This window comes from Halomonas pelophila, from assembly GCF_040196315.1.
GTDB classification, from domain to species: domain Bacteria; phylum Pseudomonadota; class Gammaproteobacteria; order Pseudomonadales; family Halomonadaceae; genus Halomonas; species Halomonas pelophila.
The window spans coordinates 55021-109589 of sequence record NZ_JBEGCI010000010.1; the positions used below are offsets into that span (position 1 = coordinate 55021).

At 68.6% G+C, this 54569-nt stretch carries 55 protein-coding genes, 4 tRNA genes and 1 riboswitch (2 of these 60 only partly in view); of the genes, 24 read left to right on the forward strand and 35 right to left on the reverse strand.

Annotated elements, in window-relative coordinates; translation table 11 throughout:
- From ABE957_RS12180 to ABE957_RS12205, 6 genes are all read left to right on the forward strand, one after another.
- Nucleotides 1-528 carry the 3' portion of a hypothetical protein gene (locus tag ABE957_RS12180; RefSeq protein WP_349758964.1) on the forward strand. It extends 15 nt beyond the left edge of the window, so 528 of the gene's 543 nt are visible here — the last part of the coding sequence; its start codon lies beyond the left edge, outside the window; the stop codon is at nt 526-528.
- 4 nt (nt 529-532) lie between these two features.
- Nucleotides 533-1264 (forward strand): hypothetical protein, encoded by a 732-nt coding sequence (locus ABE957_RS12185; RefSeq protein WP_349758965.1) that lies wholly within the window; start codon nt 533-535, stop codon nt 1262-1264.
- Nucleotides 1261-1908: a hypothetical protein gene (locus ABE957_RS12190; RefSeq protein ID WP_349758966.1), complete on the forward strand. Its 648-nt coding sequence runs from the start codon at nt 1261-1263 to the stop codon at nt 1906-1908. The genes ABE957_RS12185 and ABE957_RS12190 overlap by 4 nt, the downstream gene beginning before the upstream one ends.
- Nucleotides 1905-3041 (forward strand): PASTA domain-containing protein, encoded by a 1137-nt coding sequence (locus tag ABE957_RS12195; RefSeq protein WP_349758967.1) that lies wholly within the window; start codon nt 1905-1907, stop codon nt 3039-3041. The genes ABE957_RS12190 and ABE957_RS12195 overlap by 4 nt, the downstream gene beginning before the upstream one ends.
- Nucleotides 3034-3678, forward strand: a complete 645-nt coding sequence (locus ABE957_RS12200; protein WP_349758968.1) for a PASTA domain-containing protein — start codon at nt 3034-3036, stop codon at nt 3676-3678. The genes ABE957_RS12195 and ABE957_RS12200 overlap by 8 nt, the downstream gene beginning before the upstream one ends.
- A gap of 285 nt (nt 3679-3963) precedes the next feature.
- Nucleotides 3964-5313 carry a Na+/H+ antiporter family protein gene (locus ABE957_RS12205; RefSeq protein ID WP_349758969.1) on the forward strand — a complete coding sequence of 450 codons (1350 nt, stop codon included), beginning with the start codon at nt 3964-3966 and terminating at the stop codon, nt 5311-5313.
- 84 nt (nt 5314-5397) lie between these two features.
- On the opposite strand, the gene ABE957_RS12210 is transcribed toward ABE957_RS12205, so the two are convergent.
- The 4 genes from ABE957_RS12210 to ABE957_RS12225 form a co-directional block, all read right to left on the reverse strand.
- On the reverse strand, nt 5398-6162 hold the full coding sequence (locus tag ABE957_RS12210; RefSeq protein ID WP_349758970.1) for an RNA methyltransferase: 765 nt from the start codon (nt 6160-6162) through the stop codon (nt 5398-5400).
- Nucleotides 6163-6330: 168 nt separating this feature from the next.
- On the reverse strand, nt 6331-7977 hold the full coding sequence (gene groL, locus ABE957_RS12215) for a chaperonin GroEL (protein WP_349758971.1): 1647 nt from the start codon (nt 7975-7977) through the stop codon (nt 6331-6333).
- Between the two features lie 62 nt (nt 7978-8039).
- Entirely contained in the window at nt 8040-8333 is a 294-nt protein-coding gene (locus ABE957_RS12220; RefSeq protein ID WP_035595572.1) for a co-chaperone GroES, read from the reverse strand.
- A 209-nt stretch (nt 8334-8542) separates the two neighbouring features.
- The gene (locus ABE957_RS12225) at nt 8543-9067 is read right to left on the reverse strand and encodes an FxsA family protein (protein ID WP_349758972.1); all 525 of its coding nucleotides are present in this window, start codon (nt 9065-9067) and stop codon (nt 8543-8545) included.
- A gap of 215 nt (nt 9068-9282) precedes the next feature.
- Between ABE957_RS12225 and ABE957_RS12230 the strand changes: the two genes are divergently transcribed.
- Complete coding sequence (locus ABE957_RS12230) at nt 9283-10044, forward strand: SDR family oxidoreductase (RefSeq protein WP_349758973.1); 762 nt, start codon at nt 9283-9285, stop codon at nt 10042-10044.
- Between the two features lie 130 nt (nt 10045-10174).
- Here the strand turns inward: ABE957_RS12230 and ABE957_RS12235 are convergent, their stop codons facing one another.
- Nucleotides 10175-10465: a ComEA family DNA-binding protein gene (locus ABE957_RS12235; RefSeq protein WP_349758974.1), complete on the reverse strand. Its 291-nt coding sequence runs from the start codon at nt 10463-10465 to the stop codon at nt 10175-10177.
- Between the two features lie 214 nt (nt 10466-10679).
- On the opposite strand from ABE957_RS12235, the gene pyrF reads away from it, so the two are divergent.
- Complete coding sequence (pyrF, locus tag ABE957_RS12240) at nt 10680-11381, forward strand: orotidine-5'-phosphate decarboxylase (protein ID WP_349758975.1); 702 nt, start codon at nt 10680-10682, stop codon at nt 11379-11381.
- 7 nt (nt 11382-11388) lie between these two features.
- On the opposite strand, the gene lapB is transcribed toward pyrF, so the two are convergent.
- The 3 genes from lapB to ABE957_RS12255 are packed head-to-tail and all read right to left on the reverse strand — an operon-like array spanning nt 11389 to nt 13222.
- Entirely contained in the window at nt 11389-12567 is a 1179-nt protein-coding gene (gene lapB, locus ABE957_RS12245; protein ID WP_349758976.1) for a lipopolysaccharide assembly protein LapB, read from the reverse strand.
- Nucleotides 12568-12873: a lipopolysaccharide assembly protein LapA domain-containing protein gene (locus ABE957_RS12250; RefSeq protein ID WP_349758977.1), complete on the reverse strand. Its 306-nt coding sequence runs from the start codon at nt 12871-12873 to the stop codon at nt 12568-12570.
- 52 nt (nt 12874-12925) lie between these two features.
- On the reverse strand, nt 12926-13222 hold the full coding sequence (locus tag ABE957_RS12255; RefSeq protein ID WP_040187190.1) for an integration host factor subunit beta: 297 nt from the start codon (nt 13220-13222) through the stop codon (nt 12926-12928).
- Nucleotides 13223-13424: 202 nt separating this feature from the next.
- Between ABE957_RS12255 and ABE957_RS12260 the strand changes: the two genes are divergently transcribed.
- Together ABE957_RS12260 and ABE957_RS12265 are read left to right on the forward strand one after the other, a co-directional pair.
- Nucleotides 13425-13718 carry an FAD assembly factor SdhE gene (locus ABE957_RS12260; protein ID WP_089849148.1) on the forward strand — a complete coding sequence of 98 codons (294 nt, stop codon included), beginning with the start codon at nt 13425-13427 and terminating at the stop codon, nt 13716-13718.
- A gap of 25 nt (nt 13719-13743) precedes the next feature.
- Complete coding sequence (locus ABE957_RS12265) at nt 13744-14076, forward strand: hypothetical protein (RefSeq protein ID WP_349758978.1); 333 nt, start codon at nt 13744-13746, stop codon at nt 14074-14076.
- Nucleotides 14077-14144: 68 nt separating this feature from the next.
- Here the strand turns inward: ABE957_RS12265 and nadB are convergent, their stop codons facing one another.
- The 8 genes from nadB to uvrY form a co-directional block, all read right to left on the reverse strand.
- Nucleotides 14145-15725: an L-aspartate oxidase gene (gene nadB, locus ABE957_RS12270; protein ID WP_349758979.1), complete on the reverse strand. Its 1581-nt coding sequence runs from the start codon at nt 15723-15725 to the stop codon at nt 14145-14147.
- Nucleotides 15722-16864 (reverse strand): FUSC family protein, encoded by a 1143-nt coding sequence (locus ABE957_RS12275; RefSeq protein ID WP_349758980.1) that lies wholly within the window; start codon nt 16862-16864, stop codon nt 15722-15724. Before ABE957_RS12275 ends, nadB begins: the two co-directional genes overlap by 4 nt.
- Nucleotides 16865-16921: 57 nt before the next feature.
- Nucleotides 16922-17008: transfer RNA gene (locus ABE957_RS12280), tRNA-Leu, on the reverse strand.
- A 32-nt stretch (nt 17009-17040) separates the two neighbouring features.
- Nucleotides 17041-17114, reverse strand: a tRNA-Cys gene (locus tag ABE957_RS12285).
- Between the two features lie 26 nt (nt 17115-17140).
- Nucleotides 17141-17215: transfer RNA gene (locus ABE957_RS12290), tRNA-Gly, on the reverse strand.
- 73 nt (nt 17216-17288) lie between these two features.
- Nucleotides 17289-17840 carry a CDP-diacylglycerol--glycerol-3-phosphate 3-phosphatidyltransferase gene (pgsA, locus tag ABE957_RS12295; RefSeq protein ID WP_349758981.1) on the reverse strand — a complete coding sequence of 184 codons (552 nt, stop codon included), beginning with the start codon at nt 17838-17840 and terminating at the stop codon, nt 17289-17291.
- 64 nt (nt 17841-17904) lie between these two features.
- Nucleotides 17905-19719 (reverse strand): excinuclease ABC subunit UvrC, encoded by a 1815-nt coding sequence (uvrC, locus tag ABE957_RS12300; protein WP_349758982.1) that lies wholly within the window; start codon nt 19717-19719, stop codon nt 17905-17907.
- Between the two features lie 67 nt (nt 19720-19786).
- Nucleotides 19787-20434: a UvrY/SirA/GacA family response regulator transcription factor gene (gene uvrY, locus ABE957_RS12305; RefSeq protein WP_349758983.1), complete on the reverse strand. Its 648-nt coding sequence runs from the start codon at nt 20432-20434 to the stop codon at nt 19787-19789.
- A gap of 226 nt (nt 20435-20660) precedes the next feature.
- On the opposite strand from uvrY, the gene ABE957_RS12310 reads away from it, so the two are divergent.
- The 3 genes from ABE957_RS12310 to ABE957_RS12320 all read left to right on the forward strand — a co-directional run bounded on the left by ABE957_RS12310 (nt 20661) and on the right by ABE957_RS12320 (nt 23302).
- A tRNA-Ala gene (locus ABE957_RS12310) sits at nt 20661-20736 on the forward strand.
- A gap of 268 nt (nt 20737-21004) precedes the next feature.
- Entirely contained in the window at nt 21005-22108 is a 1104-nt protein-coding gene (locus tag ABE957_RS12315; RefSeq protein ID WP_349758984.1) for a DUF4236 domain-containing protein, read from the forward strand.
- A gap of 87 nt (nt 22109-22195) precedes the next feature.
- Nucleotides 22196-23302 (forward strand): Glu/Leu/Phe/Val family dehydrogenase, encoded by a 1107-nt coding sequence (locus ABE957_RS12320; protein WP_349758985.1) that lies wholly within the window; start codon nt 22196-22198, stop codon nt 23300-23302.
- Nucleotides 23303-23359: 57 nt separating this feature from the next.
- Here ABE957_RS12320 and ABE957_RS12325 read toward each other — a convergent pair whose 3' ends face one another.
- The 7 genes from ABE957_RS12325 to argF all read right to left on the reverse strand — a co-directional run bounded on the left by ABE957_RS12325 (nt 23360) and on the right by argF (nt 29442).
- Nucleotides 23360-24409, reverse strand: a complete 1050-nt coding sequence (locus ABE957_RS12325) for a proline racemase family protein (RefSeq protein WP_349758986.1) — start codon at nt 24407-24409, stop codon at nt 23360-23362.
- Nucleotides 24406-25542 carry an alcohol dehydrogenase catalytic domain-containing protein gene (locus ABE957_RS12330; RefSeq protein ID WP_349759049.1) on the reverse strand — a complete coding sequence of 379 codons (1137 nt, stop codon included), beginning with the start codon at nt 25540-25542 and terminating at the stop codon, nt 24406-24408. Before ABE957_RS12330 ends, ABE957_RS12325 begins: the two co-directional genes overlap by 4 nt.
- Nucleotides 25543-25686: 144 nt before the next feature.
- Complete coding sequence (locus ABE957_RS12335) at nt 25687-26487, reverse strand: thiazole synthase (protein ID WP_349758987.1); 801 nt, start codon at nt 26485-26487, stop codon at nt 25687-25689.
- Nucleotides 26487-26696 (reverse strand): sulfur carrier protein ThiS, encoded by a 210-nt coding sequence (gene thiS, locus ABE957_RS12340; protein WP_349758988.1) that lies wholly within the window; start codon nt 26694-26696, stop codon nt 26487-26489. The genes ABE957_RS12335 and thiS overlap by 1 nt, the downstream gene beginning before the upstream one ends.
- Entirely contained in the window at nt 26693-27793 is a 1101-nt protein-coding gene (gene thiO, locus ABE957_RS12345; protein ID WP_349758989.1) for a glycine oxidase ThiO, read from the reverse strand. The genes thiS and thiO overlap by 4 nt, the downstream gene beginning before the upstream one ends.
- 69 nt (nt 27794-27862) lie before the next feature.
- Nucleotides 27863-27985, reverse strand: a riboswitch (TPP riboswitch).
- Between the two features lie 131 nt (nt 27986-28116).
- A complete protein-coding gene (locus tag ABE957_RS12350; RefSeq protein ID WP_349758990.1) occupies nt 28117-28422 on the reverse strand; it encodes a hypothetical protein in 306 nt (101 codons plus the stop codon).
- A gap of 99 nt (nt 28423-28521) precedes the next feature.
- Nucleotides 28522-29442 carry an ornithine carbamoyltransferase gene (gene argF, locus ABE957_RS12355; RefSeq protein ID WP_349758991.1) on the reverse strand — a complete coding sequence of 307 codons (921 nt, stop codon included), beginning with the start codon at nt 29440-29442 and terminating at the stop codon, nt 28522-28524.
- A gap of 174 nt (nt 29443-29616) precedes the next feature.
- Between argF and grxD the strand changes: the two genes are divergently transcribed.
- Nucleotides 29617-29967, forward strand: a complete 351-nt coding sequence (gene grxD, locus ABE957_RS12360; protein ID WP_089849176.1) for a Grx4 family monothiol glutaredoxin — start codon at nt 29617-29619, stop codon at nt 29965-29967.
- A gap of 91 nt (nt 29968-30058) precedes the next feature.
- Here the strand turns inward: grxD and rnt are convergent, their stop codons facing one another.
- Entirely contained in the window at nt 30059-30724 is a 666-nt protein-coding gene (rnt, locus tag ABE957_RS12365) for a ribonuclease T (protein ID WP_349758992.1), read from the reverse strand.
- A gap of 147 nt (nt 30725-30871) precedes the next feature.
- On the opposite strand from rnt, the gene ABE957_RS12370 reads away from it, so the two are divergent.
- The 3 genes from ABE957_RS12370 to ABE957_RS12380 all read left to right on the forward strand — a co-directional run bounded on the left by ABE957_RS12370 (nt 30872) and on the right by ABE957_RS12380 (nt 33880).
- A complete protein-coding gene (locus ABE957_RS12370; RefSeq protein ID WP_349758993.1) occupies nt 30872-32092 on the forward strand; it encodes an argininosuccinate synthase in 1221 nt (406 codons plus the stop codon).
- Between the two features lie 49 nt (nt 32093-32141).
- Nucleotides 32142-32456, forward strand: a complete 315-nt coding sequence (locus tag ABE957_RS12375) for an HlyU family transcriptional regulator (protein ID WP_349758994.1) — start codon at nt 32142-32144, stop codon at nt 32454-32456.
- A gap of 293 nt (nt 32457-32749) precedes the next feature.
- Nucleotides 32750-33880: a DUF294 nucleotidyltransferase-like domain-containing protein gene (locus ABE957_RS12380; protein ID WP_349758995.1), complete on the forward strand. Its 1131-nt coding sequence runs from the start codon at nt 32750-32752 to the stop codon at nt 33878-33880.
- 9 nt (nt 33881-33889) lie between these two features.
- On the opposite strand, the gene ABE957_RS12385 is transcribed toward ABE957_RS12380, so the two are convergent.
- Genes ABE957_RS12385 through ABE957_RS12400 form a run of 4 tightly spaced genes read right to left on the reverse strand, consistent with a single transcriptional unit; the run spans nt 33890 to nt 39425 of the window.
- A complete protein-coding gene (locus ABE957_RS12385; RefSeq protein WP_349758996.1) occupies nt 33890-36772 on the reverse strand; it encodes an ATP-binding protein in 2883 nt (960 codons plus the stop codon).
- 6 nt (nt 36773-36778) lie between these two features.
- Nucleotides 36779-36988, reverse strand: coding sequence for a hypothetical protein (locus tag ABE957_RS12390; RefSeq protein WP_108446602.1), 210 nt, complete (start codon nt 36986-36988; stop codon nt 36779-36781).
- The gene (locus tag ABE957_RS12395) at nt 36985-39054 is read right to left on the reverse strand and encodes a 3'-5' exonuclease (protein ID WP_349758997.1); all 2070 of its coding nucleotides are present in this window, start codon (nt 39052-39054) and stop codon (nt 36985-36987) included. Before ABE957_RS12395 ends, ABE957_RS12390 begins: the two co-directional genes overlap by 4 nt.
- Entirely contained in the window at nt 39054-39425 is a 372-nt protein-coding gene (locus ABE957_RS12400; RefSeq protein ID WP_349758998.1) for a response regulator transcription factor, read from the reverse strand. The genes ABE957_RS12395 and ABE957_RS12400 overlap by 1 nt, the downstream gene beginning before the upstream one ends.
- A 209-nt stretch (nt 39426-39634) precedes the next feature.
- Here ABE957_RS12400 and ABE957_RS12405 point away from each other — a divergent pair, with 209 nt between their 5' ends.
- Both ABE957_RS12405 and ABE957_RS12410 read left to right on the forward strand, forming a co-directional pair.
- Nucleotides 39635-40312: a glutathione S-transferase family protein gene (locus tag ABE957_RS12405; RefSeq protein ID WP_349758999.1), complete on the forward strand. Its 678-nt coding sequence runs from the start codon at nt 39635-39637 to the stop codon at nt 40310-40312.
- Nucleotides 40313-40430: 118 nt separating this feature from the next.
- On the forward strand, nt 40431-41354 hold the full coding sequence (locus ABE957_RS12410) for a sulfurtransferase (protein WP_349759000.1): 924 nt from the start codon (nt 40431-40433) through the stop codon (nt 41352-41354).
- 122 nt (nt 41355-41476) lie between these two features.
- Here the strand turns inward: ABE957_RS12410 and ABE957_RS12415 are convergent, their stop codons facing one another.
- Nucleotides 41477-41746, reverse strand: coding sequence for a hypothetical protein (locus ABE957_RS12415; protein ID WP_349759001.1), 270 nt, complete (start codon nt 41744-41746; stop codon nt 41477-41479).
- 53 nt (nt 41747-41799) lie between these two features.
- Complete coding sequence (locus ABE957_RS12420; RefSeq protein ID WP_349759002.1) at nt 41800-42558, reverse strand: YdcF family protein; 759 nt, start codon at nt 42556-42558, stop codon at nt 41800-41802.
- A 592-nt stretch (nt 42559-43150) separates the two neighbouring features.
- On the opposite strand from ABE957_RS12420, the gene ABE957_RS12425 reads away from it, so the two are divergent.
- On the forward strand, nt 43151-43507 hold the full coding sequence (locus tag ABE957_RS12425) for a hypothetical protein (protein ID WP_349759003.1): 357 nt from the start codon (nt 43151-43153) through the stop codon (nt 43505-43507).
- A gap of 251 nt (nt 43508-43758) precedes the next feature.
- On the opposite strand, the gene nth is transcribed toward ABE957_RS12425, so the two are convergent.
- The 3 genes from nth to metG form a co-directional block, all read right to left on the reverse strand.
- The gene (nth, locus tag ABE957_RS12430) at nt 43759-44394 is read right to left on the reverse strand and encodes an endonuclease III (protein ID WP_349759004.1); all 636 of its coding nucleotides are present in this window, start codon (nt 44392-44394) and stop codon (nt 43759-43761) included.
- A 75-nt stretch (nt 44395-44469) separates the two neighbouring features.
- Complete coding sequence (gene rsxB, locus ABE957_RS12435) at nt 44470-45273, reverse strand: electron transport complex subunit RsxB (RefSeq protein WP_349759005.1); 804 nt, start codon at nt 45271-45273, stop codon at nt 44470-44472.
- Nucleotides 45274-45279: 6 nt separating this feature from the next.
- Nucleotides 45280-47316, reverse strand: coding sequence for a methionine--tRNA ligase (metG, locus tag ABE957_RS12440; protein ID WP_349759006.1), 2037 nt, complete (start codon nt 47314-47316; stop codon nt 45280-45282).
- Nucleotides 47317-47673: 357 nt separating this feature from the next.
- On the opposite strand from metG, the gene ABE957_RS12445 reads away from it, so the two are divergent.
- Together ABE957_RS12445 and ABE957_RS12450 are read left to right on the forward strand one after the other, a co-directional pair.
- Entirely contained in the window at nt 47674-47943 is a 270-nt protein-coding gene (locus ABE957_RS12445; RefSeq protein ID WP_349759007.1) for a hypothetical protein, read from the forward strand.
- Between the two features lie 264 nt (nt 47944-48207).
- A complete protein-coding gene (locus ABE957_RS12450; protein WP_349759008.1) occupies nt 48208-48906 on the forward strand; it encodes a TVP38/TMEM64 family protein in 699 nt (232 codons plus the stop codon).
- 64 nt (nt 48907-48970) lie between these two features.
- Here the strand turns inward: ABE957_RS12450 and thiI are convergent, their stop codons facing one another.
- The gene (gene thiI / locus ABE957_RS12455) at nt 48971-50452 is read right to left on the reverse strand and encodes a tRNA uracil 4-sulfurtransferase ThiI (RefSeq protein WP_349759009.1); all 1482 of its coding nucleotides are present in this window, start codon (nt 50450-50452) and stop codon (nt 48971-48973) included.
- A gap of 146 nt (nt 50453-50598) precedes the next feature.
- A complete protein-coding gene (locus ABE957_RS12460; RefSeq protein ID WP_138179719.1) occupies nt 50599-50880 on the reverse strand; it encodes a hypothetical protein in 282 nt (93 codons plus the stop codon).
- A 432-nt stretch (nt 50881-51312) separates the two neighbouring features.
- Between ABE957_RS12460 and ABE957_RS12465 the strand changes: the two genes are divergently transcribed.
- Together ABE957_RS12465 and ABE957_RS12470 are read left to right on the forward strand one after the other, a co-directional pair.
- Nucleotides 51313-53538, forward strand: a complete 2226-nt coding sequence (locus tag ABE957_RS12465) for a TolC family outer membrane protein (protein ID WP_349759010.1) — start codon at nt 51313-51315, stop codon at nt 53536-53538.
- A gap of 86 nt (nt 53539-53624) precedes the next feature.
- Nucleotides 53625-54569, forward strand: the beginning of a protein-coding gene (locus ABE957_RS12470; protein WP_349759011.1) for a type I secretion system permease/ATPase. It continues 1227 nt past the right edge of the window; only the first 945 of its 2172 coding nucleotides appear in the window; its start codon is at nt 53625-53627; its stop codon lies beyond the right edge, outside the window.

The window sequence follows — 54569 nt, forward strand, 5'->3', positions numbered from 1 at the left end:
GATCTGCTCAACGTCCCCTTCCCGGAGATGGTCAAGTCGATGGGGGTGGGGATCGCCGAGGCACAGTACGAACTCGACCTCACGTCGCTGAAGATCGCGCGGCTGATGGCCGGCTATGCGCCCGAGGACGAGGAGGAGGGCACGGCCTCCGGCGAGCGTCCCAACCTGGTCAGGATCGGGGATGACAGCCCGGATGGCTATTCGCTGCTGGAGCTCGGGTTCACGCCGACCTTCTACCAGTTCGTGGACACGCTCATCGAGGTCAAGATGTCGATCTCCATGGCCACCGAGAGCGAGCGCAAGCGCAGCAGCACCACGGTCAACGCCTCGGTGAGCGGTAAGGTGGGGTTCCTGTCGGCAAGCGCCAAGATGAAGGTCTCCACCGTCTCGGCCAGCTTCTCGAGCAAGTACCAGTACTCGGCCGAGGGGAGCTCGCTGATGCGCACCAAGCTGGTGACCGTGCCCGCGCCGGCCATCCTCGAGGAGCGCATCCGCGCCATGTTGTCCACCGAGCCGGAACCGGAGTAGCCCGATGCCGCGAAACAGCTGGGCGTCCCTTGAGGAGGAGACGGCGTCGGACACGACCTCCGACGCCGTGGCGTCGGAGGCCGCGTCAACGCCCCTGCCGGAGTCACTGGTGGCCCTGCAGCGGGAGCGCGTCGAACTCGAGGCCAGGATGCGGCGCCTCGCCTCCGGCGGGAGCGAGCCGACCGGGGAGGCCGATGCCCGCTTTCCCGTCACCCCCCTCTCGCAGCGCCGTCGGGCCGATGCGGCCTGGGCGTCGCGGCGTGACGCCCTGAGTGCTCGCCCCCCGGCGCGCGAGCTCACGCCGGCCGAGCCAGGCTTGCCCGAGCGCGCCGCCGATGATCCCACGCTGCCTGTGCGCACCGGCCAGCGTCTGCTGGGCGATCCCCCGCCACGCAGCGGCATGCGCGAGCCCGGGCGGTCTTGGTCCGACCTCGAGGCGCTCGACGCCGTGGCGCGTCGCATCACGGCGGGGCTCGAGGCGTGGGAGCGTCGCGGTCGCGAGGCGCTGGAGGCGCCGCCGGTGAACCCGTCCACGCCCACCCGAGCCTACGAGGCGCGGCGTGAACGGCTGCTCTCGGTGGTGGACGGAGGCTCTGGCGATCTGGACGGGCGGGCCGAGCGGGCCCGGGAACGCGCGCTCGAACGCCGGCGAGAGCAGCGGCGCGAGCAGCAGACCGACGATCAGCGCCTCGCCCGGGCGAGGCGTCAACGACAAGCTCAGGAGGAGGAGTCATGAGCCAGGGAGGAGAGATCGCGGCCGATGCGGTGCGCGACATGCTGGTGGGGCTCGCGGATGCGCTGCAGGATGCCCAGGGGACGCTGACGGAAGCGGCGCGCACGAGCGATGCCGGGCATGGTTACGAGATCCCCTATCTCGATTTCGCCTTCGAGGTGGAGTTCAGCGAGGAGAGCGAGGCGAACCAGCCGACCAGGCTGAGGCTGCTCCCCAAGGCGCGCCGCCACCTTGATGATGCCGGGCGGGAAACCCGCATCACCTCGTCGATCTCCGGCCGCCTGGCCACGGTGCCGGCGCATGGGGGACGACCGGAGACGCTGCTGGACCTGGGATTGTCCGACATGGAAGGGCGCGCCAGGCGACAGCGGCTGGACATCCAGGTGTCCAGCATGGCCGGCGAGCGACTGGGAGGGGTCCCCGTCTCCCTGCAGGTGGATGTCGAGATGACCGAGCGACTCCTCGGCTATCGGCCCTCGGCCGAGCAGCGCCTGTCGATTCTGCCGTCACAGCGGCTGACCACCAGTGAGGACGGCAGCGCCCATCTGGTCGTCGAGCTCGCCTCGCTGAGGCGCAAGCAGGTGGTCGTGCAGGTGGAGTCGCGAGGAGCGATCGGTCGGGTGCTGCTGCCGGGAGATCTCTCATGACCATCAAGCTTCGCGTGACCGCCAGCCTGCTGGATGCCGCCCGAAAGCCTGCCGCCCATCAGGTGGTGGAACTCCAGGTGTATCAGCTCGGCAGGGGATGGACGGGGCTGAACAGGTCGACGACCAACGACGAGGGCAGGCTTGCCATCGGCACCGGGCTGCAGGGGGAGGGCAAGCTCGCGCCGGCGCTGCGGCTGGTCAAGGCGAATACCGACCCGACAGAGGTCCTGACCCAGGAGGGCAGCTACCACATGGCGCGTACCGTGCTGAATGTCGCCTTCGGCGAGGTGGTGATGTTGCCGGGCGCCGGCGTGTCGGCGCCCTCTGTCTCGCGTCGTCGCCCCGAACGCCTCTCCGGGATGAACGTCAACATGGCGGATCTGGTGCTGGAGACGCCCCTTCACACCCTGTCGCCTGACACGGGGGCCGGGTCGACGATCGAGTCGGCTCGGCCGGAAACCGGCGGCGTGGCGCCGGGCAGGCTGGAGTCTCGCAAGACCGCGGTGGTCATGGAGATGCTCAGCGCCGAGACCGCCAAGCGGGAGCAGCTGCAGGTCCAGGTCGATCTGCGCCAACATCGCATCCAGGAGCTCGACCAGGCGTTGCAGCAGAGCGAGAAGCAAGGTGAGCGGCTGGGTCGTCAGCTTGACCAGCTGCGCAAGACGGTGGCGACGTCGCCACCCATGGAGCGGCTGACCTCGACCATCTCCGGGGCCCTGGACCTGGCCCGGGCCGAGCAGGGGATGGAGCTGGCCTCCGCCGAGCTGCGCATTCGCGGCCTGGTCATGGAGGGCGGCAAGAGTTTCCACCCGCTCGACAGTGTGGAGGCCAGGGAGGTGCTGTCGGACAACGTCTCCGAGCTGGTGCTGCGGCTCAATCCGCCGCGGCTCGGCGGCACGCCAGCGTCTGCCGAGGTGCCCGATCTGATCGGCCAGACCCTCGAGTCGGCCCGACGCCAGGCCCTGGCCGCCGGGCTGCGGCTGGACGTGATCGAGCGGCATAGCCAGCGTCACCCCTCCGGCGCCATCGTCGAGCAGCAGCCTGCCCCCGGTGCGGCGCTGTCACAGGCCAACGGGCGACTCGGGGTCGTGGTCGCCGTGGGATCCGAGACCGAGGAGGCAGGCCATGAGTGATATCAAGCGCTTGATCAATGACACGACGGCCGCGCCACTGGGCCAGATCATCGCCTCGGTGGGCCAGGGGGTGGCACAGGCGCAACGCGCCCTGGACGAGCAGGCGCTGGCTCAGCTGGAAGCGCTGTATCGGGACAGCGACGAGGCGATGGCGCTGCTGCGTCGCAGTGGCTGGCAGCCGACCTTCTATACCCTCCCCGAGACCGAGGGGGAGGTGAAGGTGGCGCTCTCGCTCTCCGGCTCGGTCTCCGGGAAAGGCCAGGCGACCCGGCCGGGGAGCTCCTCCCCGGGGCGGGCAGGCGCGTCGCGCATCGCCATCTACGCGGCCCCCGTGGATGCGGGGTATCAGAATCGCTTCGGTTATCAGGCCACCATCGGGGCATCGCTGCGCTTTCGCATCGTACCGGTGCCGCCGCCCGCGGGCGTCGAGGAGCTGCCGATCGTGGCGGTGCCGCAGCTGATCGGGATGGCCAGTGCGGCGGCCCAGGAGCTGCTCGCCGAGTTCCGCCTCGAGGCGGCCGTGGAGCCCTCCGGTGCCCCGTTGGGGATAGTGGCCGCACAGGACCCTGCGCCGGGCGAGGTGCTGCGGCGGGGGGATGTCGTCACCCTCACCCTGGAAGCGCCCCCCGATCCCTGACGAAAAACGCCACGACGCGGGCGTCGTGGCGGTATCGCTCCTTCCTGGGCATCGTCCCGATGCCGCTCTCCCTGTGGGGCCTCCTGCCCCTGGCGTCCCTGTCACCGAGATCGGCAGTCTCCCTTGCCGGGCCCCTCCGTTATCGCCGATGGCCGTGACAGTGCCGTGAGGATTCGATGAACAGGCGATGACATTCCCGAGGTGGGCAGCCGGCAGAGCCGGTCGCCATCTGGTAAAATCCCGCGCCGTCTCGTCTGAATCCAACTCCATTTTCGGGAAACTCTCATGAATGCGGTAATTGTTGCGGTGCTGGTGATGGTGGGGCTGTCACTGGCGCGGGTCTCTGTGGTCTTTGCTCTGGTGGTCGGGGCCCTGGCCGGCGGGCTGGTCGGGGGCCTCTCCATCACCGAAACGCTGGCGGCGTTCAACGACGGGGTCGGCGGCGGCGCCAAGGTGGCGCTGGCCTATGCGACCCTGGGCGCCTTCGCGGTTGCCATCTCGCGCTCGGGGCTGCCCGACCTGCTGGCGCGCCGGCTGATCTCGCTGCTGGGCCAGGAGGCCTCGGCCAGTCGCCAGGCCACGGTGAAGTACCTGCTGGTCGGGTCGGTGCTGCTGGTGGCGATCTCCTCCCAGAACCTGATCCCGGTGCACATCGCCTTCATCCCGATCCTGATCCCGCCGCTGCTCAAGGTGATGAACCAGCTGCGCCTGGACCGCCGCGCGGTGGCCTGTGCGCTGACCTTCGGCCTGACGGCGCCCTACATGCTGCTGCCGGTGGGCTTCGGGGCGATCTTCCTCAACGACATCCTGCTGGCCAACATCAACCAGGCCGGCGAGGCGCTGGGCCTTGAGATCACCCGCGGCATGGTGCCCGTGGCCATGGGCGTGCCGGTGGGCGGCATGGCGCTGGGGCTGCTCTTCGCGCTGTTCGTGAGCTATCGCAAGCCGCGCGACTACGAGGCGGCGGAGGTGGCCACGACCAACGTGCCGCACCACCACCCCGAGGCCCAGGAACCCCATGCGCTGGGCGTGGCGATGTCGATCGTCGCCATCGTCGCGGCACTGGGTATCCAGCTCTACACCGGCTCGATGGTGCTGGGCGGCCTGGTGGGCTTCGCGCTGCTCTCGCTGGGCGGGATCTTCAAGTGGCGGGAGGCCGATGATCTGTTCACCAGCGGCATGCGCATGATGGCGCTGATCGGCTTCATCATGATCTCGGCCTCGGGCTTCGCCGCGGTGATGACCGCCACCGGCGAGGTCGAGACCCTGGTGACCGCCAGCGCCGAGATCATCGGCGACAACCGCGGCCTGGCCGCGCTGCTGATGCTCTTGGTAGGCCTGTTCATCACCCTGGGCATCGGTTCGTCGTTTTCGACCATTCCCATCATCGCCGCGATCTTCGTGCCCCTGGCGGTCCAGTTCGGCTTCTCGCCGCTGGCCACCGTGGCGCTGGTGGGCACGGCGGCGGCGCTGGGCGACGCCGGCTCGCCGGCCTCGGACTCGACCCTCGGGCCGACCTCGGGGCTCAACGTCGACCGCCAGCACGATCACATCTGGGACAGCGTGGTGCCGACTTTCCTGCACTACAATATTCCGCTGATCGGCTTCGGCTGGCTGGCGGCGATGACCCTGTGATCGCGCCCTCGGCGTGACGAGTACCAACGACGACGGCGGCCCGCGGGCCGCCGTCGTTGTGTCTGCCCCTGATTCGCCAGGGAGTCAGTCGTCGCTGCGCCCGTCATCGATGAGCCCCTCGTCGGGGAGATGCTGCTCCAGCGAGGCGAGCAGGCCGCGCAGCAGCGAGAGCTCCTTGCGCGACGGCCGGGCCCGGGCGAACAGCGCCTGGAGCTGTGCCTCGGTGCGCGCATGGGGCTGGGTGATGAAGCCGCTTCGCTGCATCACGCGCGTCAGGTGATCGTGGAAGTGGCCCAGCTGCTCCCGGGGCGGCTGGCGATCCTGGCTCGGGCGCGCCAGGCGAAAGTCGCTCTCCGGGCGCCGCCGCCAGGCGGTGAACACCTCGTGGGCGAGCACCTGCACCGCCTGGGAGAGATTGAGGATGCCGTAGTCCGGATTGGCCGGGATGCTCACCTGATGGCTGCAGCAGCGGATCTCGTCGTTGGTCAGCCCGAAGCGCTCGCGGCCGAAGACCAGTGCCACCGGGTCGTCGGCGGCCTGTTCGACGACGTCACGGGCCATGTCGGTCGGCTCATCGAAATGCGGCAGCGGCAGGCTGCGCAGCCGAGCGCTGGCGCCCACCACCTGTACGCAGTCGCTCACGGCCTCGGCGAGCGAGCCCACCACCCGGGCCGTGTCGATGACATCCTCGGCCCCGGCGGCCAGTCGTGAGGCCTCCGGGTCGGGGAAGCAGCGCGGATTGACCAGCACCAGGTCGGTGAGGCCCATGGTCTTCATGGCGCGAGCCGAGGCACCGATATTGCCGGGATGGTAGGTCTGGACGAGGACGATACGGATATTGGACAGCATGTCGAGCCGGTCTGGGTGAGAGTGGAAGGATGGGAGAAGCGGGGGTGGAGTGTACCCAGCTCGGCGAGCGCGAGTAAGGCCTTACACAAGTAAGGCCCCACAAATGAAAGACCCCCGCCGGTCTCCCGGCGGGGGTCTCGATCAGGCGAGGCCTGGGGGTGGGGCGACTTACATCATGCCGCCCATGCCACCCATGCCACCCATGCCGCCCATGTCGGCGCCACCGGCATCCTTCTCGTCCGGATCGTCGGCGATCATGCACTCGGTGGTGATCATGAGGCCGGCGACGGAGCCAGCGGACTGCAGCGCGGAGCGGGTGACCTTGGCCGGGTCCAGCACGCCCATCTCGAACAGGTCGCCGAACTCGCCGGTCTGGGCGTTGTAGCCGAAGTTGCCCTCACCGTCCTTGACGCGGTTCAGGATGACGGAGGCCTCCTGACCGGCGTTGGTGACGATCTGGCGCAGCGGGGATTCCATGGCGCGCACGGCGATGGCGATGCCGTGGGTCTGGTCCTCGTTCTCGCCCTTGAGGCCGGCGATACGGGTCAGCACGCGCACCAGGGCGGTACCGCCCCCGGGCACCACGCCTTCCTCGACGGCGGCGCGGGTGGAGTGCAGGGCGTCCTCGACGCGGGCCTTCTTCTCCTTCATCTCGACTTCGGTGGCAGCACCGACGCGGATGACGGCGACACCGCCGGCCAGCTTGGCGACGCGCTCCTGGAGCTTCTCGCGATCGTAATCGGAGGAGGTCTCCTCGATCTGGGCGCGGATCTGGCTGACGCGGGCCTCGATGTCATTGTCGTTGCCGGCGCCATCGATGAGGGTGGTGTTCTCCTTGGACATGGTCACGCGCTTGGCGGTGCCCAGGTGGTCCAGGGTGGCCTGCTCGAGGTCCAGACCCACTTCCTCGGAGATCACGGTGCCACCGGTGAGGATGGCGATGTCCTGCAGCATGGCCTTGCGACGGTCACCGAAGCCCGGCGCCTTGGCGGCCGCGACCTTGACGATACCGCGCATGGTGTTGACCACCAGGGTGGCCAGCGCTTCGCCTTCGATGTCCTCGGCGATGATCACCAGCGGCTTACCGGCCTTGGCCACGGCCTCGAGGGTCGGCAGCAGCTCGCGGATGTTGGAGATCTTCTTGTCCACCAGCAGGATGTACGGGTCTTCCAGCTCGACCGCCATGGTGTCCTGGTTGGTCACGAAGTACGGCGACAGGTAGCCGCGGTCGAACTGCATGCCTTCCACGACGTCCAGCTCGTCCTCGAAGCCACGGCCTTCGTCGACGGTGATGACGCCTTCCTTGCCGACCTTCTCCATCGCCTCGGCGATGATCTCACCGATGCGCTTGTCGCCGTTAGCGGAGATGGTGCCGACCTGGGCGATGGCGTTGGTGTCGGTGCAGGGCACGGACAGGGCCTCAACTTCCTTGACCGCAGCGATGACGGCCTGGTCGATGCCGCGCTTCAGATCCATCGGGTTCATGCCGGCGATCACACCCTTCAGACCCTCGGTCACGATGGACTGAGCCAGCACGGTGGCGGTGGTGGTGCCGTCACCGGCGACGTCGGAGGTCTTGGAAGCGACTTCCTTGACCATCTGCGCGCCCATGTTCTCGAACTTGTCCTTGAGTTCGATCTCCTTGGCGACGGAGACACCGTCCTTGGTGACGGTCGGGGCGCCGAAGGACTTCTCGATCACCACGTTGCGGCCCTTCGGCCCCAGGGTGACCTTGACCGCGTTGGCCAGGGTGTCGACGCCTTTCGCCATGCGAGTGCGGGCATCACTGGAGAACTTGACTTGTTTCGCTGCCATTTTCGTATGCTTCCTGTGAGTTCGTGAACGTCAGTATCGGACGATTGCTAGCGGGTCGCGGCTCAGCCTTCGACGACGGCCAGGATGTCGGACTCGCTCATGATCAGCACTTCTTCGCCGTCGATCTTCTGCTTCTCGACGCCGAAGCCATCCTTGAAGATCACGGTGTCGCCGACCTTGACGTCGAGCGGGCGCACGTCGCCGCTGTCCAGGATCCGGCCGTTACCGACGGCGAGCACTTCGCCACGAGTCGGCTTTTCCTGGGCGCTGCCCGGGAGCACGATGCCGCCTGCAGTTTTCTGCTCTTCTTCAACGCGACGGATGACGACGCGATCGTGCAAGGGACGGATGTTCATTGCTCACGTTCTCCTGATGGTTTGCTGTGCCGGCATCACTGTCCGGCGGTTTTCATCATCAACCCGCAGGCGGGCTGCGGGGTGGAGGCGGTTATCGCCTTCCTTGTCGATGGCCCGAGAAACTTCCCCGGGCCGAATCCCGATGCTGTCGGATAGGTGGGGCTCGGCAGGGCGCTTTCAAGGGCCACCGTGAAAATTTTTTGCCCCGATCAGCGCCTCTCGTCGCGGGAGATGAAGTCGCCCTCCAGCGGGCGATCCTCGCCGGCGCTACCCGGCTCGTCCCGATGTTCGGTCGGGCCGTCCCCCTGCGGGCTCGCCTGCTGCCAGTCGGCATCGCTGCCCTGGCGCGGACGATAGGTCTCGGCGCGAACGTGCAGCCCCTTCATGCGCACCCCCAGCCAGGTGAGCGACTTGGCCAGCAGGCGCCGGGCATTGGGGATCAGGCACATGAAGCCCAGGGCGTCGGAGAGAAAGCCCGGCGCCATCAGCAGGGCGCCGCCGAAGATCAGCGCCGCCCCGGTCAGAAGCTCACCCGAGGGGATCTCCCCCTGGTTCATGCGCTCCTGGGCGCGGGCGAAGGTGGCCACGCCCTCCCGCCGGATCAGGTGCAGGCCGATGAAACCGGTCGCCAGTACCAGCAGCAGCGTCGTCAGCAGGCCGATATGGCTGCCCACCGAGAAGAGGATGACGAAGTCGAGCAGGGCGAAGAGGGTAAAGATGAGAAGAAAGGGCATGATGGCTCCGCGGATGACAGTTGCGCTGGTGATGGGGGCAGGGCGCCAGAATTCAAGCCGTCGGGGCGGCAGGACGGCGTCGTGGAATATCGTTCCAGGCTTCGTTAAAGTGGCGCCAATCGCAAGGTCATAAGGTTATGCAGGCCGGCCAGGTCGCCTCGAGAGCCGGCCCGTGCCTATGACCGGGCGAGTCCCTGTCTCCTGGAGAAGCACACATGACACTCGACAATACCGTTATCGCCATCACCGGTGGCGCTCGCGGCCTGGGCCTGGCCATGGCACGGCGGCTGGGCCGCCAGGGGGCGCGCCTCGCCCTGATGGATCTCGACGGCGACGCCCTGGATCAGGCCGTCTCCCGCCTGCATGCCGAGGGGATCGAGTCGCGGGGCTTCATCGTCAACGTGGCCGATGAGGCCTCGGTGCAGCAGGCCTTCGGCGATATCCTGGCGTCGCTGGGGCCGATCCACGGCCTCGTGAACAATGCCGGGATCGTCAAGGACGGGCTGCTGGTCAAGGCGAAGGACGGCAAGGTGGAGAAGACGCTGCCCCTGTCGCAGTGGCAGCAGGTGATCGACGTCAATCTCACCGGCGTCTTCCTGTGCGGCCGGGAGGCGGCCACGCAGATGATCGAGGCGGGTCACGAGGGCGTGATCGTCAATATCTCGAGCATCTCGCGGGCCGGCAACATGGGCCAGAGCAACTACGCCGCGGCGAAGGCCGGGGTGGTGGCGCTGACCACCACCTGGGCGGGGGAGCTTGCGCGCTACGGCATTCGCGTGGGTGCGGTGGCGCCGGGCTTCATCGAGACCGAAATGACCGCCTCGATGCGTGAGGACATGCTCGAGAAGCTGACCTCGGGCGTGCCGCTCAAGCGTCTCGGCCAGCCCGAGGACATCGCCGAGAGCGTGGCCTTCATCCTGACCAACGAGTACTTCACCGGCCGGGTGATCGAGTGCGATGGGGGCCTTCGGCTCTAGGCGCTCTCCGCTGGGTGGGGGCGCTGTGTCTCCGTCATGGGCGTCTCGTCAGACGGCTCGCGCCGGACACGCACAGTCACGCCGGCCGCTTGGGGACCGGCGTGACTGTTTCTCTGTGGAGGCGAGTCGATCAGAAGGTGACCTGATCGGCGAGGCCTTCCACGGTGACCTCACCGATGCCGCTGACCCGCGTCAGGTCCTCGGCGCTCTCGTAGGGTCCGTTGGCCTCGCGGTCCTCGACGATCGCCGAGGCCTTGCTCGGGCCGATGCCGGGGAGTTCGGCCAGCAGCGCCGCATCGGCGGCATTGATGTCGATCGGTGACATCTCCTGGGCCAGGGCCTGGCTGGCGACAAGAGGAGCGAGGCCCAGCAGCATCGTCAGCAGCAGGCAGGACAGGCGGGTCTTGAGGACGTTGGTCATGGTGGCTCTCCTTGAGTCCGAGGGGGCGAGCCGTTGCCGCTCTGCACCGGCCCGCCTCCTTCAAGCTAGCGCGCCCTGGGCCATCGCCTCGTCAGCGATTACGGCGGCGTGGCGTCAGCCATCAGGGAGGCGAGGCCGACGTCTTTGCCCACCTGCGACGTAGGCCATCACTGATATACTGGGGCGATTCCTTCACCCTGCCAGGAGCCCGACCGTGTCCACCGCTTCTCCCCTGATCATCGCCCTCGACTATGCCTCCCTGGATGCCGCGCTGTGCATGGCCGATCGCCTCGATCCCTCACGCTGCCGGCTCAAGGTGGGCAAGGAGCTGTTTACCCGCAGCGGCCCGGATATCCTCGAGGCGCTGCATGGGCGCGGTTTCGAGGTGTTCCTGGATCTCAAGTTCCACGACATCCCCAATACCGTGGCCGGGGCGGTCCAGGCCGCGGCCGAGCAGGGCGTGTGGATGGTCAACGTGCATGCCGGCGGGGGGCGGCGGATGATGGAGGCCGCCCGGGAACGACTGGATCATCATGGGCTGTCTACCCACCTGATCGCGGTGACGGTGCTGACCAGCATGGAGGCCGAGGATCTGGCCGAGGTGGGCGTATCGGCGCCCCCCGCCGAGCAGGTCGAGCGCCTGGCCGTGCTGGCCCGCGACAGCGGCATGCATGGCGTGGTCTGTTCGGCTCAGGAGGCGAGCCGCCTGAACACGCTGTGCGGGGATGACTTCCTTAAGGTGACGCCCGGCATCCGGCCGAGCTTCGCCGTGGCGGGCGACCAGCGCCGCGTCATGGCCCCGGCCGAGGCCATGGCCGCCGGCAGTACCCATCTGGTGGTGGGGCGGCCCGTGACCCAGGCGGAGGATCCCATGGCGGCGCTGGCGGCGATCGAAGCGGAGCTGGCCGCCGGCTGAGACCGGCCTAGCCCTCGTCGGGCGCGTCGATCGGCTGCATGGTGCCCCAGTTGCGACAGCGGGGGCACTGCCAGTGCAGGGTCTCGGTGGCGAAGCCACAGCGCCGGCAGCGGTGGCGAGGGCGGGCGCGGACCAGGGCCAGGGTATGGCGCTCGAGCAGTTCGATGCGCTCGTCCTCCTCCCGCGCGTGGCGCCGCGAGAGCGACAGCAGCTGGTGAATCGCGGCCAGGCTCGGCTGTCGTTCGAGCTGCTCGCGGATCAGCGCGATCGCGTCCTGATCATGCCCCTGGTGGTAGAGCGTCTCGGCCAACAGGCTGATCACGGCCGTGGAGGGCACCTGGTCGAGCAGCTCGCGCAGGCAGCGGATCAGCCCCTCCTCGTCGTCCAGCAGCCGATAGGCATGGGCGAGGGGCTCGAGCATGAGCGGCGTGTAGGTGGCGTCCTGCTCGGGAAGGCGTCTCAGTAGCTTGATGGCCTGCTTGTAATGACCCGTGTCCTGGGCCATGGCGGCCAGCAACAGGTTGGCGCGCACGCAGCGCGCATCGGTGGCCAGCGCCTGACGCAGGTGACGCCTGGCCAGCACGGGGCTTGCCGAGTGGCGCTCCTCCTCGGCCAGCTCACAGAGCCAGTGGGCCGCCGCGCGGCGGATGTCGTCGTGCTGGCGCACCAGCTTGGGCAACGCCACGTCCAGTGCCGCCTGCCATTCGCGCTCGCGTTCGAGCAGGTCGATCAGCAGTCGCCTGGCCGATCCGCGCAGTTCGTCATCCTGGGCATCGCGCACCAGGCCCTCCAGCAGGCGTTCGGCGCGGTCGAGCAGGCCGAGGGCCAGGAAGTCGCGGGAGAGTTCGAGCTGCACGCGCTCGCTCTGATCGGTGGTCAGCGTCGGCCGGGCGAGCAGGTTCTGATGGATCTTCAGGGCCCGGTCGGCCTCGCTGCGATTGCGGAACAGGTTGCCCAGGGCCAGGTGGGTCTCGACGGTATCGCTGTTAACCTCCAGCGCACCGATGAAGGTCTCGATGGCCTGATCCTGCTGGTCATTGAGCAGGTAGTTGAGGCCGACGAAGTAGTCCCTGGCCAGGGAGGGCGGCGCGGAGGCGGCGCCGCTAACTCGGCGTTCCCGCCGGCCCAGCCACCAGCCGGCGGCGATCGCCACCACCAACAGGGCCAGCAGGAGAACATCGGGCATCTAGGGGAGTTCCTTCATCTCCTGGACGCGCAGACGATCGAGCTCCTTGCGCTGCTGCTGGTTATGCCGCTGGGCGCGGGTCAGCAGGGTGCGCAGGCGCAGGTAGACGCCGCTCATGGCGATCATCCCGAGCAGCACGCCTACGGTCAGCGAGGCCAGCAGCCAGACGGAGAGCGAGACGGCGGGCAACTCGATCCAGATCAGGTTCAGGGGCAGGGTCTGCTGGTTGTTGACGGCAAAGAGGATGCCGATCAGCAGCACCGCCAACAAAATGATGGCCAGGATCAGGCCTTTGAGCCAACGCATGTGCAATGTTCCCGTGTCGGTTGAAGGAGGGACGGCGATCGTTGGACGCCGTTCAGTAGCCGAGTGCGCGGCTGGCATCCACCTGTTCGCGCAGCTCCTTGCCGGGCTTGAAGTGTGGCACGAACTTGCCGTCGAGTGCGACCGGTTCCCCCGTCTTGGGGTTTCTGCCCACTCGGGGCTCGCGGTAGTGCAGCGAGAAGCTGCCGAAGCCGCGAATTTCCACCCGTCCTCCCTCGGCCAGGGTGTCGGTAATGTCATCGAGGATCAGGCGTACCGCCGCCTCGACCTCCTTCACCGACAGCTCCGGCTGTCGCATGGCGATCTGCTCGATCAGTTCGGACTTGGTCATCGACTCGTCTCCGTGCGGTCCTGCCGGGGTCGGCGTGATCCGGGCGTTGTTGTTTTTCCAAAGCATACTGGGCAAGTCTCGATAAAACAACGCACTACGACCTTTTGCCGAACCTGGGGAGCGTGGACCGCAGGCGGGCTGCCGCCGGGCAGGGGGCTCGGGTATACTGCTGCCACATCCATCCGACCCAACGAGGCCGACCTTGAACGACGATTCGTCTCCGGAAGCCGCCCTGCGCAAACGCCTCTATTGGCACTCGCGTCGTGGCATGTGGGAGCTGGACCTGCTGCTAATTCCCTTCCTCGAGCAGCGCTACGGTGATCTGGACGAGGCGGACCAGGCGGCGTTCAGGGCCCTGATCGACGAGGAAGATCAGGACCTGTTCGTCTGGCTGATGCGCCGTGAATGGCCCGAGGACCCGGCGAGGCGCCGCATCGTCAAGCTGATCGTCGAGCATGCCGAGACCACCGACAACGATCACTATCGCAACCTCTAGAGTTGCGCTCGCGACTCAGGGGCTGGTGGCCGCCACGGTCGCCGGTCTGGTGATCATCGCGACCACTCCCTGGGCAGGCGCCCTGGCGGTGAGCCTGCTGGCCGGGGTGATGGCCTCCGTGGCGCGTCGCCGCCGGGCGGGTCAGCTGCGCCTCACGCCGACGGCGGCGGGCGAGACGAGCGCCGCCTGGCGCGATCACGCCAAAGAGGCGTGGCGTCCGGTCAGCCTGCGCTGCGATTACCTCGGCCCCTGGCTGATCGGGCTCTGGATCGAGGGGCGTCGGCTGTGGCTGTGGCCGGACAGCAGCGACGGCGAATCCCTTCGCCGGCTACGCCGGGAGCTGCTGCCGCTGCCCTAGCCGTGTGAACCCAACAGGGGCCTCGAGGCGTCTTTCCTCTCTTCAGCGCGGCGGCGCTTCGAGAAGTGTCAGCTTGCCTCGAGGTCCGTCAGGAAGATGCGCGAGGGGTGCGGGTCGGGGTCGCCGTGGATCGCACAGCCGGGGTTGTAGTGCAGCCCGCGGGACTCGCGCCGCGCGCGCGCCGAGGCCACGGTAAGACGCGCCAGGCGCAGGGCGTGCCAGAGGTTCGACAGCGCCACCGACGGGGCGGCCTCCTCGACCCGCAGGGCCAGATCCCGGTGCAGCTGGGCCAGTTCCCTGGCGGCCTCGTCGAGGCCCTGGTCGGTGCGCACGATCGCCACTCGGGCGCTCATCAGCTGGCGCATCGCCTCGCGGATGATGGTGAGGGTGTCCCGGGTCTCCACGCGATCGCCGAAACGCGCCGGCAGCAGCTCGGCCGCCGAGCCTGGCGCTGCCTCGCGCAGTCCCCGGGCACAGCTGCGCGCATACACCAGGCATTCGAGCAGCGAGTTGCTGGCCATGCGGTTGGCGCCGTGCAGGCCGGTGCAGGCGACCTCGCCGATGGCGTAAAGGCGTGGCACCGTGGTGGCGCCCTCGAGGTCGGTGCTCACCCCGCCGCAGCTGTAGTGAGCGGCCGGCACCACCGGGATCGGCTGATGGGCGATGTCCAGTCCCCGCACCGCACAGTGGGCGTGGATGGTCGGGAAGTGCTGGCGGATGGCGGTCTCGCCGAGGTGGCGAATATCCAGGAAGACGTGATCGGTGTGGGTGCGCTGCATCTCGGCATCGATGGCCCGGGCGACCACGTCCCGGGGCGCCAGTTCGGCGCGGGGATCGATGCCCGGCATGAAGCGTTCGCCGGCGGCATTGAGCAGTTGGCCGCCCTCGCCGCGCACGGCCTCGCTGATCAGGAAGGCCGGGCCGTCGGGATCGTAGAGGCAGGTCGGATGGAACTGCTGGAACTCCAGGTTCATCAGTTCGGCGCCGAGCTCCGCGGCCATCATCATCCCTTCGCCGCTGGCCGGCTGGGGGCTGGTGGTGTGGCGGTAGAGGCCGCTGGCGCCGCCGGTGGCGAGCACGGTATCGGCGGCGAGCAGTTCGTGTACCCGGCTCGCGCCGTCGAGGCAGCGCGCGCCCCGGCAGTGGCCCTGGGCGTCACCGATCAGGCCGATGGCGGTGAGATCGCCGCGCAGCGTGATCCGGGGGTGGGCATCCACGTGCTGGCGCAGGGTCTCGACCACCGCACGGCCGGTGGCGTCGTCGGCATGGATGATGCGCCGGGCGCCATGGCCCCCCTCCCGGGTCAGGTGATAGGGATAGCCGGCATCGGGGCTGGCATCCGGCGTGAAGGGCACGCCCAGCGACAGCAGCCACTCGATGGCGGCCGGGCCCTGTTCGACGGTGAAGCGCACCGCGGCCTCATCGCACAGGCCATCGCCGGCCACCAGGGTATCTGCGACGTGGGCCTCGATGTCGTCCTGGGGGGAGAGCACCGCGGCGATGCCCCCCTGGGCCCAGCGGCTGGCGCCCTGGTCGTCGCTGGCCGGTCGCAGCAGCGTGACGCGGCGATGGTCGGCCACCTCGAGTGCCAGCACCAGTCCGGCGACGCCGCCGCCGATGACCAGCACGTCATGCTTGCCGTCCGTCATCTGCCTTTCCTTCTCTCATGATGGTCCACGGCGGCCGAGCGGGCGTCGGTGAGGCCGTGGTGGGGGGCTCGGCGGCGCAGTCGCCGGCTGGGCAGGCGATCCAGGTCGCCGAGGCGCCGGGTCAGGTCGTCGGTGAGTCGTGCCAGCTCTCGATTGAGCCACAGGTAGCCGCCGGGACTGAAGAGCCGTCTTCCGTCGCTGGCCCGGGCGTTGGCCGCGAGCTCGGCGTGTCGCTCCAGGGCGAAGGGGGTGATGGTGACATCGACCGGCCGGCCGGTGCGCACCTGGAAGGCCAGGGTGCCGATGCCGCGGGCCAGGGTGTGTTGCTGCTCGCGCAGACCCTCCATGGCCTCGATGAGCTCGTGCCCGTCGCGGCTGTTCCAGTGGGTCTCCAGCAGCAGCTCGATGGTGGAGAGCATGCGCCGCTGCAGCGAGATGAGGTCGTCCAGCTCGTGGCGGGTCAGGCGTCGCTCGCGGTGGATGGCATCCACCAGGCCGCGCTGCTTGACCAGCAGGCTGCTGGTGGCCTTGAGCAGCTCGCGGGCGTCGATGTCGTGAGCGGCCGTGGCGGTGGTGTGGGCATGGTAGAGGCGGGCCATGCGGTCGAGGTTGTCGGCCAGCATGAAGCGCAGCATGTCGGTGGCCTTCTGGGGCAGCACCAGGACCGTGACGGTGATGCCCACCAGGGTGCCGAGCAGCACGTCGAAGGCGCGCCATAGCGCGATATCGAGCTCCTGCTGGCCGCCGCCGATCACCAGCAGCAGGCTGATGGCGAACATCAGGCCGCTGTAGCCGTGCCGGTTGCCGAAGGTCAGCCAGGTGGCGACGGCGATGCCGGCGAGGGCACCCAGGGGCACCAGGTAGGGCCAGGGCAGCGGGAGCATGATCAGCAGCAGACCGACGCTGGCGCCGAGCACGGTGCCCAGCAGGCGCTGTCGACCCTTGTCGAGCACGCCGCCGATGTGCGGAAGGTTGCCCATCACCATGATGGTGCTGACCAGGGCCCAGCCGCTGTGCTGGATGGTGAACGCTTCGATGAGGGTAAAGGTGACGCAGAGGGCCAGCACGATGCGCAACACGTAGAGTTTGCGTCGATGCTGATAATTGAAGTAGGGGTCGCGCAGGCGCGGCAGGATCATGAGATGGCGTCCCGTTGGAGGGTCGCGCCCGACGCTTGCCGGAGAGTGCTAGTGAGCTGGTGCCCGGAGCCGGGCTCGAACCGGCACGGTGTTGCCACCGAGGGATTTTAAGTCCCTTGCGTCTACCAATTTCGCCATCCGGGCGGCTCGGTCACGAGCGGGCAACCAGGGAATAGTGGAGGCTGGAGTCGGAATCGAACCGGCGTACACGGAGTTGCAGTCCGCTGCATAACCACTCTGCCATCCAGCCTCATGAGTCTTTCCATTCGTGGGGAATGGAGCGGGAAACGAGATTCGAACTCGCGACCCTCGCCTTGGCAAGGCGATGCTCTACCACTGAGCTATTCCCGCCTGACTCGAGTGCGTATTATACGGATAAGTCGGTGACTGTCAAACGCTTTTCGATCTCTTGAGCGCCAGCCCCTCAGCGCATGGAGCTGCTGAGGTGTGGCCAGGCCGCGCGCAGGTAGAGGATCATCGACCACAGCGTGAGCAGGGCCGCCACGTGCAGGGTCACCACGCCGAGCATGGCGATCGGCGTGCCCGGGGTGAAGGCCAGCAGCAGCAGCAGGGCGGTCATCTGCAGCGTGGTCTTGACCTTGCCGATCCAGGAGACGGCCACCTGGCCGCGCTTGCCCATCTCGGCCATCCACTCGCGCAGCGCGGAGATGACGATCTCGCGGCCGATGATCACCAGCGCCGGCAGGGTCAGCCAGATGACGTCGTAGCGCTCGATCAGCAGCGCCAGGGCTACCGCGACCATCAGCTTGTCGGCCACCGGGTCGAGGAAGGCGCCGAAGGGGGTGGACTGGTCCCAGCGGCGGGCCAGGTAGCCGTCGAGCCAGTCGGTCACGGCGGCCAGGGCAAACAGCGCGGCGGCCAGCGGCATGCTCCAGGAGAAGGGCAGATAGAACAGCACCACCAGCAGCGGGATGAAGACGATTCTGGCCAGGGTGAGCAGGTTGGGTATGTTCATCGGGAGATGCGGTCCTTGCCTTGGGTGCCGGGAAAGTCACTCATTCTATCCGCCCGCGCTCGGGTCATCCATGCAGGGCGCGATGAATCGTCTCGGCCAGCGTCGCGCTGATGCCGGGAACCCGGGCCAGCTCTTCGCGATTGGCCTGCTTGACGCCGTGCAGGCCGCCGAAGAAGCGCAGCAGTTCGCGGCGCCGGCGCGGGCCGACCCCCGGGATGTCCTGCAGGGTCGAGGTGCGCCGCGTCTTGTCGCGCCGCGCCCGGTGGCCGGCGATAGCGAAGCGGTGGGACTCGTCGCGGATATGCTGGATCAGGTGCAGGGCGGGCGAGGCGCCATCGAGGTCCAGGCTGCGATCGACGGTCTCGACGAACAGCGTCTCGAGGCCCGCCTTGCGGGTGGTGCCCTTGGCTACGCCGAGCAGCGTGACGCCGGTGACGCCGAGCTCGGCGAAGACCTCGCGGGCCATGTTCAGCTGCCCCTTGCCACCATCGACGATCAGGATGTCCGGCCGCTCGCCCTGGCCCTCGGCCAGGCGCCGGAAGCGGCGCGTCAGTGCCTGGCGCATGGCGGCGTAATCGTCGCCGGCAGCCACGCCCTCGATGTTGAAGCGCCGGTAGTCGGACTTGCGGGGGCCGTTCTCGTCGAACACCACGCAGGAGGCCACGGTCGCCTCGCCGTGGCTGTGGCTGATGTCAAAGCACTCCAGCCGCCGCGGGGCTTGCTCGAGACCCAGGGCCTCGCGCAGGGCGGCGAAGCGCTTCGCCAGCTGGTTCTGGCTCGCCAGCTGGCTGGCCAGCTGCTGCTCGGCGTTGGTGCGGGCCAGTTCCCGCCACTGGGCGCGATGGCCGCGCACCTGATCGGTCACGCGGATGCGCTTGCCGGCGCGCTCACTCAGCGCCTGGGCGATCAGCTCGGCCTCCGGGACCGGATGGCTGGTGATCACCTCGGCGGGGATCTCCCGCGCCTGCCCCAGGTAGAACTGGCTGAGGAAGTCGCCAAGCAGCGCCTCGGGCCCCAGGTCGAGCCCGTTGGGCGGGGCGTGGTGACGCGCCCCCAGCAGGCGGCCCTGGCGCATCGTGAGCACCGAGATGCAGAGTGCGCCGGGGCGGCTGGCCAAGGCGAAGACGTCGGCGTCGCCGTTACCGGTGTCGACGAACTGGCGCTGCTGCAGCTGGCGCAGGTCCTGGACCTGGTCGCGCAGCCGGGCGGCCTCCTCGAAGTCCAGATGGGCGCTGGCGGCCTCCATGGCCTCGGTCAGCTCCCGGGTCACCGCCTCGCTCTTGCCCTCCAGGCACATCACCGCATGCTCCAGGTCGCGGCGGTAGTCCGCTTCGCTGATAAAGTCCACGCAGGGCGCGCTGCAGCGCTGGATCTGGTACTGCAGGCAGGGCCGGGTGCGATGGGCGAAGACGCTGTCCTCGCAGTTACGGATGCGAAAGATCTTCTGCATCAGCGACAGGCTCTCGCGCACGGCGCCGCTGCTGGGATAGGGGCCGAGGTAGCGCCCGTCGTCTCGACGCACTCGGGCGCGCTTGTACTCCAGGGCCGGGAAGGGGTGGCGGTCGGTGACGAAGATGAAGGGGTAGGACTTGTCGTCGCGCAGCAGGATGTTATAGGGCGGCCGCAGCTCCTTGATCAGCGTCTGCTCGAGGATCAGCGCCTCGGTCTCGCTGTTGGTGACCGTGACCTGGATGTCGGCGATGCGGCCCACCAGGGCCTGGGTCTTGGCGTTGTGCGCGCCCCGGAAGTAGCTCGCCAGGCGTGCCCGCAGCCGCCGGGCCTTGCCCACGTAGAGGGTCTCGCCCTGCTCGTCGAGCATGCGATAGACCCCGGGTGACTGGCTGACGCTGCCGAGGAAGTCGCGGGAATCGAAGCTCATGGGTGCGGCGTGCCGGAAGAGGGAAACGAGTCAGTGATTCTACCAGATTCGACCGCGCCTCAAGGACTCAGTCGGCGTCGCTGAAGCCGTCGACCAGGCCGTGGCGCAGGCCGAGGTGGGTCAGCTCCACGTCGGAGGCCACGCCGAGTTTCTCGAAGATCCGGTAGCGGTAGGTGTTGACGGTCTTGGGACTGAGGAACATGCGATCGGCGATATCGGCGACGCGCTGGCAGTTGACCACCATCATGGCCACCTGGAGTTCGCGCTGGGAGAGCTGATCGAAGGGGTTGTCCGGCGCGTCGATGCGCGACAGCACCAACCGCTGGGCGATCTCCGGGCTGACATAGCGCTTGCCATCGAACACGCAGTGGATGGCCTCGACCATCTCATCCTGCTGGCAGCCCTTGCTGATGAAGCCGTGGGCGCCGGCTTCCAGCAGCCGTTGGGCGAAGGTCTCCTCGATGAAGGCCGTCAGCACCAGGATGCGGATATCGCTGGTGAATCGCTGGATCTTGCGGGTGGCCTCCAGCCCGCCGATGCCGGGCATGCGGATGTCCATCAGCACGATATCCGGCTCGAGCGCGCGTGCCTGGCTGATCGCTTCCTCGCCATTGGCTGCTTCACCGACCACGCGGATCCCGCGCTCGGCATTCAGCAGGTGGGCGATGCTGGTCCGTACCAGGTGGTGGTCATCGGCGACGAGAACCCTGATCACTCGGACGCTCCTGAAGCTGGTGGGTGAGAGTCGGCGCGAGGCGAGTGCGGGAGAAGGGCTCGCCTGCATGTCGACTGGCCGGACGGCAAAGGACGATTAGGATGCCACATTCTGTGTCTAAGTGTAATTGGCGTAAGGGCGAAGCCGTAGAAATGCCATCCAGGGCTTGACGCACGCCAAGGAGTTCCGTACTATTCGTCTCGTTCTCGCAAGGCGGGAACGACGTGGGGCCTTAGCTCAGCTGGGAGAGCGCAACACTGGCAGTGTTGAGGTCAGCGGTTCGATCCCGCTAGGCTCCACCAACAAGTTACAGAGAATCAGCCGCTTGGCGCAATGCGCCAGGCGGCTTTTTCGTGCCTGCTCGTGAGTGAGAAAACGGCAGCGCCGCGTTACCGGGGCCTCCCGGCGGGTCCTCTCAGCGGGTCCTGCCCGCGTTCCGTCGGTCGAGGCCGGGCGGATCGTCAACGCGGCGTTTGGATCACGGCGTTTTCCCCTAATGGCGCCCTTACTTCATGACCCATAGGCGGTACAGTAGGCCATTGCTATGGACAGGCCGTCGGGGAGATCACCGTGGAGTTTCGCTTCCAGCGTCGTATTCGTCTCGCACCCGGCGTGCGTCTCAACACCACGCGCCTGCGTCCCGGTCTCTCGCTGGGTCCGCCCGGTATCAGCCTGCTGGTTGGGCGGGGGGAGGCGGGCGAGGCGCTGCCGGTCGATCTGGAGATTACCGCCAGCGGAGAGATTCGCTACCGGCATGTCGATGGCACGCGAATGACCACGGCTGAGGCCAGAGAGGTACGGCGCGGCGCCGAGGCGGAGCTGCGTGAGGCCCTCGGCGCGCACTGCGAGGACCTCAACGCGCAGCTCGACCGGCTTGGCCGTCTGCATGAGCAGACGCCGGCCCCGGATGCCACCGGCTATCGGCCGCGCAGCTACCCGGAGCCGCCTCCGGTGCCGGTGGCCGAGGCGCGCCCCGCCTGGTGGCAGGGCCTCTGGGCGCCGGCCCGCCAGCGGCACGACCGCGAGAACGCCCGGCGCCAGGCGGACCATGCGGAGGCCTATCGTGCCTGGGAGTGGCGCAAGGCGGAATTCGACGCCCGGGAGTTCCAGCGCCAGCAGCGCGAGGACGAGGCGAGCTGGGACGACCCCGACGCCATGCAGCAGACGCTGGTCGAGCGCCTGGAGGAGTTCGACTGGCCGCGCGAGACGCTGATCGATTTCGCGCTGGTCGACGACTACCGCACCATCGCCCTGGATATCGACCTGCCCGGTGAGGAGGAGATGCCCGACCGCCGCTGGAGCATGCCCGCCAAGCGCATCAAGCTGTCGCCGCACCGGCTCACGGTCACGCGACAGCGCCAGCTCTACCGGGATTACCTGCATGGCGTGGCCTTTCGCGTGATCGGGGCGGCCTTCGCGCGGCTGCCGCGCATCGAGCTGGCGCTGGTCTCGGGCTATCGGCGCCTCGATGACCCGGCCGCCGATGGCGGCGAGCGCCGCTACCTGTTCAGCGTCAAGGTGAGTCGCGAGCAGTGGCAGGGCCTCGCCTTCGATGAGCTGGCGAGTCTCGATCCCGGCGAGGCCCTGGCAGGCTTCTCCCTGCGCCGCGAGATGACGCGGAGCGGCGAGCTCTGTGATATTACCCCCTTCGAACCCGATTGGCGCTGGCGCTAGGCGACCCTCGGGGAGGCGCGCGGGCCTCCCGGCGCGGATGATCCCTGCTAGCTTGACGTCAGGGGCGTCACGACGGGGGATACGCTGATGGACGATGCCTTCGAGCTTGCCGATGCGCTGGGGCCCGAGAAGGTGCTCTACCTGCAGGACCCTGGGGCCGGACTTCGGGCGATCCTGGTGATCGACAACGTGGCGGCCGGCCCGGCCCTCGGCGGGACGCGCATGGCGCCCGACGTTAGCCTCGCGGAGTGTGCGCGACTGGCGCGTGCCATGACGCTCAAGAATGCCGCGGCCTCCTTGCCGCATGGCGGGGCCAAGGCGGTGATCTTTGCCGACCCGAAGATGGCGATCGCCGACAAGGAGCGGCTGGTGCGGGCCTACGCCCATGCCCTGAAGGACGTGCGGGATTACATCCCGGGGCCGGACATGGGCACCGACGAGATCGCCATGGCCTGGGTGCACGACACGACCGGCCGTGCCGTGGGGCTGCCCCGGGAGATCGGCGGCATTCCCCTGGACGAGATCGGCGCCACCGGCTTCGGGCTGGCCGTCGCCCTCGAGGCGGCCGAGCCCTTCGGGGCGGTCCCGATCGCCGGGGCTCGCGTCGCCCTGCAGGGATTCGGCGCGGTCGGCATGCATGCCGCCCGCCATCTGGTCGAGCGGGGCAGCCGGATCGTGGCGGTCTCGGACTCGGCGGGCAGCATTCACCGTGACGAGGGCCTCGACGTGTCGGCGCTGATCGACTGGAAGCGGCAGGGGCGGTCGGTGGCGGACTTTTCGGAGGGAGAAGCGAGGTCGCGTGACGCCATCATCGATGTCGACTGCGATATCTGGATCCCCGCGGCGCGGCCTGACGTCATCCACGCGGGCAATGTCGAGCGCCTGCGGGCCCGCGTCGTGTTGGAAGGGGCCAACATCCCGCTGACCGAGGACGCCGAGCGGCGGCTGGCCGAGCGCGGCGTGGTGGTGCTGCCGGACTTCATCGTCAATGCCGGCGGGGTGATCTGCTCGGCGGTCGAGTACCGGGGCGGGCGCGAAGGCGAGGCCCTGGCGATCATCGCCGAGAAGCTCCGCACCAACGTCGCGGCGGTGTTGCACCGGGCCGAGCAGGGCCAGGTGCTGCCCCGCGAGGCCGCCGTGGCGATGGCCAGGGAGCGGGTCCTGGCCGCCATGCGCTATCGTCGCACCTACTGAGGGTGCCACCTGCCGGTCCGAAACCGACAGGCGGCGCGGCGTCGTTGCGCGCGGTGCTCAGTCGGCCTCGGTTCGGCCGGTGGTCAGGATATGGTGCAGGCCGGCGCACTCCACCAGTGGGTCCGTGCAGTTGACCACGATGTCGGAGTGCGCGAGCACGTAGCTCTTGCCGGTGATGGAGTTCTCCACCACCGTCAGGGGGCCCTCCTGGTGGGTGCTGATGAATTCGCCGATGAAGCCGGTCTCGCGCAGCGAGATGGTCTCCAGGCGATCGCCCGGCTGGATGCGCCCTTCATGGTGCATCAGCGCCAGGCGCGCCGAGGTGCCCGTGCCGGTGGTGCTGCGACAGATCACGCCCGGATGCACGTAGGTGGTCGAACGGGAGCGATAGTAGCCGTCGGCGACCTGCTCGACGGGCCCCATGAAGTGCAGGAAGGGCAGGGGGCCCACGTCGCCCAGGGTGTAGTGCGAGAAGCCGCGCTCGGCCTGGATCGCCTCGACGATCCGGTGGGCGCAGTCGGCCAGCGCCCGCTCCTCCTCGCGCACCAGCGAGAAGCCGAGCTCCGTGGCGTCCACCAGGGCATAGAAGCCGCCGCTGTAGGCCACGCTGTAAGTCACGTCGCCGAGCCTGGGCACGTGGATGCTGGCGCGGTAGGTGTCGATATAGCTCGGCAGCCCCGCGCAGGTGATCGCCTCCACCACACCGTTCTCGACCAGCGCCTCGATCTGCACCAGTCCCGCCGGCGACTCGAGCGTGAACTGCTGGCGTCCCTCCCGCTTGGCCACCAGACCGCTCTCCAGTACCGCCGTGGCGGTGCAGATGGTGTTGGAGCCGGAATAGATGGGGTAGCCCATCACCTCCATGATGATGTAGCCCGCCACGGCCCTCGGGTCGCTGGGGGGGACGAGCAGATCCACCGACATCTCGGGGATGCCGTAGGGCTCCTCCAGCAGCAGGCGGCGCAGGCCGTCGGCGTCGTCGCGCAGGTAGTGCATCTGGTCGCGGACGGTGGCGCCGGGCAGCGGGGTGATACCGCCGACGACGATGCGGCTGACGTCGCCGCCGGCGTGGGTGTCGATCAGTTGCAGGGTCAGGGGCTGGCTCATGCGGGTTCCTCGAGCGCGAAAGGCGCGCCATGTTCGGTCCATTCGGCATCCGGCACGATCACGATCTTGCCCAGGTAGCCGCTGCCGCGGTTGACGAAGTAACGCTCGGCCTCATGGAGTTCGGAGAGCCGGAAGGCGGCGTGCAGCACCGGTCGGAGTTCACCCGAGCGTATCCAGGCCACCAGCTGCTCGGCCTCCTCGCGGGTGCCGTGGGAGACGCCGAAGATCTGGACCTGATAGAGATAGATACGCGTCCACATCAGCTCGCTCACGTTGCCGCCGCTGGCGCCGGCGATGGAGAGTCGCGGATAGGTGCTGCGCCTGGCCATGTCGACGATCATGGTGTCGATGAAGCGGTCGGTCATCTCGCCGCCCACCAGATCCATCACCGCATCGATGGGGGCGCCGTCGGTGGCCTCGAGGACGCGCTCGACGAAGCGCGGTAGGTCGCCGCGATCGATGACCGCCTCGGCGCCGAGTGCCCGCAGGGCGTCGGCCTTGCTCGGCTGGCTCACCGCGTAGGGGATGGCGCCGACGATCCGACATAGCTGGATCAGTGCCGTGCCCACGCCGCCGCTGGCGCCGGTGACCAGCACCCGCTCGCCGGCGGCGACGCGCGCCGAGGTCATCATGTGGTAGGCGGTCTGGTAGGAGCACATGCCCATCGCGGCGAGCTCGGCATCGGCGAGCTCGGGGTTGGGCACGTGGTGAAACTGGTCTGCCGGCACGGCGATGTACTCGGCGAAGCCGCCGTCGGCGCCGTGGCCGTAGTAGTCCGGCATCAGGTTGAGATCGCGGCGCTCATCGGGGTAGAGGTTGAAGTCGAGCAGGCCGCGCTCGCCGATGCGCGAGGCCGGCACGCCCCCGCCCACGGCGACGACGCGCCCGGCCACGTCGGCCCCCTGGATGCGCGGGAAGGTCAGGGTCGGCGAGCCGCCCATGGCGAAGGAGGTCACCTCGCCCTTGTCCTTGGTGGGGTAGAGGCCCTCGCGGGCCTTGCGGTCGGTGTTGTTCTTGGCCGTCGCCGTGACCTTCACCAGCACCTCGCCGCGGGCCGGGGCCGGCACGGGCACGTCGATGCGATAGGCCAGGCGGTCGACGTCGCCATGCCCGGTCAGCAGCATGGCCGCCATGGTCTGGGGAACGCGTTCGCTGCTCACGGGGTGCCTCCTGTCGTCGCTGTCGATTCGACCCGACGATAGCAGACTTCCCCGACCCGGCGTCATCCCTTTCGGCCGCTGCGCGGGTCGGTTCGTCGGTGGCTGCGGCGCTGCCCGTCAGCCGCCGCTATGCCAGAACGGCTGCCCCACCGTCGGCGTGCTGGGGCTGGCGGTCTGGCGCTGCTGCATCAGTCCGGCGCGATACGCCTTGCGCCCGGCAGCGATCGCCTCGGCGAAGGCCTCGGCCATCAGCGCCGGCCGGTGGGCCTTGGCCACGGCGGTGTTGAGCAGCACCCCGTCGAAGCCCATCTCCATGGCCTCGGCGGCCTGGGAGGGGGCGCCGAGGCCGGCGTCGATGATCAGCGGCACGTCGAGGCGCTGGCGAAGTGTCTGCAGGGCGTAGCGATTCATCAGGCCGCGGCCGGTGCCGATGGGCGCGCCCCAGGGCATCAGCGCCTGGCAGCCCGCGTCGCGCAGGCGCTGGCAGAGCACCAGGTCGTCGGTGCAGTAGGGCAGCACCTTGAAGCCGTCGTCGATCAGCGTCCGGCAGGCCTCCAGCAGGCCGAAGGGGTCCGGCTGCAGGTTGTAGTCGTCGCCGATCACCTCGACCTTGATCCAGGGCGTGTCGAACATCTCCCGGGACATCTGGGCCAGGGTGATGGCCTCCCGGGCCGAGCGGCAGCCGGCGGTGTTGGGCAGCAGCCGGCAGCCGCTGTCGCGCAGGATCTGCCAGAAGGCGTCGCCGTCGCCCTCGGCGGGATTCTGGCGGCGCAGCCCCAGGGTCACCATGTCGCAGCCGGCGGCCTGAATGGACTCCTGCATCACCGCGGGCGACGAGTAGAGGGCCGTGCCCAGCAGGAAGCGGCTGGAGAAGGTCTCGCCGTAGAGAGTCAGGATGTCGTCGTGTGATACGTTCATCAGCCGCCTCCCACCGGGGCCACGATATCGATGCGATCGCGGTCCCTAAGGACCCGCTCGGGGTAGGCCGAGCGGGGCACGAACTCGCCGTTGATCGCCACGGCGACGCGACGCTCCGTGTAGTGCCAGGCGTCCAGGGCGTCCGCCAGCGCCGTGTCGGCCGGCAGGCGGGTGGCCTCGTCGTTGAGGCTCAGGGTGATCTCGTTCATGCAGCGCTCTCCTGGGGGGGATGTCCCGTCAGGGTCTCGGCGAAGGGCGTCTCGCCCCGGCCGCGGATGGTGGCCAGCAGGTGGCAGGCCACCGCCGGTGCCAGCAGGTAGCCGTGGCGGAACAGGCCGTTGGCGGTGATCAGGCCGTCACGCTGGGTGACATGGGGAAGGTTGTCCCGGAAGGCGGGGCGCAGGTTGACCCCCTGTTCCAGGATGCGTGCCTCGGCGAAGGCCGGCGACAGGGTGTAGAGGGCGCTGCCCAGCTCCAGGGAGGACTGCAGCGAGACGGGAGAGCGGTCCTCGCTCTCGATCTGGGTGGCGCCGATGACGAAGCGCTGGTCGGGCTTGGGGACCACATAGAGCTGGTAGCGCGGATGCATCAGGCGCACCGGGCGCGAGAGCCGAATCTCCGCGGTCTGCACGTGCAGCGTCTCGCCGCGCACGCCGCGCAGGCTGGCGTGGTGCTGGCGGGCGCCGGTGCCGCGACAGTCGACGACCAGGTCGAAGGCGCGCCGGCCGTCGCGGGTCTCGATCTCCCCGGGGAAGGTGTCCACCGGGCAGTGGGCGTGGCAGGTGCCGCCCAGGCGGCGGATCTCGGCCAGCAGCCGCTCGAGCAGGGCGCGGTTGTCCAGGTGGGCCTCGTCCGGCAGGTAGAGGCCCTGGCGGAAGCCCGCCGCCAGGTCGGGCTCCAGCCGGTGGATCTCGGCGTCGTCCAGCGCCTGGCAGGCCGGCTCGTCGCCGAGCACGTGGGTGAGGTCGCGGCGGAACTGGGTGAGTTCCCCCATGTCCTGGGCGTGGGCCACCATCAGGCTGCCCTGATGGTGCCACAGGGCGGTAGCGTCGAGCGCCTCAAGCCAGCGCGGCCACTGGGCCAGGGCGAACTGACCCATCTCATAGACGCTGCGCTCGGAGACCGCCGTCTCGCACAGCGGCGCGACCATGCCGGCCGCCGTCCAGGCGGCCGCGGCGGGCTGTTCCAGGTCGCCGGCGTCATAGAGGGTGACGGCATGGCCGTCGCGAAGGAGTTGCCAGGCGACCAGGCGGCCCAGCAGGCCGGCGCCGGCCACGGCGATGGTACTCTCGGTGGGGTGTGTCATGGCGTTGTCCATCCAGCAGAAGACGTGGAGGAACAGGCTGGATGACGAAAGGGGGCTGCTAGCTGCTAGACGATACGACAGCTTGTTCCCTCCGCAGGCATCAACCTGATCAGGTTCAACGGGTTCGGCCGTACCGATCTCAGCCCCCGTGCACGTCTCCATGAGCGTACCGGGGCTCCCCGACAAGTCGTCACAACCTAACCAAAAATGCCCGGGCGCGCAATCACGTGCGCGCCCGGGCATTTTTCTGGGCCTGGTCTTAAGGGCTTGGTCTTCAGGTCTGGTCTCGAGGCTGGTCTCGATACGCTAGCCCGGCATCGGGCTCAGGCGCAGTCGGCGGCCCCTTCGCCGAACATGTCGAACAGCAGCTCGCGGCCGAGGCCGGTGAGTACCAGGCGCTGCTGGTCGTTCCAGGTGGCGGCCTGGCTGTTCTCGAGGATCGTCTGGCAGGGCGCCCAGTCGCTGGTGGCCGCATCCAGGGTCTTCAGGGCCCGGCGATCGAGGCCGCGATGGCTGATGGTGACCGTCTCGAGCACATGGCCGTGGCGATAGAGCATGGCGGCCATGTGGGAGAGGCACTGGCGCAGGCTGCGCTGCATGCCGCTGGGGCTGGGGTGGGAATGATTCATGCTGCCGCATCTCCTGAGCGGGATTGCTGCGGCGCATTATACATGCGACGAAGGTCGATGTCATACCAAGGTATAAGACGACCCTCGTCGCGTCCTTCGTCAGCTCTCCACGCGTCCCAGCAGCAGGAACTCGAGCAGCGCCTTCTGGGCGTGCAGGCGGTTGCCCGCCTCCTGCCAGACCACGGCGCGCGGGTCGTCGAGCAGGGTGTCGCTGATCTCCTCGCCGCGGTGGGCGGGCAGGCAATGCAGGAAGAGAGCGTCTTCCCGGGCCCGATCGAGCAGCTCCTCGGTGACCTGCAGGCCGGCGAAGTCCGCCTCGCGCTTGGCCTGCTCCTCTTCCTGGCCCATGGAGGCCCAGACGTCGGTGGTGATCAGGTCGGCCTGGGCGACGGCTTCCCTGGGGTCGCGCACGATGCTCACCCGGTCGCCGGCGGCATCGAGGATGTCCTGGCGCGGCTCGTAGCCCTCGGGACAGCAGATGCGCAGCCGGAAGTCGAACTGGCGGGCGGCGTTGATCCAGGAGTGGCACATGTTGTTGCCATCGCCGATCCACACGGCGGTGCGATCCTTGACGCTGCCGCGCAGCTCTGTCCAGGTCATCACGTCGGCGAGCAGCTGGCAGGGGTGGTAGTCGTCGGTTAGGGCGTTGATGACCGGCACCGCGCTTGCCGAGGCGAAGTCTGCAAGCCCCTGGTGGGAGAAGGTGCGGATCATCACCGCGTCGACCATCTCCGAGAGCACGCGGGCGGTGTCGCCGATCGGCTCGCCGCGGCCGAGCTGGGTGTCGCGCGACGACAGGAACAGCGCGTGGCCGCCGAACTGCGCCATGGCGGTCTCGAAGGAGACCCGGGTGCGCGTCGAGGATTTCTCGAAGATCATCGCCAGGGTTCGATTGGCGAACGGGGTATAGGTGGGCCCGTGGGTCTTCAGGCCGTTCTTGATCGAGATGGCGCGCTGGATCAGGTAGCGCAGCTCGTCCGGACTGAGGTCAAGCAGGGTGAGAAAATGGCGGATGGCCATGGGGTCGCTCCACGGGGAAAAACGACCATCCTAGCCAGCCCACGGGGGATGCGCAACGCGCCCGGCATCAGTAGAATGACCCTCATCCACAAGGCCGACCCGCGCGCTCGGGTATTGCCCGAACCCCACCGGGTCCCCGGCACACGAGTCCAGTAAACGAGTAAGGGAGACGTCATGAGCACTACCGTCGAGAACATTCAGCGCCAGATCGGCGAGAACCCCATCCTGATCTACATGAAGGGCACGCCCCAGCTGCCGCAGTGCGGTTTCTCCGCACAGACCGTCCAGGCCCTGATGGCCTGCGGCGAGCGCTTTGCCTTCGTCAACGTGCTGGACAACCCGGACATCCGCGCCGAGCTGCCCAAGGTCGCCAACTGGCCGACCTTCCCGCAGCTGTGGGTCGAGGGCGAGCTGGTCGGCGGCTGCGACATCGTCGCCGAGATGCACCAGTCCGGCGAGCTGGAGACGCTGGTCAAGGCCGCGGCCGCGCGCGCCCAGGAAGGCGAGGGCGACGCTCAGGCCTGAGAGCCGGCGACACCACCGCCGCCCATGAAAAACCCCCGTCGGCGTACCGGCGGGGGTTTTTCATGCGCTTAGCCGAATGCGGCGGCCGGCCTCAGGCCTCTTCCATGCCCTGCTCGCGCTGTGCCAGGTCCCAGCCGCCCAGGTCCTTGTAGCGATTGACCATGGCGCAGAACAGCTCGGCGGTGCGCTCGGTATCGTAGCGGGCCGAGTGGGCGGCGCTGTTGTCGAACTCGATGCCGGCGGCGCGGCAGGCGCGGGCCAGTACGGTCTGGCCGTAGACCAGGCCGGCCAACGAGGCGGTATCGAAGCTCGAGAAGGGATGGAAGGGGTTGCGCTTGATGCCGCAGCGCGCCACTGCCGCGTTCAAAAAGCCGTGATCGAAGGCCGCGTTGTGGCCGACCAGCACGGCGCGGGTGCAGCCGTGGGACTTGATGGCCTTGCGCACCGGGCGGAAGATCTCGCCCAGCGCCTCGGCTTCGCTGACCGCGACCTGCTGGCGCAGCGGGTCATCGAGGCGGATGCCGGTGAAGTCCAGGGCCGACTGTTCCACGTTGGCCCCGGCGAAGGGCGTGACATGGTAGGCATAGGTGGCATCGGGCAGCAGGTTGCCTTCCGGGTCCATGGTCAGGGTTACCGCGGCGATCTCCAGGATCGCATCGCCTTGCGCGTTGAAGCCGCCGGTCTCCAGGTCCACCACCACGGGCAGGAAGCTGCGGAACCGCTGCGCCATGAGTTCGCGGGCCATCGCCTCGCTCATGCACCTCTCCTTGTCTGGGGCATCGTTTCTCTAAACCGCGGCAGTCTACCAGCTTGGCCGCAGCGCGTCCCGTCGCCGGTGTTCGCTGGAGGCTCGTCGCGCTATAATCGCTCCCTTTCATGATCGTTAGCCAAAAGGAGCCTCAGCATGTCCGATGTCAAGAAGGTCGTGCTCGCCTATTCCGGCGGCCTGGACACGTCCGTCATCGTCAAGTGGTTGCAGGAAACCTATGACTGTGAGGTCGTGACCTTCACCGCGGACATCGGCCAGGGCGAGGAAGTCGAACCCGCGCGCGCCAAGGCCGAGGCCCTGGGCGTCAAGGAGATCTACATCGAGGATCTGCGCGAGGAGTTCGTGCGTGATTACGTCTATCCGATGTTCCGCGCCAACACCATCTACGAGGGCGAGTACCTGCTCGGCACCTCCATCGCACGCCCGCTGATCGCCCGTCGCCTGATCGAGATCGCCAACCAGACCGGCGCCGACGCCATCTCCCACGGCGCCACCGGCAAGGGCAACGACCAGGTCCGCTTCGAGCTCGGCGCCTACGCGCTGAAGCCGGGCGTCAAGGTGATCGCCCCGTGGCGCGAGTGGGACCTTAACTCCCGCGAGAAGCTGATGGCCTACTGCGATCAGCACGACATCCCGGTGGACTTCTCTTCCAAGAAGAAGAAGTCGCCGTACTCCATGGACGCCAACCTGCTGCACATCTCCTACGAGGGCGGCATCCTCGAGGATCCCTGGGCCGAGGCCGAGGAGGACATGTGGCGCTGGAGCGTCTCGCCGGAGGCCGCGCCCGATCAGCCCACCTACGTCGAGCTGACCTTCGAGCACGGCGACATCGTGGCCATCGACGGCGTGCCGATGAAGCCCCATGAAGTGCTCGAGAAGCTCAACAAGATGGGCGGCGACAACGGCATCGGCCGCCTCGACATCGTCGAGAACCGCTACGTGGGCATGAAGTCGCGCGGCTGCTACGAGACCCCGGGGGGCAGCATCATGCTGCGCGCCCACCGCGCCATCGAGTCGCTGACGCTGGACCGCGAGGAGGCGCACCTCAAGGACGAGCTGATGCCCAAGTACGCCGAGGTGATCTACAACGGCTACTGGTGGAGCCCGGAGCGTCGCATGCTGCAGGCCGCCATCGACGAGACCCAGAAGAACGTCTCCGGCGTGGTGCGCATGAAGCTCTACAAGGGCAGCGCCATCGTCGCCGGTCGCAAGTCCGACGCCTCGCTCTTCGACGAGTCCATCGCCACCTTCGAAGACGATGCCGGCGCCTACGACCAGAAGGATGCCGAGGGCTTCATCAAGCTCAACGCCTTGCGCCTGCGTATCGCCGCCGGCAAGGGTCGCCGTCAGGATTGAGCCACCCCGACGCCGGCCTCGTGCCGGCGTCTTGCTTTCAGGAGGTTCCATGCTGAAGAAGCTGCTGTCCGGCCTGTTCGGTGGCAACGAGGGCGAGCCGAAGGGCGCGCCCGCCGCCGAGCCGGTCGAATACAAGGGCTATCTGATCGTCTCCGAGCCCGCCGACCAGGGGGGGCAGTATCGCGTCAGCGGCTGGATCCGCCGGCCGGTGCCCTCGAGCGAAGGGCAGGCCGGCGAGATGCTCGAGCACCGCTTCGAGCGCTCCGACATGGTGCCCGGGCGCGAGGCCTGCGACGCCCTGATGGTCCGCAAGGCCGAGCGCTTCATCGACGAGGTCGGCGACGACATGTTCTCGCCGCGCTGAGCGGCGCCCGCGGTGCCACTCCGACGACGCCCCCGCCGGTGGGGCGCGTCTTTCTCTTCTTGAACGCCCTCTTTGAAAGTCCCTGCTGAAAGCCGTTGTTAAACGCCTTCCTTAACCGCCCTCTGCTGTCCTGGCCCCCACGGCCATCGCCTCCCCATCATCGCCTCCCCATCATCGCTTTCCTGTCATCGGCTGCCTGCCCCCATCGCCTTGGCCTTTCGCCCAAGTGTGGCGAACCAATGCGCTCGTTAGACTCGAGGCACTGCCGATTCGTGACATGACACGGAGAGTCCATGCGCCTGTTGCACCGTTCCTCGTCCTGGCGGGCGCTGTTCGCCGACGAGGCACACCCCGACCCCGCGACCTGGCCCGCGCTGCTGGATCCGCTGCGCGCCGCCCTCGAGCGCCTCGGCCCGCATCCCGACCTCGCCGCGGCCCATGCCTGGCAGGGTGAGCTCGTGACGGCACTCGAGCGCCTCGACCTGCCCGCCGGGCGCATTAGTCAGCTGATCAGCGACCACAACGACGGGCTCTATCGGCGCGCCATCGAGCTCTCGCTTTCCGAGATGCGGGCGCAGGGCTGGGGGGCGCCGCCGGCGGCCTTCTGCGTGCTGGTGCTGGGCTCGGGCGCACGTCACGAGAGCCTGCTGGCGCCGGATCAGGACAACGCCATGATCATCGCCGACTACCCGGATGCGCGGCATACCGAGATCGACGGCTACTTTCAGTCGCTGGGCGAGCGCTTCACCGCGCGCCTCGATGCGGCGGGCATTCCGCTCTGCCAGGGGCACGTCATGGCGCGCTTTCCGATGTGGCGCAAGCGGCTCTCGGAGTGGCGGGCGCAGCTCGAGATCTGGACGGCGGAGCGGCGCATCAAGCGCGTACAGCAGGCCAACATCCTGCTCGATTTCCGTCCGCTCTTCGGTGAGCCGGCGCTGGCCGAGGGGCTGGCCGAGCAGGTGGCCAATCGCCTGACCGCCGCGCACCTGTTCCTCGACGAGATGGCCAGCCTGCTCGACGAGCTGCCGGTGGCCCTGGACCGTCTCGGCCGGCTGCACGGCGACGCCGAGGACGCGCCCCACGAGCGCGCCATCAACCTCAAGCGCCAGGGCGTGCTGCCGCTGGTCGGCGCGGTGCGCCTGCTGGCGCTTCGCCACGGCGTTCGCCCGCCGGATACCCGCGCGCGCCTGGTCGCGTTGGTGATGTGCGAGGCGCTCGCCGCCGAGCAGGCCGAGGCGCTGATCGCCGCACTCGAGCGGCTGCAGGGACTGATCCTGGCGGAGCAGCGCCTGGCGCTGGCCGAGGGGCGCACGCCGGATGGCTGGGTGGATACCACCCGGTTGCGTGAGGATCAGCGCCTGCTGCTGCGACACGATCTGCGCGAGATCCGCGCGCTGCTGCGTCGCGCCCGACGGGCGGGCTGAGTCGCCGGTTCACTCCCCGTCGCGCTCGCCGGCCGAGTCCTGGTGCGCTTCGGCGGAGTCCCGCCGGGGCCTCTCGTCGGGCTTCCCTTTAAGATTTTCTCCGGGCGTTACACCGAGCTTTTCACCGGGCGCTTCACCTGCCTCTTCACGAAGTGAGGGGTCCTCGGCCGGCGCCTCGGGGAGCTCCATCACCAGGCAGGCGCCGCCCAGCCGGCTTGCCTCCTCGATCCACAGTCGCCCGCCCAGGTGGGCGACGATGCCGCGGCTGATGGGTAGGCCGAGCCCGCTGCCGCGCGGGCGTCCGCGCGTCTCGCCGCTCTCCTGGTGCTGGATCTGGTGGAACTTCTCGAAGACCCGCTCGCGCTCGTCGGGGGCGATGCCGGGGCCGTTGTCCTCGACGGCGAGGCGATAGTGATTCTTGTGGCGCGCCAGGCGCAGCAGCACCCGGGGATCGTCGTCGGCGGCGAACTTGCCGGCGTTGTCGAGCAGATTGATGATCACCTGCTCGAGGCGGTCGGCATCGCCGACCACCCAGGCGGCCTCGGGTTCGATCGCCACCTCGAGGGTGACCCCGCGCTCCTCCTGGAGCCGCTGCACCGCCTCGACGCTCTGGCGGGTCAGCGCCACCAGGTCGAGGCGGGTCGGCGACAGGGTCAGGCGGCCGCTCTCGAGCCGTGCCAGGTCGAGGATCTCCTCGATCAGCCGCGACAGGCGCTGGCTCTCGCGCACCACCACGTCGAGGAAGTGCTCGCGCTTCTCGTCGGGCAGCGCCCGGTTGTCGCGCAGGATCTCGGCGAAGGCGCGGATCGAGGTGAGCGGCGTGCGCAGCTCGTGACTGACCATGGCCACGAACTCGTCCTTGAGGCGGTCGAGCTCGCGCAGCCGCGCATTGGCCGCGCGCAGCTCCTCGCTGGCGCGGGCCAGCTCGCGGGACTGCTGCTCGAGGCGGCGGTTCATCTCGAGGGTCTCGGAGGTTGTGTCGAGGATCCGCAGGATCGCTTCCAGGTCCGGCGCCTCGCCGCGCGCCACCGAGTCGATCAGCACCCGGGCCGAGGCGCTGCCCAGCGACCCGGCCAGGGCCTGCTCGGCCCGCAGCGTCAGCGCCGCGGGGGCCGGCTGGTCGTCATCGGCCTCATCGGCCTCGCCGGGATGAGCGGCGAAGACCCGCCGGCTGGCGGCCTCGCCCAGGTAGCGGTCGAGCAGGGCGCGCAGCTCGCCGCGGGTGGTCTGACCCTGCCACAGCGAGGCCGGCACCAGGCCCTGGGGCATGGTCTCGGTGAACAGCGCCGCCTGGGTCTGCTCCAGGGCCGAGGGGCGGGTGAAGAGCGACACGCCCACCAGCAGGCCGACGTTGGCGACGAGGCTCCAGAGCAGCGAGTGGGTGTAGATGTCCCAGCCCTCGAGTCCGAACAGCGCATAGGGGCGCAGCCAGGCGATGCCCCAGGGACCGGTGGCGAGAAAGCCCGAGTCCAGCCAGCCGGACTGGGCGAAGCCCGGGATCAGCAGGGTCCAGGCCCAGACCACAAAGCCCGCGCCCATGCCCAGCGCCGCGCCGCGACGGCGGGCGCCGCGCCAGTAGAGGCCGATCAGCAGCGCCGGGGCGAACTGGCTCGCCGCAGCGAAGGAGACCAGGCCGATGGTCACCAGGCTGTAGGTCTCGCCGATCAGTGCATGATAGAGGTAGCCGAGCAGCAGTATGCCAAGGATGCTGACGCGGCGGATGCCCAGCAGCCAGCCGGCGAGCTCCCCCCGGGTGCTCAGGTGCAGGCGCCTGGAGCGCAGCAGCAGCGGCATCACCAGCTGGTTGCTGACCATGGTCGACAGGGCGATGGTCTCGACGATCATCATGCCGGTGGCGGCCGAGAGACCGCCGATGAAGACCAGCAGCGGCAGGGCCTCGAGCCCGGCGGAGAGCGGCAGGGTCAGCACGAAGCTGTCGGGGTCGCCGCCGTCCAGCAGCAGCCCGGCCAGGGCGATGGGGATCACGAACAGATTGATCACCAGCAGGTAGAGCGGGAAGAGCCAGCTGGCGCGCTTGATATGGCGCTCGTCGACGTTCTCGACCACCAGCACCTGGAACTGGCGGGGCAGGGTGAGGAAGGCGAGAAAGGCCAGCACCAGCATGCCTACCCAGCCCAGCGCCCCGCCGGGCACCGATTCCAGGCCCAGCAGCCGGGTGAGCTCGGCGCGTTCGCCCGCCTGGGCGAAGAGGTCGGTGGGCCCATTGAAGAGCACGAAGACGGTGAAGATCCCCACCGCGAGGAAGGCCGCGAGCTTGACCAGCGACTCGAAGGCGATGGCGGCGACCATGCCCTCGTGGCGCTCGCTGGCGTCCAGGTGGCGGGTGCCGAAGAGGATGATGAAGACCGCCAGCACCAGCGCGACCCAGAACGACCGGTCGCTCCAGAAGCGCTCGTCGGCCAGCGGCAGGTCGGCGGCCTGGGGGTAGTTGACCAGCACGGCATGGCTGACGGTGATCGCCTTGAGCTGCAGGGCGATGTAGGGGGTGATGCCGATCAGGGCGATCAGCGCGACCAGCGCCCCGAGGCTCGAACTCTTGCCGTAGCGGGCGCTGATGAAGTCGGCGATGGAGGTGAGGCGCTGGGCGCGGGCGATGCGCACCATCTTGCCGATCACGAAGGGCGCCATCAGCATAGCCAGTGTCGGACCCAGGTAGATCAGCAGGAAGCTGGGGCCGAACTGGGCCGCACGCCCGACGCTGCCGTAGAAGGTCCAGGCGGTGCAGTAGACGGCGATGGAGAGCGCGTAGACCGTGGGGGAGCCGATCAGCGAACGACCCTGGGCGGCGCGGCGATCGCCCCAGGCGGCGATGACGAAGAGCAGCGCCAGGTAGCCGAAGGCGAGCACCACCACCATGGGGCCGCCGGTCATCGCCCGTCACTCCGCATCCCGTCCCTCCTCATCGCGACGCTCCATCAGCCAGGCCATCAGGCCGATCACCGCACCCCAGGCGAGGAAGACGTAGGGCACCAGCCGGCTCACGCCGCCCGCCGAGGAGGCGGCGATCAGCACCAGCGGCGGCGAGAAGAGCAGCGCCGCCAGCACGATCAGGGCGATCAGGCGCTCTTTGCGGCGAGGCGTGTTCACGAGGCGTAGGCGTCCTCCCGGTCGAGGGCACTGGCCTGGAGGGCCAGCACCTGCTCCAGGGTCTCGATGCCCCTGGCCTCCAGGCGCGGCAGCAGCGCGAGCCACAGCTCCGCTGTGACCCGCGCATCGCCCAGGGCGGTGTGGCGGGTGCCGGGCGGGAAGCTCAGGTCGTAGCGGTCGGCCAGGCTGTCCAGGTCGTGACCGTCGAGGCTCTCGTCCAGCGCGCGGGACAGCAGCAGGGTGTCGAGCACCGGAATGTCGAAGCTGACGCCGCCCCCGGGCGGCTGGATGGCCAGCAGGTCGAAGGCCGCGTTGTGGGCGAGGATCACCGCCTCACCGATGTAGTCGCGAAAGCGCGGCAGGGCCACGGAGAGCGGCGGGGCGCCGGCGACGTCGTCGTCGGTGATGCCGTGGATGGCGGTGCTGGCCGGGGGGATGGGGCGCTCGGGATCGACGCGCAGGTCGAAGACGTCGTCGGCCAGCAGCCGGGCATTCACGATGCGACAGGCCCCGATGCTCACCACGGTGTCGCCCCGGCGCAGCTCCAGGCCGGTGGTCTCGGTGTCGAAGGCGACCACGTCGAGGGTGCGCAGGGGGCGTGCCGCCAGCTCGGCGTCCGGCGGGGGCATCTCGGCGATGCCGAAGTCGTGGAACTCCGGGCGCGGCGGGGTGCGCGGGCGCGGCGGGGCGACCCGGTCAGCCGCCGGCAGCGGCAGGCGCAGCCGGGCATGCAGGCCGTCGTCGTCGGCCAGGCTCCAGGCGTCGCTGCCGTGCTGGCGCAGCACGTCGGCGACGCGGGGCGCGAAGGGCAGGGCGTCCAGTCGCTCGCCGAGCCACGCCTCGAGCTGGGACTCGCCGAGCACCCCACCTCGCCAGACCAGGTCCAGGTAGACCCGCCGGTTGCCCAGGCACACCTCGCCCTCGAGCTCCTCCCGACCCGCGTGGCTCGCCAGCCGTGGCAGCAGCGAGTCGAGCAGCGCCAGCAGCGCCGGGGCATCGGCCTTGAGCCAGGCGGGCATGCCGATGGGCATGATCGTGACGCCGTTCCTGCCGTGGCGGGCGGCGAGCGACGCCCAGAGGTCGTTGGACCACAGGTCGACCAGCCGCTCGCCCTGGCGGTGCATCTCCTCCATCACCCGGCCCATCTGCTCGAGCTGCTGCGCCAGCGCCCGGCCCTCCTCGTCGATCACCGCCTCCAGCCGCTGGCCCAGCTCGCCGGTCGGTGTGGCCGTGCGCACGCCGATCAGGGCGTCGGCGGCGCTGCACAGGCTCGCGCTGTGGCGGCGCAGGGGCGGCAGCATCTCGGCCAGCTCGGCGCGGGCGCCCATCTCGCTGGACCAAGCCGCGGTGGTGTCGGTGAGGGTCAGCAGGGTCTCCTGATGGCTATGGGGAACGCGGCGCAGCACCGCGTGCAGCCAGCGCTCGTCGCAGGGCACCAGGATCTCCCGGGGCGCCCCGTCGTCGGGCAGCTCGCCCAAGGCGCCCTCGAGGCTCGCGATCGGCAGCAGGGCGTCGAGCCGCTTGCCGAGCCCAAGGCCCGGGTGGCCCTCGAAGAGCGTCTCGGCGGCCTGGTTGAAGAGCAGCAGCCGACGATGGTGATCGCAGAGCAGCAGCGGCGTATCGAGCACCTGGAGCAGGGTCTCGAGCTCCTGGCGCACTCGGGTCGCACTGAGTGCCCCCTCGGCATGGGCGGTGGCCAGGCGCTCGCGGTCTGCGCGCCAGGCCTCGCGAACGCGCATCAGGTCGGGGCCGAGGCCCTTGAGCCATCCCTCGGGCGGATAGTCCTGGCGGGCATCGGGCTTGGCCACCAGGCGAGCCAGCTGCACCTGCAGGTGGCGCAGCGGGGTGAACAGCTGACGCTCGAGCAGCAGGCCGACCAGGAAGATGGTACCGCCGCCGGAGAGGCAGCCGAGCCACAGCCAGACTCGCGCCATGCCGGTGAGCCCGGCCAGACCGTCGAGCCACAGGGCGAAGACGGTGCCGCCGAAGATGCTGACGCCGCTGAGCAGCAGCCACAGGCCGATCAGCCGCTGGCGACGGGGCAGGCCCTTGCTGCGCCGGGCCATCAGGGGGCCTCGGCGAGCAGCGACTTGACCTTCTCGACCAGCGCCTGGGTCGAGAAGGGCTTGGTGACGTAGTCGTCGGCGCCCAGGGCGAGGCCTTTCTCGCGCTCTACCTCGCGGCCGTGGGCGGTGAGCATGACGATCGGCAGCCGCGCGTGGGTCGGATCGGCGCGCAGGCGCTCGAGGACATCGAATCCGCTGATGCCCGGCAGGCTGATGTCGAGCAGCAGCAGGTCGGGGGCTGCCTCGGCGATGCGCGAAAGGGCGCTCTCGCCGTCCTCGGCGGTGTCCACCTCGAAGCCGGCCTGCTGCATCAGGAACTCCAGGGACAGGACGATGTTGGGTTCATCATCCACCACCAGCACCTTGGCCATGGTGCCCTCCTTGATATGTGTGAAGACTCTGCCGTGCGACCGCTCGGCGTGTGCGGTCTTGCATGCCTGCGTTCATGCAGCGTTACCGATCAGTTTAGTGACCGCCCGAAGGCTGGCAAAGACGACCTTGGCAGGAGACGACCCGGCGCGGCGTGCTAGGGTGGCGGGGATCACCCCGGCCATCCGGGGCAGGCACCAAGGAGACTGGCATGATCACGGTTCATCACCTGGAGAACTCCCGCTCGCAGCGGGTCGTGTGGCTGCTCGAGGAGCTGGCCGTCGACTACGAGATCGTCACCTACCGGCGCGACGCGCGCACGATGCTGGCCCCCGCCTCGCTGCGCGAGGTGCATCCGCTGGGCAAGTCGCCGGTGATCACCGACGAGGCGCGAGGCGGCCGGGCGGTGGCGGAGTCGGGGGCGATCCTCGAGTACCTGGTCGAGCGCTTCGAGGCGCAGGACGCCCTGGTGCCGCCGGCGGGCAGCGAGGCGCGCGAGCGCTACCGCTTCTGGCTCCACCATGCGGAGGGCTCGGCGATGCCGCCCCTGGTGATGCGGCTGGTATTTGCCAGCCTCGGCAGGCCGCCGGTGCCGGCACTGGCCAGGCCGATCGGCCGGCTGTTCGCCCGGGGCGTGGAACAGCAGTTCCTCGCGCCGCAGATCCGCCAGCTGAGCGACTATTGGGAGGCCGAACTCGAGCGTGGGCCCTGGTTCGCCGGGGAGGCCTTCAGCGCGGCGGATATCCAGATGAGCTTCCCGCTGCTGGCGCTGGAGGCCGGCGGCGGCCTGGCCGACCACCCGCGGCTGCGCGCCTTCCTGGCGGCCTGTCGCGAGCGGCCCGCCTATCGTCGCACGGTCGAGGCGGTGGGAGAGTTCTCGCTGCCGTGAACGCTCTTATGACCTTTTTCCAGGAGCTTCTGATCATTCATTCTATTTGTTCATATTGTGGTCGCCGATCATGCCCGGATAATGAGCTCATCTATATCCGAGTAAAGAGGTCGGGAATATGATCAAGTCCGTGTTCATGGGGCTGGGCCTGGCGATGGCAACGTCCCCGGCGATTGCCGCCGATGTCGAGCCGCTGGTCGAGGCTGGCTGGCTCGCCGAGCGGCTCGGTGGCGAGGATCTCGTGGTGCTCGACGTGCGGTCGGGGATCGACGACGGCGGTGATCGCGGCAGCTTCGAGGCCGCGCACATCCCTGGCAGTGTCTATAGCAGCTACACCGAGGCCGGCTGGCGCGAGACCCGAAACGACGTCGCCGGCCTGCTGCCCTCGGTGTCGAGCCTCGAGTCGCTGATCGGCGGGCTCGGCATCGATAACGACGATACCGTGGTCATCGTGCCCGCCGGCACCGGCGCTACCGATTTCGGCAGCGCCGCCCGGGTCTACTGGACCTTCAAGGTGCTGGGGCACGATGAGGTGGCGATCCTCGATGGCGGCTTCGCCGGCTGGCAGGCCCAGGAGCAGGAGGTCGCCAGCGGCGCGACCCCGCCCCCCGATGCCGCCGACTTCCGGGGCGAGCTTGATACGACGCTGATCGCCACCACCGAGGAGGTGCAGGCCGCCCGCGAGACCCAGGCGCAGCTGGTGGACGCCCGGCCGGCGGACTACTTCCGCGGCGAGACCCAGTCGCCCGCGGCCACGGCACCCGGGACCATTCCCGGCGCCCGCAACCTGCCTTTCCACCGCCTGCTGACCCAGCGCCAGCAGGCCTGGTACCTGGACAGTGAGGTGCTCGGCACGCGCATCAACGCCGCCGAGCTGGATCGCGAGGTGCCCACCGTGGCCTTCTGCAACACCGGTCACTGGGCGGCCATCGACTGGTTCGTGCTCAGCGAGGTGGCGGGCTTCGATCAGGTTCGCCTCTATGACGGTTCGATGGCCGAGTGGACCCGGGGCGAGGATCTCCCGCTGGCGCTGGCCGAGTAGGGACGCGACGCGCCATCTCCACGGGGCGCATGCGCCCCATGACATCCGCCGCGGCCTCGCCGCGGCGGATGTCGTGGTGATATCGCCATGAGGGCGTTTCGCTCAGCTCAGCTCAGTTCCGTTCAGTCCCGAGGCCCATCGACCTTCGGCCCCAGCGGCCCCAGCCACAGCCAGACCTGCAGGATCACCAGCACCGGCAGCAGCCAGACCGGCGCGCCGGTCACCGCGTTCAGCACCAGATGGAGGAAGAAGGCCGTGATGCCGGCGGTGAGGCCCACCAGCGGGAAGCGCAGGGGGCGCTCGCGGCCCGGCAGGCGGGAGAGGCGGAACAGCGTGCCGACCACGGTGCCGAAGACGGCGGACAGGCTCAGGGGAAGCAGAAGGTCCAGCATGTCGAGTCTCTTGTCGGGGAGAGTGGGCCAAAAGCAGGGGGCAGTGCGCGGGGTCATTCGCCACGGCGCAGCAGTCGCTCGCGCAGGGCCAGTTCGGCGCGTCCCAGCCATTCATGCAGCGCGCGCGTGCTCTGGTGGAGATGGTAGGCGCGGGGCAGCCAGTCGTCGGTGCCGCCGGTCGGCGGGCTTGCAAACTCGGTCGGAGCGGGCGTCACGTCGAGCCCTGCCCGTTCAAACTCGGCCATCGCCCGGGGCAGGTGCCAGGCCTGGGAGACCAGCGCGACGTGCTCGATCCCGTCCGCGCCGAGCATCTCGGCGGTGTAGCGGGCATTCTCCGCGGTATCGCCGCTGCGCCCCTCCATCCATCGCACCGGCACCTCGAACACCTCGCGCAGCGCCGCGGCCATCAGGCTCGCCTCGGCGCTGTGTTCGTCATGACCTCGGCCGCCGCTGACCAGGATCGGCAGCGCGGTCTGACGGTGCAGGTAGGCGCCATAGGCCAGCCGCCGCCAGCTGGCATTGGCCGGGGCGTCGCCCCAGCCAAACTCCGGGGCGTCAACGTCGCGACCGCCTCCCAGGATGACGATGGCCTGGGCCTCGCGCAGCTGGCTCGGACCGACCAGCGCCGCTGGCTCGAGGCCCTGGCGCAGGGCATAGCTGGCCATCGGCGTGGCGAGCACCAGCAGCCCGCCCAGGCCCAGCACCACCAGCAGGCCTCCCAGCAGACGCATCCGCGACCACAGTGCCATCCCCAGTAGCGTCAGCAGTCCATTGGCCAGCGGGGGAAGTAACAGATACTTGAGCATCGCCATGGCGGTAGAGGCCTCGTGTCGTCCGTCATTCGCGGTGCCGCCCACCCTAGCAGAGCGCCTCACTAAACGCTTGCTGGGGTTCCGGTTACTCCAGTCACATCCCCATCGATCGTTTTGCGGCGCCAGGCAGCGTGAGATCAACGAGCATGCTCACGGCCCGATACGACAGCGCTTCTCCGGGGCAACGCACGTGCGCCCCCTCGCCGATGTCGAGCGGCGCAAGGTGATCCAGACACCGAGGAATCGCTTTCAGAAGCGGCTGCGCGACCGGACAGCGTTTCGGGTGTTGCAGGGTGTGTTGCAGGTGCGCTTGATCCCCTTGGTGCCGCGCAGGCGACTTGAATTCTGACTGAGAAGTCAGGACGATGCTTTTGTCTATTCGTAAAATCAAATGGATAAAAGCACGTTAAAAGCCCGCTCTCGCTGCGGTCTTTGCCAGGTCAGCTTTGTGCCAAGTCAGCTCTGTGCGCGAAGCGGCAGGTACCCTGTGACGCAGGCCGGCCAGGGCTGACGGCGCGTTCGGCCCAAAGCGTTGAACCGACGCTGCCGGTATCCTTACAACGCTAGACGTTATCCAATCAGGAGAGCCTTGATGACTCTGTCCAAGATGACCCGCACCGCCTTTCTTGCCGCCCTTGTGACCATGGGGGCGGGAACAACCGGCGCCATGGCCGCTTCTAGTGCGGATGAGCTTCGCGCAGCGCTGGTTGGCAATACCTTCCAGGGTGGGATGGGAGGTGGCGTCTATACCAGCTACTTCGCCGAGGACGGCACGTACGTGGATGCCGCCGGCGGTGGTACCTACGAGATCACCGAAGAGGGCGTCTGCTATCCCGGCACGGATTTCGGCTGCTATGGCGCCCAGATCGACGGTAACCAGCTGGAGTGGTTCCAGAATGGCGAAAGCGTCGGCAGCGGCGTGATCGAGCAGGGCAATACCCTCGAGTGATCGCCACCGCGCGCAATCGACACGCGTGATGTTGCTCGTCCAAGGGCGAGCTTCACTTCCGCGCCGTCAGCCTTCGACGCCGCGCCGTCCGTACGGTACTCGCCGCTCCCCGGTGCCCTTTCGGCGACCGGGTCTACAGACTGTGACCCGGAGGCCATACGTCAGATCGACGAGGGACATCGGCAGCAGAATCGCGTCATCGATCGATTCCCTCCGGCGTGGGCGGTCGATGTGACCTGCCGCTCCATGCCCTAGAGGTCGATCTTGTCCTTGAACTCGCAGAGATCCTCGATGACGCAGCTGCCGCAGCGAGGCTTGCGGGCCAGACAGGTGTAGCGTCCGTGCAGGATCAGCCAGTGGTGGGCATCCTGGCGAAACTCTCTGGGCACATGGCGCAGCAGCTTCTGCTCGACCTCGACCACGTCCTTGCCCTTGGCGATCCCGGTGCGGTTGGAGACGCGGAAGATATGGGTGTCCACGGCGATGGTGGGCTCGCCGAAGGCGGTGTTGAGCACCACGTTGGCGGTCTTGCGCCCCACGCCCGGCAGCGCCTCCAGGGCCTGGCGGGTGCGCGGCACCTCGCCCGCGTGCTGCTCGACCAGGATCCGGCAGGCCTTCATCAGGTTCTCGGCCTTGGTGTTGTAGAGGCCGATGGTGCGGATGTGCTCCTTCAGGCCGTCGAGGCCCAGGTCGAGGATCGCCTGGGGCGTGTTGGCCGCCGGGAAGAGCCGAGCCGTGGCCTTGTTGACGCCCACGTCGGTGGCCTGGGCCGAGAGCAGCACCGCGGCGAGCAGCTCGAAGGGGCTAGACCAGTGAAGCTCGGTGGTCGGCTCGGGGTTGTGCTCGCGCAGCCGCGCGAAGATCTCGTGGCGTTTCTGGGTGTTCATGGCAGTCCCTGGCAAGAGCGGGGGGCGGCAGTTGCCGGATAAGCCCCACGCGATGGTGCGGGAAGGTGTCTGGTGTCATTCTGCCGCGGCGGGTTGCTCCAGCGTCCTGCGGGCATCGTCGAGCAGCCGCTGGGCGGCGTCGACCTGGTGGCGTGCCGCCTCCTGGGTGGCCGCGTCGCCCTGGCGCTCGGCATGGGCCAGCTGCTGGCGGGCCCGGCGCAGCGCCTGCTCCGCCGCCTTGACGGCCATCTGCCGCTGGCGATGCGGCGTGGGGCCGGCCGCCGCCGTGCCCGCCGAGCGCTGGCGCTGTTGGATCAGCCGCTTCTGGCGCTCCAGGCGCTTCTCGCGCGCCTGTCGGGCCAGGCGCTGCTCGCGGGCGCGATGGCGACGTCGGCCCAGCGTGGCGCGGCGCGCCAGGTAGGCCTCGCGCGCCGCATCGTTCTTGGCGGCTTCCCAGGCGGGATGGGGCAGCAGGTCGATGCAGTCCACGGGGCAGGGCGCCACGCAGAGCTCGCAGCCGGTGCACTCGTCGGCGATGACCGTGTGCATCCGCTTCGAGGCGCCGAGGATGGCGTCCACCGGACAGGCCTGGATGCACTTGGTGCAGCCGATGCACTCGTCCTCACGGATCCAGGCCACCAGCGGCGACTGGGCCGGTTCGGCGAGCGGCAGGCGCGCGCGGCCGGTCAGCTTGGCCAGCCGGTCCACCGTCGCCTCCCCACCGGGCGGACAGCGGTTGATCGCCTCGCCGTCGACGATCGCCTCGGCGTAGGGGCGACAGCCGGGCTGGCCGCATTTGCCGCACTGGGTCTGGGGCAGCAGGGCGTCGACCGCCTCGATCAGCTCGGCCCGCGAGGCGTCAGCGGTTCGCGTCGCCACGGTCGCTCAGCTGACCCGCTGGCCCGGCTCGGCGCCGGAGTCGGGGCTGAGCAGATAGATGCCCTCGTCGTTGCCGGAGGCGAGCACCATGCCCTCGGAGACGCCGAAGCGCATCTTGCGCGGGGCCAGGTTGGCCACCATCACGGTCAGGCGGCCCTCCAGGGCCTCGGGCGCGTAGGCGGCGCGAATGCCGGCGAACACGGTGCGGCTCTCGCCGCCCAGGTCCAGGGTCAGCTTGAGCAGCTTGTCGGCCTTCTCGACGTACTCGGCCTTGGCGATGCGGGCGATGCGCAGATCGACCTTGGCGAAGTCGTCGAAGGCGATCTCGTCGGCGATCGGCGCCTCGGCCAGGGGGCCCTTGGCGGCCTCCTTCAGTTTCTGCTCTTCCACCAGATCCTCCTTCGACGCGGCCATCATGGCGTCGATCTTCTCCCGCTCCACGCGGGTCATCAGCGGCTTGAACTTGGCGATCTCGTGATCCACCAGCAGGGCGTGGCGGCTGTGCCAGTCGAGGCTCTCGAGCTTGAGGAAGTCGCGGGCCTGGTCGGCCATCACCGGCACCACCGGAGCCAGGTAGACCATCAGCTGGCGAAACAGGTTGATGCCCACCGAACAGATGTCGAGCACCTCCTGCTCGCGGCCCTCCTGCTTGGCCAGTACCCACGGCTCGGCCTCGGCGATGTAGGTGTTGGCCTCGTCGGCCAGCTCCATGATGCGGCGCATGGCGCGGCCGAATTCGCGTGCCTCGAACTCCTCGGCGATCTCATCACCGACGGCGATGAAGCGCGCGACCATCTCGGGCTCGCTGCAGTGGGCGGCGAGTTGGCCACCGCCGAGCTTCTTGACGAAGCCGGCGCAGCGGCTGGCGATGTTGACCACCTTGCCGACCAGGTCGCTGTTCACCCTGGCGGCGAAGTCCTCGAGGTTGAGGTCCAGGTCGTCGACCCGCGAGGTGAGCTTGGCGGCGAAGTAGTAGCGCAGGTACTCGGGGTTCAGGTGGTCGGCGTAGGTGGCCGCCTTGATGAAGGTGCCCCGGGATTTGGACATCTTGGCGCCGTTGACCGTCACGAACCCGTGGCAGTTCACGGCTGTGGGGGTGCGGAAGTCGGCCCCGTGCAGCATGGCCGGCCAGAACAATGCGTGGAAGTAGACGATGTCCTTGCCGATGAAGTGATAGATCTCGGCGTCGGAGCCGGGCGACCAGTACGTATCGAAGTCCAGTCCCTCGCGTTCGCAGAGGTTCTGGAAGCTCGCCAGGTAACCGATCGGCGCGTCGAGCCAGACGTAGAAGTACTTGCCCGGCGCATCGGGGATCTCGAAACCGAAGTAGGGGGCGTCGCGGGAGATGTCCCACTCGTTGAAGCCAGACTCGAACCACTCCATCAGCTTGTTGCGGATCTGCGGCTGGACGTGATCGTCGTCGATCCAGGCCTTCAGGAAGTCGGCAAAGTCCGGCAGCTTGAAGAAGTAGTGGGTGGAGCTTCTCACCTCGGGGGTGGCGCCGGAGATCGCCGAGACCGGATCGATCAGCTCCGCCGGCGTGTAGGTGGCTCCGCACGCCTCGCAGTTGTCGCCGTACTGATCCTCGGTTCTGCACTTAGGGCAGGTGCCCTTGATGAAGCGATCGGCCAGGAATAGCCCCTTGGCCGGGTCGTACATCTGCTCGATGTCGCGGGTGGCGATGTGCCCCTTGTCGCGCAGCCGGGTATAGATCAGCTCGCTGAAGTGGCGGTTCTCCACGGAGTGCGTCGAGTGATAGTTGTCGAAGGCCACCCCGAAGCGGGAGAAATCGGTCTGGTGAGCGCGCGAGACGCGCTCGATCAGCGCCTCCGAGGTGATGCCTTCCTGCTCGGCCCGCAGCATGATCGCGGTGCCATGCGCATCGTCGGCGCAGACGTAGTGGCACTCATGGCCGCGGCTTTTCTGGAAGCGCACCCAGATGTCGGTCTGGATGTACTCCAGCAGGTGGCCCAGGTGGATGTCGCCGTTGGCGTAGGGCAGGGCGCTGGTGACCAGGATCTTGCGCGGGGCGGTATTCGACATGGTGGCTCAGAGGTTCCCGTAAGCGTGGTAGATGGCGGCCGACTCGACGCCGGGGCGAAGTCGAGGCTGCCATGCGACATATCCGTGAAATCAGGGCTGGGATTGTAGCATCTTCATCCCCCGCTGCACCCGCCCGGCGGTCGGCCATCGGGAGCCGTCGACGTCCGTCGTGTCGCGTGCTGGGGACGGGGCCCTGGCTTGTCGTCGCCGGCGGGCGACGTTTGGCACGGCTCGATGACTCGGGTAGAGTCCCCTCTCCGACGGCGGGGCCCCAGTGGATGGAGTGGCCTGCCGACGGACTCATCAGCCTGACGTCACCTTCGGTGGACCCCAACGTTCTTCACGGAGGTATCTCCCATGGCATTTCGCCGTATCCTGCCCGTCATGGGTTTTCTCGCGCTGCTCACCGGTTGCGCCGGCGGGGCCATCGCCCCGAACTATACCAGCGAGAATCCCGACATCATGCGCATCGGCAACGAGCGTCCCGCCGATCCCCAGGTGACCACCGAGAGCCTCGGTTCATACTGCGTCAAGGTCACCGAGACCTGGAGTGAGCAGGGCGAGACGCCTGACGGCCAGACGCTCTGGGCCCTGAGCACCCAGCGCAAGGTGGTGCCCTGTAACTGAGATCGGCGTGCCGATCGACCCATGAGGGTTCGGGCCCGGTGCATGACGCACCGGGCCCTTTGTCGTGCGCCCATGGCACCGGGCTAGACTGAAGGAGAAGGCCCGTGACAACTCCCGATACCGGGTTGCCAGGCTGACATTCCTGGAGGTTCACGCGAGCGGGAGCACACCCGGCGACGGGGATGGCGACATGATCGATGGCCGGTGTCGGCACGCGACCAGGTTCGTCACACGACGTCTGACCCACGGGCAAGGGAAGGCACTATGAGAATCGAGCCGCGGCATGGGAAGCAGGCGCTGCTGGCACTGATGGTGCTGGCGGGGCTGGTGGCGTTGGGGGTCTGGGTCTATCAGGCGGGCTGGATCGATCCCGTTCGCCTGGAGCGCTTAGGCTTGAGACTGGGGCCCTGGGGGCCGCCGATGCTGGCGGGCGTGATGGCGCTCACGGTGGTGGTCGGCCCCATCCCCACCATGGTGGTCAGCGTGGCGGCGGGCATGATCTATGATCCCGTGCTGGCCTTTCTGCTCAGCATGGCCGGGGCCCTGACGGGCGCCGGCCTGAGCTTCTGGATCGCCCGGCTGGTGGGTCGGCCGGTCATCGAGCGGCTCCTGCATGGACATGTCGCCCTGTTTCCCGAGTGTCCGCAGCACATCCTCTTCAGCATGGTGCTCGTGGCCCGGCTGATTCCCGTCGTCTCCTTCGCACTGATCAGCTATGCGTCGGGGCTCACGGCCCTCACCACGGGCCGCTTCCTGGTGGCGACGGCACTCGGCATGGCGCCGATGACCCTGATCTACGTGCTGGCCGGGAAGGGGATTGCCATCGACAGCGGCTGGGCGATGGCGGTGGGACTGGCGGTGGTCTGCCTGCTGGTCGCGCTGCCGAAGATGGTCGATGCCGGCTGGATACCGCTGCCGGCGAGCTGGCGCGCCTTCGTCGACCATCTTAGGCATCCCCACTAACCCTCTTAACGAGCCCTTCCCGAACGCCATCCCCGACCGCGGCCACGCGGTCGGGGATGGCGGTTCAGCCCGTCGCCGCGCGGCGATAGACCCCGAAGTGATCTAGCCCCCGGTCGGCCAGGTGCAGCGCCTGCATGCGACTCATCACGCCCTGCTCACAGTAGAGCAGGTACTCGCGGTCGGCGGGCAGGTGCTGTGCCTGGTCCTGGAGCTCGTAGAAGGGGATCTCCAGGCAGGGCACGTCGGGAAGCGACAGCGGTGCTTCCTCGCATTCGTCGGGCCGTCGGATGTCGATCACGCTGACCGCCGGCATCTCGGCGAGCCGCGCCGGATCATCGACGACGGTTACCTCGCCGGGCTCGCGCGGCTTCTCTCCCAGCCGATTGGCTCGGGTCACGGTGGCGGCGTCGACGGCGGCCTCCAGTACCGAGAAGTCGAAGGCGGCCTCGGCGGCCAGCACCTTGTCGGTGGGGGCGCGGGTGTGGGGCCGCCGCGAGATGACCCCGCAGTACTCCGGCATCTGCTCGGCGAAGCGGGCGGTATCGATGCGGCGGGCCGTGTCGATGATCTCCTGCTTGTCCTCGGTGACCAGCGGACGCAGGATCGGCCGCTCGCTGGCGGCATCGATCAGCGCCAGGTTGGTGAGCGTCTGGCTGGAGACCTGGGCGATGGCGTCGCCGGTGACCAGCATCGGGATGTTCGCACGGGCCGCGATGCGGCTGGCCACGCGCACCATCATGCGCTTGAGGATCACGCCCATCAGGCCGTCGGGAATGCTGCGCAGGATCTCGGCGACCACGCCCTCGAAGGGCACCGAGGTGAAGTCGACGTTGTGCGAGGCGCTGTAGCGTTGCCAGAGGTGATGGGTCACCTCCTTGACGCCCGCCTCGTGGGCTGGCCCGCCCAGGTTGAAGAACAGATAGTGCGTCTTGATGCCGCGGCGCAGCATGCGCCAGGCGGCGACCGGAGAATCGAAGCCCCCCGAGACCAGCGCCAGGGCCTCGCCCTGCACGCCCAGCGGGTAGCCCCCGAGGCCGGGGCGGCGCGAGCGGATCAGCTGCAGTCGCTGGCCGGTCAGCTCCACCGACACCACCACCTCGGGATGCTTCAGATCGACCCGCGCCGAGGGTTCGGCCGCCAGCAGGGCGCTGCCGAGGTGGCGCTCCAGATCCACCGACGAGAAGGCATGCTCGCCGCGCCGCTTGGCGCGGACGCGAAACCGGCGCCCGGCGATCGCCGGCGCCCAGTGGGGCACGATCCACTCGGCGGCCTCATCGAGGGAGCCGCAGGAGACCTCCTGCGTCGCCAGCACCTCGTGGATGCCGGGGATTCGCGTCAGGCTCTCTTCCAGCTCGCGTTCCCGTTCGGGGGGCAGCGTCTGTGGGAAGCTGACGCGCAGGGCGTCCCAGCTGGCCTTCACGCGCACACCGGATTCCAGCAGGCGCAGGGTATTGCGCACGTTACTGGCCAGGCAGCGAGTCATGTGTTGACGAACGGAGCGGGACTTGATGGTGATTTCGGGGTGGAGCTTGAGCAGATAGGTCATTCGAAGGGAGCAGCAGTGACGATGTGGCCGGCATTCTACCAATGACGTGCTTCGCCCGCACGGCGTCGTCTCGTGCGGGGTGCCTGTCGGCCGCGCCCGGCACGAGGGCCGGGCGCGATCACGAAGACACCGTCAGGCGACAGGGCTCAGTAGAGCGCCTGCTCCTCCCGGGCGACTTCCTTGAGCAGCTCCAGGAAGAGCCGGTCGGCTTCCGAGTGCTCGGTGGGATCCTCGGGGATGTGCACGCTGGTCGTCTCGGAGATCTCGTTGGCGATCCGTGCCATCACGTCGCCGTCGCCCGGTTCGGTGAGCTGGCGCCGGGTAATGTCCAGTGACTGCTCGAGAATCTTCGGATCCTGCAGAAGTTTCTTGATGAAGCCCCGCAGTTCGTTGATCACGCGGGTCTTCTGGATTTCCGATGAGGCCATGACGTTCTCCTTGGTGTAACCACGCCGTTTCGGGGATGGGCAGACGATACCACGTTTGCCGCCGTGCGTGCCGCGAGAGCGCCTGTGCTCGCGCCCGCCCCTTGCTGCCTGGCCATGGCATGCCTCCCCGCCGCTCAGTCGAAAGGTGGACAAATTCCGCGACTCAGTTACTATTGATTACAAATGGACACATCATGCAAAGGCATGAAGCGTTTGACGCTGTCCCTATCCCATTCTTCTGACTTTGATCGGCTCACGCCTCTGGCAGCTGACATCGATGGTAGGAGGGTGGCTGAGACCTGCGACTGACGAAAGGCTTCAGTCGTCCTGCCGTCAGGCTGGTCAACGCCGCTGAGACAGGAACATCATCTCATCGCCCGGCAGACCGGCCCGCTCCACGGACACGCCGCTGCTCTTCGAAAGGGAATGCCCATGAAATTCACCGCCGATCCCGTGCCACTCGTCCACGCCCGCCGTCTCGTAGGCTCCGTCGTCGTGGGCGCATCCCTGGCGCTTGCGCCGATCGCCGCGGCGGTCGCCCAGTCGCTGCCCCAGGGCCTGGCGGCCCCGGGGAACACCGACCTGCGTCAGGTCGTGCAGCAGGCGATCTCGACCAATCCCGAGGTCATGGCGGCCTGGAACGGCTTCCAGGCGGCCGGTAACGACATCGGCGTGGCGCGGGGCAACTATCTGCCCAGCGTCGACATGGCGGCGGGCATTGGCCTGGAGGATCGCCAGCTCGATGAGCGTGGCAGCTACGACACCAGCTACGCCGAGCTGACCATCACCCAGATGCTCTGGGACGGCCTGGCCACCAGCAGCGAGGTCGAGCGCCTCGATCGCGCCGAGCTGGTGCGCTACTACGAGCTGCTGGGGGCGAGCGAGGGGGTGGCCCTCGAGGCGACCCGCGCTTACCTTGACGTGCAGCGCCGCCGTGAACTGGTGCGCCTGGCCCAGGACAACTACCGCGAGCACCTGCGGGTCTACAACCAGATCGAGGCGCGGGCGATGTCGGGGGCGGGGCGCCGCGTCGACCTGGAGCAGATCAGCGGTCGTCTGGCGCTGGCCGAGTCCAACCTGCTGACCGAGGCCTCCAACCTGCACGACGTGACGGCGCGCTTCCAGCGCATCGTCGGCGACCTGCCGGCCGAGACCCTGGCGCCGGTACCGGAGATGGACGAGCGCCTGCCGGCGGATGTCGGCCGGGCCCTCGACCTGGCCTTCCAGGGCAATCCCGAGTTCCACGCCGCCATCGAGAACATCGAGGCCTCCCGCGCCGAGCAGCGCGGGACCCGCTCGGCCTTCCAGCCGCGCCTTGATCTGCGCGGCCGCACCGGCACCTACGAGAACAACGACGGCAACTACGACGTGGTGGCCGATGGCGAACATCGGGATCGCCACAGCATCGAGCTGGTGGCCAGCATGAACCTCTATCGCGGCGGCAGCGACCGGGCCTCCTTCCTGGCCGCCAGCGAGCGGGTCGAGCAGGCCGTCAACCTGCGCGAGAAGGCCTGCGTCGACGTGCGCCAGACCACCCAGATCGCCTACAACGATACCCAGCGCCTGCGTGAGCAGCTGCGCTACCTCAACGAGCATCGCCAGTCGATCGACCGCGTCCGCGGCGCCTATCAGCAGCAGTTCGATATCGGCCAGCGCACTCTGCTCGATGTCCTGGACAGCGAGAACGAGTACTTCGAGGCGAGCCGCGCCTATGCCAATGCTCGCTATGACGTGGCGCTGGCCGATGCCCGCACCCTGGTCGCCATGGGCCAGCTGATGCAGGCGCTACAGGTGCGTCGCGACGACATGCCGACGCTGGCCGAACTGGGCAGCGACGGGGTGGCGATCAATCCCGACGTGATCTGCCCCGCTCAGGGCCCCCAGGGCTTCACCCTGGCCGACTTCACCGGCGGCATCGAGGCGCCGGCTCGGGTACCGGACGTGACCCTTTCCGCCGATGCCCTGTTCGAGATCAACAGCGCGGAGCTGAGCGGCGATGCTCGAGCCGAACTCGATGCGCTGGCCGGCGAGATTCGCGGCATGAACAACCTGGCCCGGGTGTTCATCGCCGGCCATGCCGACATCACCGGCAGTGACGCCATCAACGACCCGCTCTCCCAGGCGCGCGCCGACAGCGTGGCGCGCCACCTGGTCAGCCAGGGGGTCGAGCGGGGGCTGATCGAGACTCGCGGCTTCGGTTCCCGCCAGCCGGTGGCGAGCAACGCCAGCGTGGATGGACGCCGCCAGAACCGTCGCGTCGAGGTGACCCTGGAGCGCGTCGGCGAGAACCTGGATCTGAGCGGTCGCGCCCTCAAGCTTGACCAGCAAGCGCCGGTCATGGCCGACCGCCTCGGGACGGACTGGCGCGCTGCGTCGGTCGACCTCTATAGCGAGGTGGAGGCCCGCATCGCCGAGCCGGTGACGCTGGCCCGCCGCGAGGGCGCCTTCCTGCAGGTGGCTGCCCTATCGAGCGAGGCGCGAGCCAACGGCCTCGGGCAGCGCCTGGAAAGCGAATTTGACCTTCCCGTCCGGCTGGACTCCGCCGGCACGCTGCACCGCGTTCAGCTCGGCCCGATCGTTGATCGCGCCGCGATCGCGTCGCTGCGTCAGCGGCTCGAAGCCATGGGCTTCGCCGGCAGCTATGCGGTGCGCGGCTGACCGGACGGTAAGCGGGCAGGCACGGCCTGTCGGCATGCTTCGCCCCATCGTGATCGCGATGGGGCGACTCCACGTATGAGGTGGCTGTGTCGCAGAAAGAAGAGCTGGATCCGGGCCCGGGGCCCTCTCGGTCGGCGGTGCATGACGAGTTGCTCGAATGCCTGCAGACCATCGCGCAGGTGCATGATCGCTCGGCCACGGCCGAGTCGCTGATCGCCGGCCTGCCCCTCGAGCAGGGGCGGCTGACGCCCGGCGTTTTCGCCCGCGCCGCGTCTCGCGCCGGGCTCACCGCGCGGATCACCGAGAGCCGCCTGGTACAGCTCAACCCCGCTCTGTTCCCCGCCGTGCTGCTGCTCGAGCCGGGGCGTGCCTGCGTGCTGGTGGCCCTGGATCTGAAGGCGCGCCGTGCGCGGGTGATCTTTCCCGAGCTCGGCGATGCCGAAGCCGAGGTGAGCCTGGATGGCCTGCAGCAGAGCTACAGCGGCCAGGCAATCTACGTGCGTCCGCGCTTTCGGTTCGATGCCCGCGGGCCCGAGGTCAACCGGCAGCGCTCGCGCCACTGGTTCTGGGGCGTGGTCCGTGAGAATCGCAAGCTCTATCGCGACGTCATCGCGGGCTCGGTGGTGATCAACCTCTTCGCGGTGGCGATGCCGCTGTTCGTGCTCAACGTCTACGACCGGGTGGTGCCGAACCACGCCACCGAGACGCTCTGGGTGCTGGCGGCGGGGATCTTCATCGTGCTCTGTTTCGATCTGGTCCTGCGCCTGATGCGCAACGCCTTCGTCGACCTGGCGGCCAGTCGGGCCGACGTCAAGCTGTCGTCGTCGATCATGGCCAGGGTACTGGGGTTGCGCATGGAGGCGCGGCCAGCGTCCACCGGCTCCTTCGCGGCCACCCTGCAGTCCTTCGAGTCGGTGCGGGCCTTCATCGGCTCGGCGACCGTGGTGGCCCTGGTCGACCTGCCCTTCGTGCTGATGTTCGTGGGCATCATCGCGCTGATCGGCCCGCCGCTGGTGATTCCACTGCTGATC

Coding starts and splice junctions, on each gene's coding strand:
- ABE957_RS12185 (WP_349758965.1), top strand. CDS start 533: ATGCCGCGAAACAGCTGGGCGTCCCTTGAGGAGGAGACGGCGTCGGAC.
- ABE957_RS12190 (WP_349758966.1), top strand. CDS start 1,261: ATGAGCCAGGGAGGAGAGATCGCGGCCGATGCGGTGCGCGACATGCTG.
- ABE957_RS12195 (WP_349758967.1), top strand. CDS start 1,905: ATGACCATCAAGCTTCGCGTGACCGCCAGCCTGCTGGATGCCGCCCGA.
- ABE957_RS12200 (WP_349758968.1), top strand. CDS start 3,034: ATGAGTGATATCAAGCGCTTGATCAATGACACGACGGCCGCGCCACTG.
- ABE957_RS12205 (WP_349758969.1), top strand. CDS start 3,964: ATGAATGCGGTAATTGTTGCGGTGCTGGTGATGGTGGGGCTGTCACTG.
- ABE957_RS12210 (WP_349758970.1), bottom strand. CDS start 6,162: ATGCTGTCCAATATCCGTATCGTCCTCGTCCAGACCTACCATCCCGGC.
- groL (WP_349758971.1), bottom strand. CDS start 7,977: ATGGCAGCGAAACAAGTCAAGTTCTCCAGTGATGCCCGCACTCGCATG.
- ABE957_RS12220 (WP_035595572.1), bottom strand. CDS start 8,333: ATGAACATCCGTCCCTTGCACGATCGCGTCGTCATCCGTCGCGTTGAA.
- ABE957_RS12225 (WP_349758972.1), bottom strand. CDS start 9,067: ATGCCCTTTCTTCTCATCTTTACCCTCTTCGCCCTGCTCGACTTCGTC.
- ABE957_RS12230 (WP_349758973.1), top strand. CDS start 9,283: ATGACACTCGACAATACCGTTATCGCCATCACCGGTGGCGCTCGCGGC.
- ABE957_RS12235 (WP_349758974.1), bottom strand. CDS start 10,465: ATGACCAACGTCCTCAAGACCCGCCTGTCCTGCCTGCTGCTGACGATG.
- lapB (WP_349758976.1), bottom strand. CDS start 12,567: ATGCCCGATGTTCTCCTGCTGGCCCTGTTGGTGGTGGCGATCGCCGCC.
- ABE957_RS12250 (WP_349758977.1), bottom strand. CDS start 12,873: ATGCGTTGGCTCAAAGGCCTGATCCTGGCCATCATTTTGTTGGCGGTG.
- ABE957_RS12255 (WP_040187190.1), bottom strand. CDS start 13,222: ATGACCAAGTCCGAACTGATCGAGCAGATCGCCATGCGACAGCCGGAG.
- nadB (WP_349758979.1), bottom strand. CDS start 15,725: ATGACGGACGGCAAGCATGACGTGCTGGTCATCGGCGGCGGCGTCGCC.
- ABE957_RS12275 (WP_349758980.1), bottom strand. CDS start 16,864: ATGATCCTGCCGCGCCTGCGCGACCCCTACTTCAATTATCAGCATCGA.
- pgsA (WP_349758981.1), bottom strand. CDS start 17,840: ATGAACATACCCAACCTGCTCACCCTGGCCAGAATCGTCTTCATCCCG.
- uvrC (WP_349758982.1), bottom strand. CDS start 19,719: ATGAGCTTCGATTCCCGCGACTTCCTCGGCAGCGTCAGCCAGTCACCC.
- ABE957_RS12320 (WP_349758985.1), top strand. CDS start 22,196: ATGGACGATGCCTTCGAGCTTGCCGATGCGCTGGGGCCCGAGAAGGTG.
- ABE957_RS12325 (WP_349758986.1), bottom strand. CDS start 24,409: ATGAGCCAGCCCCTGACCCTGCAACTGATCGACACCCACGCCGGCGGC.
- ABE957_RS12330 (WP_349759049.1), bottom strand. CDS start 25,542: ATGGCGGCCATGCTGCTGACCGGGCATGGCGACGTCGACCGCCTGGCC.
- ABE957_RS12335 (WP_349758987.1), bottom strand. CDS start 26,487: ATGAACGTATCACACGACGACATCCTGACTCTCTACGGCGAGACCTTC.
- thiS (WP_349758988.1), bottom strand. CDS start 26,696: ATGAACGAGATCACCCTGAGCCTCAACGACGAGGCCACCCGCCTGCCG.
- thiO (WP_349758989.1), bottom strand. CDS start 27,793: ATGACACACCCCACCGAGAGTACCATCGCCGTGGCCGGCGCCGGCCTG.
- ABE957_RS12350 (WP_349758990.1), bottom strand. CDS start 28,422: ATGAATCATTCCCACCCCAGCCCCAGCGGCATGCAGCGCAGCCTGCGC.
- argF (WP_349758991.1), bottom strand. CDS start 29,442: ATGGCCATCCGCCATTTTCTCACCCTGCTTGACCTCAGTCCGGACGAG.
- grxD (WP_089849176.1), top strand. CDS start 29,617: ATGAGCACTACCGTCGAGAACATTCAGCGCCAGATCGGCGAGAACCCC.
- rnt (WP_349758992.1), bottom strand. CDS start 30,724: ATGAGCGAGGCGATGGCCCGCGAACTCATGGCGCAGCGGTTCCGCAGC.
- ABE957_RS12370 (WP_349758993.1), top strand. CDS start 30,872: ATGTCCGATGTCAAGAAGGTCGTGCTCGCCTATTCCGGCGGCCTGGAC.
- ABE957_RS12375 (WP_349758994.1), top strand. CDS start 32,142: ATGCTGAAGAAGCTGCTGTCCGGCCTGTTCGGTGGCAACGAGGGCGAG.
- ABE957_RS12380 (WP_349758995.1), top strand. CDS start 32,750: ATGCGCCTGTTGCACCGTTCCTCGTCCTGGCGGGCGCTGTTCGCCGAC.
- ABE957_RS12385 (WP_349758996.1), bottom strand. CDS start 36,772: ATGACCGGCGGCCCCATGGTGGTGGTGCTCGCCTTCGGCTACCTGGCG.
- ABE957_RS12395 (WP_349758997.1), bottom strand. CDS start 39,054: ATGGCCCGGCGCAGCAAGGGCCTGCCCCGTCGCCAGCGGCTGATCGGC.
- ABE957_RS12400 (WP_349758998.1), bottom strand. CDS start 39,425: ATGGCCAAGGTGCTGGTGGTGGATGATGAACCCAACATCGTCCTGTCC.
- ABE957_RS12405 (WP_349758999.1), top strand. CDS start 39,635: ATGATCACGGTTCATCACCTGGAGAACTCCCGCTCGCAGCGGGTCGTG.
- ABE957_RS12410 (WP_349759000.1), top strand. CDS start 40,431: ATGATCAAGTCCGTGTTCATGGGGCTGGGCCTGGCGATGGCAACGTCC.
- ABE957_RS12415 (WP_349759001.1), bottom strand. CDS start 41,746: ATGCTGGACCTTCTGCTTCCCCTGAGCCTGTCCGCCGTCTTCGGCACC.
- ABE957_RS12420 (WP_349759002.1), bottom strand. CDS start 42,558: ATGGCGATGCTCAAGTATCTGTTACTTCCCCCGCTGGCCAATGGACTG.
- ABE957_RS12425 (WP_349759003.1), top strand. CDS start 43,151: ATGACTCTGTCCAAGATGACCCGCACCGCCTTTCTTGCCGCCCTTGTG.
- nth (WP_349759004.1), bottom strand. CDS start 44,394: ATGAACACCCAGAAACGCCACGAGATCTTCGCGCGGCTGCGCGAGCAC.
- metG (WP_349759006.1), bottom strand. CDS start 47,316: ATGTCGAATACCGCCCCGCGCAAGATCCTGGTCACCAGCGCCCTGCCC.
- ABE957_RS12445 (WP_349759007.1), top strand. CDS start 47,674: ATGGCATTTCGCCGTATCCTGCCCGTCATGGGTTTTCTCGCGCTGCTC.
- ABE957_RS12450 (WP_349759008.1), top strand. CDS start 48,208: ATGAGAATCGAGCCGCGGCATGGGAAGCAGGCGCTGCTGGCACTGATG.
- thiI (WP_349759009.1), bottom strand. CDS start 50,452: ATGACCTATCTGCTCAAGCTCCACCCCGAAATCACCATCAAGTCCCGC.
- ABE957_RS12460 (WP_138179719.1), bottom strand. CDS start 50,880: ATGGCCTCATCGGAAATCCAGAAGACCCGCGTGATCAACGAACTGCGG.
- ABE957_RS12465 (WP_349759010.1), top strand. CDS start 51,313: ATGAAATTCACCGCCGATCCCGTGCCACTCGTCCACGCCCGCCGTCTC.